General features: G+C 37.3%; 48 protein-coding genes and 1 tRNA gene (1 of these 49 running past the window's edge). 21 read left to right on the top strand and 28 right to left on the bottom strand.

Features of this window, described 5'->3' with window-relative positions:
- The 4 genes from A8M50_RS08565 to A8M50_RS08550 all read left to right on the top strand — a co-directional run.
- Positions 1-1,209 carry the 3' end of a YadA-like family protein gene (locus A8M50_RS08565; protein ID WP_005644193.1) on the top strand. It extends 3,693 nt beyond the left edge of the window, so 1,209 of the gene's 4,902 nt are visible here — the last part of the coding sequence; the start codon falls outside the window, past its left edge; it ends in the stop codon at positions 1,207-1,209.
- Between the two features lie 230 nt (positions 1,210-1,439).
- Positions 1,440-1,748: a helix-turn-helix domain-containing protein gene (locus A8M50_RS08560; RefSeq protein WP_005644148.1), complete on the top strand. Its 309-nt coding sequence runs from the start codon at positions 1,440-1,442 to the stop codon at positions 1,746-1,748.
- The gene (locus tag A8M50_RS08555; RefSeq protein WP_005635266.1) at positions 1,736-2,056 is read left to right on the top strand and encodes a HipA N-terminal domain-containing protein; all 321 of its coding nucleotides are present in this window, start codon (positions 1,736-1,738) and stop codon (positions 2,054-2,056) included. Before A8M50_RS08560 ends, A8M50_RS08555 begins: the two co-directional genes overlap by 13 nt.
- A complete protein-coding gene (locus tag A8M50_RS08550) occupies positions 2,053-3,084 on the top strand; it encodes a type II toxin-antitoxin system HipA family toxin (protein ID WP_005644132.1) in 1,032 nt (343 codons plus the stop codon). The genes A8M50_RS08555 and A8M50_RS08550 overlap by 4 nt, the downstream gene beginning before the upstream one ends.
- An 83-nt stretch (positions 3,085-3,167) precedes the next feature.
- Here A8M50_RS08550 and A8M50_RS08545 read toward each other — a convergent pair whose 3' ends face one another.
- Both A8M50_RS08545 and A8M50_RS08540 read right to left on the bottom strand, forming a co-directional pair.
- Complete coding sequence (locus tag A8M50_RS08545; RefSeq protein WP_005644177.1) at positions 3,168-4,826, bottom strand: ABC transporter ATP-binding protein; 1,659 nt, start codon at positions 4,824-4,826, stop codon at positions 3,168-3,170.
- Positions 4,819-6,564 (bottom strand): ABC transporter ATP-binding protein/permease, encoded by a 1,746-nt coding sequence (locus A8M50_RS08540; RefSeq protein WP_005644221.1) that lies wholly within the window; start codon positions 6,562-6,564, stop codon positions 4,819-4,821. The genes A8M50_RS08545 and A8M50_RS08540 overlap by 8 nt, the downstream gene beginning before the upstream one ends.
- 264 nt (positions 6,565-6,828) lie before the next feature.
- On the opposite strand from A8M50_RS08540, the gene A8M50_RS08535 reads away from it, so the two are divergent.
- Both A8M50_RS08535 and A8M50_RS08530 read left to right on the top strand, forming a co-directional pair.
- The gene (locus A8M50_RS08535; RefSeq protein ID WP_005644087.1) at positions 6,829-9,903 is read left to right on the top strand and encodes a TonB-dependent hemoglobin/transferrin/lactoferrin family receptor; all 3,075 of its coding nucleotides are present in this window, start codon (positions 6,829-6,831) and stop codon (positions 9,901-9,903) included.
- Between the two features lie 103 nt (positions 9,904-10,006).
- On the top strand, positions 10,007-13,093 hold the full coding sequence (locus A8M50_RS08530; RefSeq protein WP_005644093.1) for a TonB-dependent hemoglobin/transferrin/lactoferrin family receptor: 3,087 nt from the start codon (positions 10,007-10,009) through the stop codon (positions 13,091-13,093).
- Positions 13,094-13,189: 96 nt separating this feature from the next.
- On the opposite strand, the gene glpC is transcribed toward A8M50_RS08530, so the two are convergent.
- The 3 genes from glpC to glpA are packed head-to-tail and all read right to left on the bottom strand — an operon-like array spanning position 13,190 to position 17,461.
- On the bottom strand, positions 13,190-14,470 hold the full coding sequence (gene glpC, locus A8M50_RS08525; protein WP_005644198.1) for an anaerobic glycerol-3-phosphate dehydrogenase subunit GlpC: 1,281 nt from the start codon (positions 14,468-14,470) through the stop codon (positions 13,190-13,192).
- An 11-nt stretch (positions 14,471-14,481) separates the two neighbouring features.
- Positions 14,482-15,780 (bottom strand): glycerol-3-phosphate dehydrogenase subunit GlpB, encoded by a 1,299-nt coding sequence (glpB, locus tag A8M50_RS08520; protein WP_005644048.1) that lies wholly within the window; start codon positions 15,778-15,780, stop codon positions 14,482-14,484.
- On the bottom strand, positions 15,770-17,461 hold the full coding sequence (glpA, locus tag A8M50_RS08515) for an anaerobic glycerol-3-phosphate dehydrogenase subunit A (RefSeq protein WP_005629395.1): 1,692 nt from the start codon (positions 17,459-17,461) through the stop codon (positions 15,770-15,772). Before glpA ends, glpB begins: the two co-directional genes overlap by 11 nt.
- 293 nt (positions 17,462-17,754) lie before the next feature.
- Between glpA and glpT the strand changes: the two genes are divergently transcribed.
- The 4 genes from glpT (at position 17,755) to glpK (ending at position 22,950) form a co-directional block, all read left to right on the top strand.
- Entirely contained in the window at positions 17,755-19,197 is a 1,443-nt protein-coding gene (gene glpT / locus A8M50_RS08510; protein ID WP_005644150.1) for a glycerol-3-phosphate transporter, read from the top strand.
- Between the two features lie 103 nt (positions 19,198-19,300).
- Positions 19,301-20,395 carry a glycerophosphodiester phosphodiesterase gene (gene glpQ / locus A8M50_RS08505; protein WP_005626929.1) on the top strand — a complete coding sequence of 365 codons (1,095 nt, stop codon included), beginning with the start codon at positions 19,301-19,303 and terminating at the stop codon, positions 20,393-20,395.
- A gap of 228 nt (positions 20,396-20,623) precedes the next feature.
- Positions 20,624-21,418 (top strand): MIP/aquaporin family protein, encoded by a 795-nt coding sequence (locus tag A8M50_RS08500; protein WP_005644040.1) that lies wholly within the window; start codon positions 20,624-20,626, stop codon positions 21,416-21,418.
- A 20-nt stretch (positions 21,419-21,438) separates the two neighbouring features.
- On the top strand, positions 21,439-22,950 hold the full coding sequence (gene glpK / locus A8M50_RS08495) for a glycerol kinase GlpK (protein WP_005644218.1): 1,512 nt from the start codon (positions 21,439-21,441) through the stop codon (positions 22,948-22,950).
- A gap of 83 nt (positions 22,951-23,033) precedes the next feature.
- Here the strand turns inward: glpK and gpt are convergent, their stop codons facing one another.
- The gene (gene gpt / locus A8M50_RS08490; RefSeq protein WP_005632242.1) at positions 23,034-23,501 is read right to left on the bottom strand and encodes a xanthine phosphoribosyltransferase; all 468 of its coding nucleotides are present in this window, start codon (positions 23,499-23,501) and stop codon (positions 23,034-23,036) included.
- Between the two features lie 106 nt (positions 23,502-23,607).
- Here gpt and A8M50_RS08485 point away from each other — a divergent pair, with 106 nt between their 5' ends.
- Positions 23,608-25,062: an aminoacyl-histidine dipeptidase gene (locus A8M50_RS08485; protein ID WP_005644232.1), complete on the top strand. Its 1,455-nt coding sequence runs from the start codon at positions 23,608-23,610 to the stop codon at positions 25,060-25,062.
- Between the two features lie 98 nt (positions 25,063-25,160).
- Here the strand turns inward: A8M50_RS08485 and A8M50_RS08480 are convergent.
- Positions 25,161-25,255 (bottom strand) — tRNA-Sec (locus A8M50_RS08480).
- Between the two features lie 70 nt (positions 25,256-25,325).
- Between A8M50_RS08480 and selA the strand changes: the two genes are divergently transcribed.
- From selA to A8M50_RS08465, 3 genes are read left to right on the top strand one after another with little or no spacing between them, the layout of a single operon-like run.
- Complete coding sequence (gene selA, locus A8M50_RS08475) at positions 25,326-26,711, top strand: L-seryl-tRNA(Sec) selenium transferase (protein WP_005644050.1); 1,386 nt, start codon at positions 25,326-25,328, stop codon at positions 26,709-26,711.
- On the top strand, positions 26,708-28,567 hold the full coding sequence (gene selB / locus A8M50_RS08470; protein ID WP_005644095.1) for a selenocysteine-specific translation elongation factor: 1,860 nt from the start codon (positions 26,708-26,710) through the stop codon (positions 28,565-28,567). The genes selA and selB overlap by 4 nt, the downstream gene beginning before the upstream one ends.
- 18 nt (positions 28,568-28,585) lie before the next feature.
- A complete protein-coding gene (locus A8M50_RS08465) occupies positions 28,586-29,449 on the top strand; it encodes a DUF3298 domain-containing protein (RefSeq protein WP_005644229.1) in 864 nt (287 codons plus the stop codon).
- 44 nt (positions 29,450-29,493) lie between these two features.
- Here A8M50_RS08465 and A8M50_RS08460 read toward each other — a convergent pair whose 3' ends face one another.
- The 11 genes from A8M50_RS08460 to mnmG all read right to left on the bottom strand — a co-directional run bounded on the left by A8M50_RS08460 (position 29,494) and on the right by mnmG (position 39,156).
- Positions 29,494-29,922, bottom strand: a complete 429-nt coding sequence (locus A8M50_RS08460) for a F0F1 ATP synthase subunit epsilon (RefSeq protein ID WP_005629232.1) — start codon at positions 29,920-29,922, stop codon at positions 29,494-29,496.
- A 30-nt stretch (positions 29,923-29,952) separates the two neighbouring features.
- The gene (atpD, locus tag A8M50_RS08455) at positions 29,953-31,326 is read right to left on the bottom strand and encodes a F0F1 ATP synthase subunit beta (protein WP_005629235.1); all 1,374 of its coding nucleotides are present in this window, start codon (positions 31,324-31,326) and stop codon (positions 29,953-29,955) included.
- 16 nt (positions 31,327-31,342) lie between these two features.
- A complete protein-coding gene (gene atpG, locus A8M50_RS08450; RefSeq protein WP_005635308.1) occupies positions 31,343-32,212 on the bottom strand; it encodes a F0F1 ATP synthase subunit gamma in 870 nt (289 codons plus the stop codon).
- A gap of 15 nt (positions 32,213-32,227) precedes the next feature.
- On the bottom strand, positions 32,228-33,769 hold the full coding sequence (gene atpA, locus A8M50_RS08445; RefSeq protein ID WP_005629241.1) for a F0F1 ATP synthase subunit alpha: 1,542 nt from the start codon (positions 33,767-33,769) through the stop codon (positions 32,228-32,230).
- Between the two features lie 12 nt (positions 33,770-33,781).
- Entirely contained in the window at positions 33,782-34,315 is a 534-nt protein-coding gene (atpH, locus tag A8M50_RS08440; protein ID WP_005644147.1) for a F0F1 ATP synthase subunit delta, read from the bottom strand.
- A 12-nt stretch (positions 34,316-34,327) separates the two neighbouring features.
- Positions 34,328-34,798, bottom strand: coding sequence for a F0F1 ATP synthase subunit B (gene atpF, locus A8M50_RS08435; RefSeq protein WP_005638363.1), 471 nt, complete (start codon positions 34,796-34,798; stop codon positions 34,328-34,330).
- 38 nt (positions 34,799-34,836) lie between these two features.
- On the bottom strand, positions 34,837-35,091 hold the full coding sequence (atpE, locus tag A8M50_RS08430; protein WP_005632219.1) for a F0F1 ATP synthase subunit C: 255 nt from the start codon (positions 35,089-35,091) through the stop codon (positions 34,837-34,839).
- Between the two features lie 48 nt (positions 35,092-35,139).
- A complete protein-coding gene (gene atpB, locus A8M50_RS08425; RefSeq protein WP_005635314.1) occupies positions 35,140-35,937 on the bottom strand; it encodes a F0F1 ATP synthase subunit A in 798 nt (265 codons plus the stop codon).
- Between the two features lie 36 nt (positions 35,938-35,973).
- Positions 35,974-36,348: an ATP synthase subunit I gene (locus tag A8M50_RS08420; RefSeq protein WP_005638359.1), complete on the bottom strand. Its 375-nt coding sequence runs from the start codon at positions 36,346-36,348 to the stop codon at positions 35,974-35,976.
- Between the two features lie 125 nt (positions 36,349-36,473).
- Positions 36,474-37,085: a 16S rRNA (guanine(527)-N(7))-methyltransferase RsmG gene (gene rsmG, locus A8M50_RS08415; protein ID WP_005644237.1), complete on the bottom strand. Its 612-nt coding sequence runs from the start codon at positions 37,083-37,085 to the stop codon at positions 36,474-36,476.
- Positions 37,086-37,266: 181 nt separating this feature from the next.
- Positions 37,267-39,156, bottom strand: coding sequence for a tRNA uridine-5-carboxymethylaminomethyl(34) synthesis enzyme MnmG (gene mnmG, locus A8M50_RS08410; RefSeq protein WP_005644038.1), 1,890 nt, complete (start codon positions 39,154-39,156; stop codon positions 37,267-37,269).
- A gap of 516 nt (positions 39,157-39,672) precedes the next feature.
- Here mnmG and A8M50_RS08405 point away from each other — a divergent pair.
- A complete protein-coding gene (locus tag A8M50_RS08405) occupies positions 39,673-40,350 on the top strand; it encodes a cation diffusion facilitator family transporter (RefSeq protein WP_005644065.1) in 678 nt (225 codons plus the stop codon).
- A gap of 24 nt (positions 40,351-40,374) precedes the next feature.
- On the top strand, positions 40,375-40,767 hold the full coding sequence (locus A8M50_RS08400) for a MerR family transcriptional regulator (RefSeq protein WP_005644187.1): 393 nt from the start codon (positions 40,375-40,377) through the stop codon (positions 40,765-40,767).
- Between the two features lie 108 nt (positions 40,768-40,875).
- On the opposite strand, the gene cpdB is transcribed toward A8M50_RS08400, so the two are convergent.
- The 8 genes from cpdB to A8M50_RS08360 form a co-directional block, all read right to left on the bottom strand.
- On the bottom strand, positions 40,876-42,849 hold the full coding sequence (cpdB, locus tag A8M50_RS08395) for a 2',3'-cyclic-nucleotide 2'-phosphodiesterase (protein ID WP_005644164.1): 1,974 nt from the start codon (positions 42,847-42,849) through the stop codon (positions 40,876-40,878).
- 92 nt (positions 42,850-42,941) lie between these two features.
- On the bottom strand, positions 42,942-44,213 hold the full coding sequence (locus A8M50_RS08390) for a M20 family metallo-hydrolase (RefSeq protein WP_032826462.1): 1,272 nt from the start codon (positions 44,211-44,213) through the stop codon (positions 42,942-42,944).
- Between the two features lie 70 nt (positions 44,214-44,283).
- Positions 44,284-45,579 carry a C4-dicarboxylate transporter DcuC gene (dcuC, locus tag A8M50_RS08385; protein WP_005644209.1) on the bottom strand — a complete coding sequence of 432 codons (1,296 nt, stop codon included), beginning with the start codon at positions 45,577-45,579 and terminating at the stop codon, positions 44,284-44,286.
- A 17-nt stretch (positions 45,580-45,596) separates the two neighbouring features.
- A complete protein-coding gene (gene pepE / locus A8M50_RS08380; protein WP_005644234.1) occupies positions 45,597-46,301 on the bottom strand; it encodes a dipeptidase PepE in 705 nt (234 codons plus the stop codon).
- Between the two features lie 81 nt (positions 46,302-46,382).
- The gene (locus A8M50_RS08375; RefSeq protein WP_005644158.1) at positions 46,383-46,850 is read right to left on the bottom strand and encodes an Lrp/AsnC family transcriptional regulator; all 468 of its coding nucleotides are present in this window, start codon (positions 46,848-46,850) and stop codon (positions 46,383-46,385) included.
- Between the two features lie 93 nt (positions 46,851-46,943).
- Complete coding sequence (locus A8M50_RS08370; protein WP_005644136.1) at positions 46,944-48,473, bottom strand: YfcC family protein; 1,530 nt, start codon at positions 48,471-48,473, stop codon at positions 46,944-46,946.
- A 105-nt stretch (positions 48,474-48,578) separates the two neighbouring features.
- Positions 48,579-49,511 (bottom strand): carbamate kinase, encoded by a 933-nt coding sequence (gene arcC, locus A8M50_RS08365; RefSeq protein ID WP_005627271.1) that lies wholly within the window; start codon positions 49,509-49,511, stop codon positions 48,579-48,581.
- Between the two features lie 9 nt (positions 49,512-49,520).
- On the bottom strand, positions 49,521-50,525 hold the full coding sequence (locus A8M50_RS08360) for an ornithine carbamoyltransferase (protein WP_005644072.1): 1,005 nt from the start codon (positions 50,523-50,525) through the stop codon (positions 49,521-49,523).
- A gap of 366 nt (positions 50,526-50,891) precedes the next feature.
- Between A8M50_RS08360 and hcp the strand changes: the two genes are divergently transcribed.
- The 4 genes from hcp to crcB all read left to right on the top strand — a co-directional run bounded on the left by hcp (position 50,892) and on the right by crcB (position 54,987).
- Positions 50,892-52,544: a hydroxylamine reductase gene (gene hcp / locus A8M50_RS08355; RefSeq protein ID WP_005644113.1), complete on the top strand. Its 1,653-nt coding sequence runs from the start codon at positions 50,892-50,894 to the stop codon at positions 52,542-52,544.
- Positions 52,545-52,647: 103 nt separating this feature from the next.
- Positions 52,648-53,670 (top strand): NADH oxidoreductase, encoded by a 1,023-nt coding sequence (gene hcr / locus A8M50_RS08350; protein WP_005644052.1) that lies wholly within the window; start codon positions 52,648-52,650, stop codon positions 53,668-53,670.
- A gap of 111 nt (positions 53,671-53,781) precedes the next feature.
- Positions 53,782-54,597, top strand: coding sequence for a Cof-type HAD-IIB family hydrolase (locus tag A8M50_RS08345; RefSeq protein WP_005644045.1), 816 nt, complete (start codon positions 53,782-53,784; stop codon positions 54,595-54,597).
- A gap of 3 nt (positions 54,598-54,600) precedes the next feature.
- Positions 54,601-54,987, top strand: a complete 387-nt coding sequence (crcB, locus tag A8M50_RS08340; protein WP_005644204.1) for a fluoride efflux transporter CrcB — start codon at positions 54,601-54,603, stop codon at positions 54,985-54,987.
- Here the strand turns inward: crcB and recX are convergent.
- Together recX and recA are read right to left on the bottom strand one after the other, a co-directional pair.
- The gene (gene recX, locus A8M50_RS08335; RefSeq protein WP_005644042.1) at positions 54,984-55,442 is read right to left on the bottom strand and encodes a recombination regulator RecX; all 459 of its coding nucleotides are present in this window, start codon (positions 55,440-55,442) and stop codon (positions 54,984-54,986) included. The genes crcB and recX overlap by 4 nt on opposite strands.
- Positions 55,443-55,521: 79 nt before the next feature.
- On the bottom strand, positions 55,522-56,586 hold the full coding sequence (gene recA / locus A8M50_RS08330) for a recombinase RecA (RefSeq protein WP_005636084.1): 1,065 nt from the start codon (positions 56,584-56,586) through the stop codon (positions 55,522-55,524).
- 385 nt (positions 56,587-56,971) lie between these two features.
- Here recA and tfoX point away from each other — a divergent pair, with 385 nt between their 5' ends.
- Entirely contained in the window at positions 56,972-57,625 is a 654-nt protein-coding gene (tfoX, locus tag A8M50_RS08325) for a DNA transformation protein TfoX (protein WP_075564439.1), read from the top strand.
- Positions 57,626-57,671: the final 46 nt, after the last annotated feature.

Genomic DNA, 57,671 nt, shown 5'->3' with positions numbered 1-57,671 from the left:
CCTAAAGCTGAAACACCTGTAAAAACTGGTGCAACTTTAGCTGATGGCAAGTCAGACGCTACTACCCCATACAAAAATGAGGATGTTTATACTTACACAACAGATCCTGTGACAGGTGAAGTAAAAGCTACACCAAAAGATTATGATGCAGCAAAACCTGAGAATAAAGATTCGATTGTGAAGGGTAAAGACGGCGTTCAATTAAACAATGTAGGCTGGGCTGAAAAACCTGATCAAGCTGTAAATAAAGATCAGTTAGATCAAACAGTGAATAAATCTGGTTTCTTCGTTAAAAATGAAGGTAATGATGTTGCAACGAAAGACTCTACTGGAAAAGTGGTTTCTCCTAAAGATAAAGTGACACCAAATGATGTTGTTAACTTTAAAGGGGATGGCATTGCGAAAGTAAATGTTGAAACCGTACGTGACGATAAAGGTATTGATACTACAACGATCACTGTTGGCGTAGATACAAGCAAATTAGATTTATCTAATGCTGCAGAGTATAAAGCAGAAGAAAATACAGGTATCACTGTTAATACAATAGCTCCTCAAAATGGCGGTAAAACGACTATTACTGTAGGGAATAAGTACTTCAAAACAAACGCTGATGGAGAAGAAGCGAAAGTTGAGGCTGATGCCCCTAAAGGCTCTGTTGCAATTGGATCTGGCGCAAAAGCGGGTAAAGCACATACTGGTAATTATAGTGTTGAGCCTTCAGTAAATGTTGCGGGTGCACCAACAGCAGCGACTCGAGTGGTATCTTTAGGTAGCAAAGGCAACGAAGCTCAAATTCAAAACGTTGCAGCGGGTGTTGTGTCTGAAACTTCAACGGATGCAGTAAATGGTAGTCAATTACATGCAACCAATACTCAGGTGAATAAAAATACCCAAGCAATTAATGCGATTAATAATGCTATTAATCATCAAGCGGGTGCTTTCAATCGTTTAGAGAGAAAAATCAATAAACAAGGTAAAGAAGCTCGTGCTGGTATCGCAGGTGCAAATGCAGCGGCAGCATTACCACAGGTTTACACACCGGGTAAATCAATGGTTGCCGCAGCAGCAGGTACCTTCAAAGGTCAAAATGCTTTAGCTGTAGGCTATTCTCGTGCAAGCGACAATGGCAAGGTGATCTTAAAACTTCAAGGTAACGCAAACACCAGTGGTGATGTGGGTGCCGGAGTTGGCGTAGGTTACCAATGGTAATAGCGTAATCGTCCATGATGGGATTTTCTCCCATCATGAATAAATCCCAAAAGTGCGGTGAAAATTCACCGCACTTTTTTTGTCTTCAACGCCAATTTACGAAAAATAAAAATATCATTTTTAAACAAAAAATTAAATTTTTTACAAAAAAAAATCAAAAAAGATATTCTAAAAACAAAAACATTTATATATGATATAAAAAAATTTCCTTAACAAGAAAAATATCAAATATGAACAACATTAGTGCACAATTAGAAAATCAAATTGATGAATTAAAAAAGCTTCAGCAAGCTGTCATTGCCTATGAGCAGGCGCAAAGACAACAGCTTTACACAGGGAAAATTACCGATCTCAAAGCATTTGGAAAAATGCTCAATGACAAGCGTAAATCACTTGGTATTGAGCTTAGTATGTTGGAACTGCAAACTGGCGTGTCTATTTCTACATTGAATCGCTTATTTCAAGATCCAAGCCAAGTTCGATTTACAACCGTGTTTCTTGTTGCTCAAACGTTAGGGGTTTCACTATGCGCGATTTAGTCCGCTCGGGAAAAGTATTTCTCTACGGTGAATTTATTGGCTTACTTAGAGAAGATCATCGTGGTTTTCATTTTGCTTACAATCCCGATTATCAAGGAATACCGCTCTCTCTCAGCTTTCCTATTGAGCAAAGCCCTTTTCATTCTGACACCTTATTCCCTTATTTTGCATCGCTCGTCCCAGAAGGCTGGCTAAAACACAAATACGCATTTCATCAACGAATTGATGAAGGTGATATGTTTCGCTTTTTACTTAATAATGGTGAAAATATGTTAGGCGCAGTGCAAATTCAGGAGGAAAAACAATGAATTTTTGTCGTATTTTATTAAAGCCATTGAAGAAAAATGAAGCACTTTCAGGTTACAGAACTGAAGGTTTGCATTACCTTACGGGCAATAAAAATTTTAATCCCGAATTACCCTTTTCTCGCCAAGAATTTATTACAGTAAAACCCCAAAAACAGCAAGGAATGAGCATTTCAGGTTTTCAACCAAAATTACAGCTTATTATCAAAGATGAACACTTTGACAGCGTAAATCAACAAGGAAATTATATTTTAAAGCCCTCTCCAGAAGAGTATCCTTTTTTAGCTGAAAATGAACATGCCACCATGCGCATTATGAAAGAATTAGGGTTTGATGTGCCAGAAAATGGTTTAGTTTCTTTTGCTAGTGAAGAAAATCAGAAAGAATTTGCTTTTGTTATAAAGCGTTTTGATCGTGATGAACAGCAAAAACCAATGCACCAAGAACAACTTGATGGTGCAATGAATATTCGAGACAAGTATGGAAAAATAGGTGCTGATAATGAGCAATATGTGAGTTATGAACAAATTGCTAAGTTTATTTTGCAGCACACTGAAAATCATTTAGCTCAGCAACGAGAAATTTTTCGTCGAATTATTTACGCTTATTTATTAGGAAATAATGATCTTCACTTACGTAATTTTTCATTTATTTATCCCAAAAACAGTCATCCAAAACTTGCTCCAATTTATGATTTTGTGTCGGTGTCGCCCTATCCTGAAATATTTAATTCAACACTACTTGCCTTGCCATTGTTAGCGCGAGAAGAGGGTAATGCCACACTCGCCAAAGGATTTAATACTCAATACGGTGAATATATCGGCGATGATTTTGTCGAGTTTGGGGAAAATATTGGATTAAATAAAAATGTGATTATTCAAAAATTAATTCCTGAAATTACACAAGAAAAGGAAAAGGTGGAGCAGATTTATTCACAATCGTTTATGCCGCAACCACATATTGATTGCGTACTGAAAAATTATCGCAAGCGTTTAGCTTTGCTTAACGTATTAAATGAACCTGAACTATAAAATCTAAAGGGAATTTTCACCGCACTTTTTCTCTCTAACAAAAAAATCGCACCTTTAACAGTGCGATTTTTTGTTGTCTTAGTTTAGGACATTCTGCCGTTTTCTATGCCAATCACCTGATCACAAATTGCCATCGTGGATTGGCGGTGGCTGACGAGAATAATCAATTTTTCAGCTTTCACATCGAGTAATGATTTCAAAATCATTGCTTCGTTTAAGCTATCCAAATTACTGGTTGGCTCATCAAGCAAGATAATCGGTGCATTATGCAAGAATGCTCGTGCAATACCGATACGTTGTTTTTCACCGTCAGAGAGATTGCCACCCAATTCGGTCATTTTTGTTTGATAACCTTGTGGCAAGCTTAAAATGAAATCATGAATTGAGGCTTTCTTCGCCGCTTCCATAATTTCTTCTAACGTTGCATCACGGCGAGCAAGGCGAATATTTTCCTCAATGGTTTCGTTGAAAATATAGGTTTGCTGGGTAATGTACGCCATATTGTCACGCAAACTACGGGTGTTGATGTTCGGTAAGGTTTCGCCGTTAATTTTAATGCTACCTGATTTTGGATCGTAAAAACGCATAAGCAGTTTTAACAAGGTACTTTTACCGCTTCCGCTTCTGCCGTGAATCCCTAAGATTTCACCTTTTTTCACAGATAAGCTGACATCCGATAAAATCTGTTCTTCGCCGTAAGCGAAGTTTACATTCTCAACATCAATGCGAGAAACATCTTTTAAATCGACCGCACTTTCTACGTCTTTTAACTCGGGCTCTTCCGCTAACAAGCTCAATACTCGCTCACCTGAAGCCAAAGTTTGTAATAAGTTGCTTGAAAGGTTACTTAACGCAATAACTGGACCGTAGCTCGACATCAATAAAATCACACCAACTAAAAAGGCTGAGAAATCAATTTTATCTAAGCTAAATAAAATTAAGCCAGTAAACAGCATAATGATGTTGAAAACGGATACTGCCACTTCAGTATAAACACGGACTTTTGCTTCTTGGTCTTTAATGCGCTCAAAAGCCGTATCGATTTTTTGGCTGCGTTGTTGGATTTCTTCTAAACGTTGTTGTGCATAGCCAAAAAGCTGAATTTCTTTCATACCACGCACACTGTCGAGGAAGAAGTCGTTCATTTCGCCCACTAATTCACGATAGCGTCTGCCATCTTCACGCGCCAATTTTGTGGTGATAATTGGTAGAATCACGCCCACTGTTAAATAAGCGGCTAATGCAACAACTACAAACCAACCTGAAAGATGCGCAAAGACCAACAATAAAATCGCAGAGGTAAAGAAAGCGATCATAATTGGTGCAATGGTGTGCGCATAAAACACCTCGAGCAATTCGATATCGTTAGTCACCAAAGACACTAATTGCCCTGCTTGTTTATCTTGCAACTTCACAAAAGCCAAGCGACGTAAAGAAGAAAACACTTTATCACGCAATAATGCCAATAATTTAAAAGCAATATAGTGCCCGGACATTTGCTCTAAATAACGCAATGCGCCACGAGCCACCGCCAATACGATAAGTGCGGTCAAAATTCCGGAGAAACTTAAATGGGTATCAAAGTTTAAAAGATTCACTAACCCCATCGCCCCCAGCACCATAATAAAGATGGCAACAAGGAAACCGAGCGTTCCCATAGTAATGGTAAACGCCATAATATGTGCGAGTGGAGTCACTAATTTCAACAAATGCCCCATTACAACAAAACCATTTTTACGCATTTGCCACCTCTCTAATTTGTTCTAAATCTTTTTGTTGTTGGAACATTTCAGCATACGCACCTTGTTTTTCCATTAGCTCTTTATGTGTGCCTTGCTCAATTAATTTGCCTTGGTCAAGTACGTTAATACAGTCCGCATTTACCGCATTTGCTAAGCGGTGAGAAATCATCACAATGGTTTTTTGTTGTTTAAATTGTTGAATGAACTGCAAAATAATTTCTTCGCTTTCCACATCAATGTTACTGGTCGCTTCATCAAAAATATAAAGCTCGGCATTGTGTAATAAAGCACGCGCTAAAGCTAAACGTTGAATCTGACCACCTGATAAATTTGCGCCACGGCTTAATAGCTGCATATCTAATCCGCCATTTTCACGTACAAAGTGGGCAAGATTCACTTGTTCTAAACACGCATAAATTTGCTCGTCTGTGGCATCAATTTTCGCCATCGTCATATTTTCACGCAGCGAGCCTTTAAACACGTAGCTACTATGGCTCACCAACGATACTTTTTGATAGAAAGAAGTGCGGTCTATTTCTGAGGCGTTTTGTCCATTAAACAAAATCTCACCTTGTTGCGCTTTATTAAAACCCATCAACAACGAAACCAAGGTTGATTTACCGCAACCACTTTTACCCACAAACACTGAAAGTTGATTTGGTTGAATCGTTAAAGTTAAACCCTGAATTGCCGGTTTTTCTGCAGAATACGCAAAATGTAAATCTTTAATTTCCACTTGAACGTTATTTTTGGCTTCAAAATCCACCGCACTTTGTTGGGTTTCCACTAGTGTATCAAGTAATGTGAAGATCTTATCTGAAGCCGCTTTACCATTCATCGCCACATGGAAGAATGAACCAAGCAAACGAAGCGGAATAAAGAACTCGGAGGAAAGTAGAATAAATAAAATCACGCCTAAGACGCTGAGTTGCGCATCTTGGAATTGCAATAGTGCGGTTAAAATCCCGATTGCCGCGCCACCATAAGCGAGTAAATCCATAAGAGAAACAGAGTTAAGCTGCATGGTAAGCACTTTCATGGTAATTTTGCGGAAATGCTCAGCCTCTTTATCCATCTCTTTCGCTTTATAAGCATCATCTTGATAGATTTTTAACGTAATTAAACCCTGTAGATTATCTAAAAAGCTACTACCTAATCCCACATAAATCGACCAATATTTTGCCAAAAGTTTTTTCGCAATTTTATTCACCGCAATGATCGACATAGGGATAAGTGGCACGCAAATTAATAAAATAATGGCTGTTTTAAAGCTGAAAAAGATCAGGAAAACAAAGAGGGTAAGCGGTGCAAGCAAGCTATAAAAAAGCTGAGGCAAATAACGCCCAAAGTAGATTTCAAGCTGTTCCACACCTTCTGATGCCACTTGGATAATGCTTGAAGTGGATTGTTGGTTCACTTGGTTAAGCGGCATAGAAGCCAATTTACGATAGATAAGGCTACGCAATTCATGCTTCACTTTTGTGCTGGCAAAATAAGACGCCTGCACTGATTTTTTACCCGCAAAAGCACGCAGTGCCAATGCCGCAATTAAAATCACACCTAACCCCACCGCACTTGACATCGTCAACTCTTTAAAATAAGCGGCCTGTAAAATATAAGAAAACACGACGGCACTAATAATCCCGCCAACTAACGCCACCCAATTCCACAACACCGTGACGCCAATCCATTTTTTACTATCGGCCACCGTGTTAATTAGGCGTTTATCTATCATCATAATGATTGCTCCTAAAAAAGAAGTACGCAATCAATGCGCACGTTTCATTTAATGGTGTAAATTAAAACGATTGCGCATACTTTCTAACATGAACAATCGATGGCTTGTATTATAGAGAACAAGCGCATTTAAATATAGGGCATAATGAGAATAATTTTTATTGTTTGATTTTAATCAAAAACAAGATTTTCTGATTGTGAGAGAATACTTTTCCTTGTAACATGTTTGAGAATTATTATTATTTATTTTCCCATGGAGTTAAATATGACCAATTTTAGATTAAATCTGCTTGCGTATTCCGTTATGCTTGGGCTGACAACAGGAGCAGTTTACGCCAACGAACTTGAACAACTGCAGGAAATTAATGTTTCAGGTAATACAGAAACAGTAAATGTGAAAGAAAAAAAAGTTGGTGAAACCCAAATCACGGCTAAAAAATTATCTAAACAACAGGCTTCAGATTCTCGAGATTTGGTACGTTATGAAACTGGTATTACCGTTGTTGAAACAGGAAGAACAGGATCAAGCGGTTATGCTGTTCGAGGAGTTGATGAAAACCGTGTAGGTATTATGGTTGATGGACTTCGTCAAGCTGAAACTTTAAGTTCACAAGCATTTAAAGAGCTATTTGAAGGCTATGGAAATTTTAATAATACTCGTAATGATGTAGAAATAGAGAATGTTAAAACAGCGACCATTACCAAAGGTGCTGACTCTTTAAAATCAGGTAGTGGGGCATTGGGTGGTTCGGTTATCTTTGATACAAAAGATGCTAGAGATTATCTAATAGGAAAAGATCATTACTTTAGTATTAAACGTGCTACTCAAAGTATGAATAGTCAAGATACGGTGTCTCTTACTGCTGCTGGCCGATATAAAGGGTTTGATGCGTTAATTGTTCATACTGAGCGTAATAGCAATGAAATGAAGAATTATGGTTATGAAAGTTATGACGATAAGGTTGTCGGAATTAAAAGAGAAAAAACAGATCCTTATTCCATTTCCCGTAATAGTACGTTGGTGAAATTAGGGTTTGAACCAACAGAAAACCATCGATTTAGTGTAGCTGTTGATAAATCAACATTAAAAACTGATGGACAAGATTTATCTTATTCATTACGTCCTAGTTCTTATGTCAATACTGAAACCAGTCAAGGAGAACGTTTTATTCACGATAAATCTAAACGGGAAAATATCCAATTTTCTTATGAAAACTTCACACAAACTCCATTTTGGGATCACTTTAAACTAACTTATTCCTCTCAAAAAATTAAAAATAAAGCTCGTAGTGATGAATATTGCGCATCAGCTAATTGTACTGGAGTGCTAAATCCGCAAGGATTACATTTAGATGATTCAAATGGTGTATATAAGATTTTAGATAAAGATAACAAAGAACTCACTGGTGAATCCGATCGGGGGTATAGAACATATAAAAATTCTCAAGGTGAAAATGTCAGTATTAGTGACCGCTCTTTAGACTCTTTATCAATAGATTGTGATAAGTTAGATTGTAATAAGAAATTTAGAGTGTTCTCTGCAACTAAATTAGATGGTCCATATGGCTATACCGATAATTATACATTTGAAGATAGAAAAATTAATATTAAAACTCTACCTAACGGTAAAAAATATGGTCAAATTGAATTAGCTTCAAGACCTCACCCTTTTATCTCAGGCATGACAGAAAATGAAGAAGCCTTTTATTTGCTTCCTAAATCTGAAGGATATAGTAGAAATGACTACAATGATCGTGATTTAAATACAAATACAAAACAATTTAACTTTGATTTTGATAAATCTTTTTCTGTAATAAAAACGGATCATGCTTTACGATATGGTGGATTATACTCAGAAACAGAAAAAAGCATGGTTAATGCTCAGGGCTATAAAGGTGGGAATGTTCAATGGTGGGCTGATGACTTTATTTGTAATAAATTAGAGAATGGAATAAGAACACCCTCTCCTCAATATTATCCTACCAGTGATTGTACGGGAAAATTAAAGGAAAGTAATTTAGGTAAAACGAGTTACCTAATCCCTGTTAAAACTAAAAACCATGCATTTTATTTAGGTGATAATTTTACAGTAACAAATTGGCTTGGTTTTGATTTAAATTATAGATATGACAATGTCAGACATTTACCGCATTATCGCTTAGGACAAGATCCTGAAATCCCACGTGGATTATTAGCTGGTACAATGATCCCTATTCCAGATAGTGCATTAACTGGAGGCAATGGCTGGTATAATTATAATCATGCCGATTATATAAAAAATGTAGAAGACAATTTAAATGCAATTCAAAAATCAACAGCATTTAAGCACCATTCCTATAATTTAGGATTAAACTTGGATCCAACAGATTGGTTAAGAATACAGTTTAAATATTCTAATGGTTTTAGAGCGCCAACGCCTGATGAAATGTATATAACATTTAAACATCCTCAATTTTCACTTTTACCAAATACTAATTTAAAAGAAGAAAAAGCTAAAACAAAAGAAATCGCCTTTACTTTTTATAGAGAACGTAGTTATTTCACTACTAATTTATTCCAAACCAATTATAAGAATTTTATTGATTTGGCATATTTAGGTGAACGTCCAATTGATCAAAGTAAATCGTCTTATTATCCATTCTATCAAAGTTTGAATCGTGATAAGGCAAAAGTAAACGGAATCGAAATTTCTACTCACCTAGAAATAGGAGACCTTATTGAAAAATTAGAAGGATTCCATTTGGGTTATAAATTGACTTATCAAAAAGGTCGAATAAAAGATGGTAAACCATTAGAGGGATATAAAAATTTATTAGAACATAACCCTAAATATATGAATATGGCCTTGCAAGACCAGCCAATGAACGCTTTGCAACCAACCACATCTGTATATAATTTAGGTTATGATTCACCTAATAAAATATGGGGATTAGATTTTTATATTACCGACGTCTCAGCCAAAAAGGCAAAAGACAGCTTTAACCCTCAATGGCATAGCATGATTGAACGTCAAGCAGAAAATATTAATACTGGTGCAATTGAAACAGTGCCAGCAAAAACAGTAAATGGTAACGAAAAAGTTATTGATAGAAGAGCATTATGGCGCAATAAGCATTACACTGTGATAGATGCCATTGCTTACTGGAAACCAATTAAAAACCTTACATTTACAGCTGGTGTTTATAATTTAACAAATCAAAAATATCTTACTTGGGAATCTGCCCGATCCATTAGAACTATCGGTACAATCAACCGAATAGATACTGAAACAGGTATAGGCTTAAATCGTTTTTACGCACCAGGTAGAAATTATAGAGCATCTATTCAATTAGAATTTTAGATGTACTCTTATCTAAACCGCACATAATAATAGTAGTGATAGTAAATGTGCGGTTAATTTAAATACATAATTTAATTTACATATTATCTTTAACGAGGAAAAAATGACCAATTTTAGATTAAATCTGCTTGCGTATTCCGTTATGTTTGGGCTAACGGCAAGTGTTGCTTATGCTGATGAACCAACTCAACAGCAACTTGAAGAAATTAATGTATCTGGTTCTACCGAACATAACGATCCAAAGACACCTCCAAAAATTGCCGAAACTGTAAAAACATCAAAAAAATTAGAAAAAGAACAAGCGCAAGATGTTAAAGATCTCGTGCGTTATGAAACAGGAATTACTGTCGTAGAAGCAGGACGCTTTGGAAATAGTGGCTTTGCAGTTCGAGGAGTGGAAGAAAACCGTGTAGCAGTTCAAATAGATGGACTGCATCAAGCAGAAACCATCTCTTCACAAGGGTTTAAAGAATTATTTGAAGGATATGGAAATTTTAATAATACGCGTAATAGCGCAGAAATAGAAACACTAAAACAAGTTACAGTTCGAAAAGGAGCTGATTCTTTAAAATCAGGTAGTGGCGCATTAGGTGGTTCTGTTAGTTTTGATACAAAAGATGCAAGAGATTATTTACTTAACAAAAATTACTACGCTTCCTATAAAAGAGGCTATAACACAGCAGATAACCAAAATCTTCAAACGCTCACTCTTGCTGGGCGTTATAAGTATTTTGATGCAATTGCTGTAATTACATCACGTAAAGGCCATGAATTAGAAAACTATGGTTATAAAAATTATAACGATAAAATTCAAGGAAAAACTAGAGAAAAAGCAGATCCTTATAGAAGAACCCAAGATAGTGCACTTTTAAAAATTGGTTTCCAACCAACAGAAAATCACCGTTTCTCAGTTGTTGCAGATTTATATAAACAAACTTCTAAAGGTCATGATTTTTCTTATACTCTAAAACCAAATACACAGTACATGACATATGATGAAGAAGAATTACGTCATACTAACGATAAAGTAGAACGTAAAAATATCGCTTTTGTTTATGAGAATTTTACTGAAACACCATTTTGGGATACGTTAAAAATCACCTATTCCCACCAAAAAATTACTACAAGCGCAAGAACAGACGATTATTGCGATGGGAATGATAAATGTGCATTATCGAGTAATTTGCTTGGAATGAAATACAATCAGGATAATCAACTTGTTGGGAAGGATGGTAATTCTGTAAAATATAAAGATATTGATAAAGAGATAAAAGAGACAGGAGTGGCAGGATCAGCAGAACTAACTAAACCAGGAAAATGGGCATGGCAAAAAGTAGATTGGGATGCTGTTCGAGCAAAACATCCAGGTAAGACAGTCTATGGATATTGTATTGATGATGAAATGGATAAGTGTACTTACGAGGTAAAAACTCTTCAAAAAGAAAATACTTTTGAAATCAATGGTAAAAAATACGATCTTTTATCTGAAGCAGATAAAAACGTTATCTCTGATGAACAAAGATTGCCGACTAACATCAGCTATCTTTTTAGCTGTGATGGATTAAATTGCGATAAAAAAACAATTCAAGGATTTAACAAAAATGGAACTACTGTAGATATTCCTTTTGAGGTGATTGAAAAAAATGGCAAAAAATATGCCAAAACAGAAGTTACAGCTAATAATCAGCTATCTGGTCCATACCTATTTATGCCAAATCGAAAGGGTTATCAGGCGAATCTTTGGTCGCAACGTGACTTAACAAGTGAAACCAAACAAATTAACCTTGACTTAACAAAACATCTAGAATTAGGTAAAACACAGCACGATTTGTCTTATGGTGGTCTGTGGTCTGAAATGAAAAAATCAATGACCAATCTAGCTGGAGATGCTCCTCTAAATGTAAAATGGTGGGCTCAATATCCACATAATTGTGATATCTTTTTAGCTCCTTCTACAACAGGTGCTAAACCAACGTTAAATCAAGAACGGACGAGTACATTATGTAATAATGTCAATGTGTTCTCTTTCCTAATTCCAGTGAAAACGAAAACAGGCGCGTTATATTTTATTAATGATTTCCGTGTGAATAACTATGTAGCTTTTAATTTAGGTTATCGTTATGATCGAGTGAAATATGAACCAGAATATATTCCTGGAAAAACACCAAAAATCCCTGATGATATGGTGACAAATCTTTATATCACCACACCAGAATTTAATGCAAGTCAAGCAGATTCAGATCCTGATGAATTATTAAAAAAAGAAGCCAATGCAGCAGCAAATATTAAAGAAATTGCACAACCGAAAAAATTTTCTGCAAGTTCCTACTCTTTTGGTACAACGCTTGATCCGTTAAATTGGTTACGTTTACAGGCAAAATATAGTAAGGGATTCAGAGCACCAACAAGTGATGAAATCTACTTTACATTTAAACATCCTGATTTTTCTATTCGACCAAATAGAGATCTTCAACCGGAAACAGCTAAAACCAAAGAACTATCTTTAACTATGCATAATGATATGGGATATATTACGACTTCTGTTTTTGATACTCGATATCAAAACTTTATCGATTTATCCTATCAAGGGCGTCATGATGTTCATGGACACTCAAAACTAATACCATTTTATTTTTATCAAAATGTAAATAGACCAAATGCTAAAGTAACTGGTTTTGAAATTGCTTCACAAATATCCTTAGGTAATATTAGTAAATTATTCAATGGTTTCAGTTTAAGCTATAAATACACCTATCAAAAAGGCAGAATAAATGGCAATATACCAATGAATGCAATTCAGCCTAGAACAGCTGTTTATGGAGTAAGTTATGTTCATCCTGATGATAAATATGGTCTAGATCTTTATATCTCTCATGCATCAGCTAAAAATGCAGAAGATACTTATAATATGTTCTATAAAGAAGAAGGTAAAAAAGAAACTACAATCAAATGGAGAAGTGAATCTTATACAACCATTGATTTGTTAGGATATATCAAACCAATTAAAAATCTTACTTTAAGAGCTGGTGTGTATAACTTAACTAATAGAAAATACATTACTTGGGATTCAGCCAGATCAATTAGACCATTTGGTACAAGTAATATGATTAATCAAGATACTGGCTTAGGTATCAACCGCTTCTATGCACCTGGACGAAACTATAGAATGTCAGTTCAGTTTGAATTCTAATCATATCTAAAACCAAAAGTGCGGTAAAAAAATTTACCGCACTTTTTTCTATTTATAAAAAATGCACTTTAATTACAAAGTGCATTTTTCTTATTATTAAGCATCCATCGACATACAGAGTAAGGTTAATGGATGAATACAGGTCACATTGGATGACATATCAATTTGCCATTTACAGGTTTGACATTCCGATATGACGTAATCAAACCCACCTTTGTTAATATTATCGAATAGGTTTTTACCAATAGATTGTGAAACCTCATAGTTTTCTGATTTAAAACCGTAAGTCCCTGCAATACCACAGCATTGGCTAGGTAACATGATGATTTCTAAACCAGGAATTTTTTTCAACACTTCCAAAGTATAAGGTGCCCAACCTGCTTTATCTACGTGACAAGCGGTGTGATAAGCCACTCGAAGTTTAAGTGGTTTCAACGGTAATGTTTTACCTTCTTTAAAAAGCTGGTATAAGAATGGCGTCACCATATGAATATGCGGACGGACTTTAGCATTGTCGATACCTAAAATATGATGGTATTCATCACGCAGATTAAGTGAACAGCTTGATGCTTCACTGATCACGTCTAGTCCATTTTCATCTACCATTTTTCCAATGTAATCGGTATTGAACTGTGCGATATTACGTGCACGTTCTGGGAAACCGTTCACCATTAATGGTAAACCACAGCATTTTTCTTTTTCTAGTAACATCACCCCAATGTTCATCGCATTGAACACTTTAAGGAATTCTTTACCAAGCTGCGGATTATTATAGTTCACATAACACCCATGATAATACGCGACTTTACGCTCAAATTTTTGTTGGTCTTGTAACGCATTTTTCATATACCAGCTACGGAACGTACCAAACGCATATTTAGGTAAAGTACGTTCTTTACTAATTTTAAGCGTTTTTTCCAACATAAATTTGGTCGCTTTTAGGCTTGTGATGGTGTTTACAATCGGCGCTAATGGCGTATTGATTTTCCCCATTACATCGGTGTTACTTAAAATCGCATCACGCAATTTATTCATTAACGGTTTTTTAGACTGCGCTAAGTGGTTATTACGCGCACGCACAATTAAATCACCGATTTTCACATCTGACGGACAAGCTACTTCACAACGTTTACAGTTGGTACAATATTTAAGTGCTTCATCGTAAAGTTCTGCCGATTTCAAGCGTAAACGCTCACCATCTGGACCAGATTGTTTTGGGCCAGGATAAAGCGGATTATTGCGTGAAACTGGACAAACAGCGGTACAAGCCGTACATTTAATACAGCTTTCAAAACTTTCGTCGATATATTTATGGCTTTCAGGTGAATTAAGGGATTGTTTTGCACTATCAATGAGTCGTTGAATATTATTATCCATCTTATTCCCCCTTATTTCGCCAAGATTTCATCAGCAACCGCCAAGGCAGTTACAACTGCGACACCCGAACCACAACCAAGCTCAAGCGCATTAAACCCACCAATTACATTACCGACGGCATATAAATTCGTTAAATATTGACCGCCCTTTTGCACTTGGCATTGAGCATTAATTGCCACACCAGCAGATTGATAAGGTTGTGGATGAGCAAAACGATGAGCAGTCCAAGTGAAACGATCTTTATCGTTAAACCCTTCAACACCGATAATATCGGATTCAAAAACTGGCTCATAAATTTTATCGAATTCAGAAATGAGTCCTTTACTGAAGAAGCTTCCTGAAGCCAGTACGAAATTATCTGCGGTAATTTCTTCATCTTCGAGCAAGCGAGTGTTGATACAACGTACTTGATTTCCTTCAAATGTTGCACTCAATGCACTATCACCGTTAATCATTAAACCACCAATGGATTCAAATTTACGGCGTAATTGAATACGCTGGCGCATACCGAGTAATGATGGTGGCAACGTTGGCAATTCAAATAATGCGAGCTTAGTTGCATCACGAAGTGCGGTCATAAATTCTTGGTTTTCTAAACCAAAACAAGCCGGTAAAAATACTGCTTCTGCACCTTGCGCTGATTCAATAATTTCTTTAACAAGATCATTGAACGAAAGTTTGTGCTCTAGAAGTTGAGAGATATTTACACTACGGAACTCACGAGCATTTTTGCGAAGTTCGTCTAATTGTGGAATATTTAAGAAACCACTGGTGACCTCACAATGTTCAAATTGTGGGTTTAACACCAAGTTAGCAGCTAAAAGTTGCGGTTGAAAATCGTGATAACCTTCGATACCAAGCACCGCAATACGTTTATGCGGAAAACATTCATTGCCTTGTACAGTTGGCACGCTATTTGGAGAAAGCCATGCACCACGCAAACTGCCTAAACCTGTTACACGCCAGTGATTTTTTTCCGTAGAACCAATTAAATCAAGATTTAATTCATTGGCTAAACGTTCAAAATCTTGTGCTTTAGCAAGCACTTTCTCTACGCCCAATAAACTATAAGGATGGGCTGGTAATTCATTACGAAGTGCGGTGATATTTTCTTTTAAATTTTCTACCGCGCGACCTTCTCCATTTTGAGTCGATGGCATACGGCTTAATAAATCTAAAGAGCCGGATGCAAAATCAATGGCTGCTTGACCGTTGTTGATAATCACGCAACGTTTGCCGCGTTGTTGAAGGGCGATGCCACAGGTTAAACCCGCCAAACCACCGCCAATAATGGCTACATCAAAATTCATTGCTATCCGTCCCTTGTTGTGCTTGTTCATCAAGCGGTTTCACATCATTCAAACCTAATACGCTGCCATACATCCAAGATGTAAATTCAGCTTCGCGAATAGCTTCACCCCAAGCAATCGGCTCAATACCGCGCCAGCGTTCTTCCATAAAGGCAGAAAGTTGAGTGGTTGATTGAGTTGGTGTTGCCACTTCAAAACGGTTCATTAAGCCTGCAGCACGACATGCACACAGTTCAGCTTGGCAAGTCCCCATACCAACACGTGTACGGCGACGTAAATCTACAATGTTATTTACACCGAGTTCATCAATCGCGTAGCGAACTTCGCCTGCAGTCACAGCTTCACATTCACAAACCATTGAACGATCTAAACGTTCTTTTTCAAGCAAACGAGTCGCGCGTGAACCGTGACGATACACAGCAGAATAACGAATGGTACTTGGTAATGAAATAACTTTTTGATTGGTTTCTTGACGGCTTTCAGTAGAGCCCGGCAACGGTTGCTCCGCAGTGACACAACGAGCCGTTTTATTGAGTTTTTTACAAACAAGGTCGGTCGCCCATTCAGCCATTAAACGATAAGTCATTAACTTACCGCCAGTGATAGTAATAAAGCCATCTAAGCCATCACGTTCTGCGTGGTCAAGTAGCACAATACCACGGCTCACATTACGACCTGATGGATCATCATCACTCGCAACTAATGGACGCACCCCAGCATAAGCACGTAATACGCGAGTATGACGCAAGCTCGGTGCAAGTTTTTCACCTTCACGGAAAAGAATATCCACTTCCTCTGGCGTCACTTGCATGTTATCGATTTGATCATAAGGCACACGACTTGACGTTGTACCAATAACACAAATTGTGTCGCCTGGAACAAGAATATCCGCATCAGCTGGTTTACGGCAGCGGTTAATGACAAGTTTATTAATACGATGGCCCATTACGAGCAATGCACCTTTCGCAGGGAACATTTTGATTTTGAGATCGGCATATTCCGCAATCCCTTGTCCCCAAATACCACCAGCATTCACAACCAACGGTGCAAAAAATTGGCGTTCTCTACGATTTTTATGATCGTACACATTCACACCAATCACTTTTCCACCTTCACGAATCAAATTTTTTACTTCGCAATAAGTGAACATTTTTGCGCCGTTTTCTGTCGCATCCATCATATTAGAGGCAGTTAAACGGAATGGGTCAATAGAACCATCTGGCACAACAACAGCGCCCACTAAATCTGGATTTACAGAAGGCTCCATAATTTTAGCTAAGTCAGGATCAATGGCTTGCGCATCAATTCCAGATTTTGCACAACTCTCAAGGAAGGTTTTTTGATAGTCGAGAGAATCTTCAGGCAAAGTGATAAATAAGCCTTCCGTTTCATCTACGCAATGACGCGCAATTTTGCGCAAAATACGGTTTTCTTTAATACATTCTTCAGCAGATTCTTGGTCGTTCACGGCATAACGTGCGCCACTGTGTAATAATCCGTGGTTACGTCCAGTCGCCCCCGTTGCGATGTCTCTACGTTCCAATAAAATACAATCAATGCCACGAAGTGCACAGTCACGCGCAATACCAGCACCCGTTGCACCACCACCGATAATAATAACATCAGTACTGAGTGGCGAAAAATCTCCAACATCTTTGTACATGCTAGGCGATAATCCCATGTTTACCCCCAATTCCCAAAATTTAACAAAAAAGTAATATAAAAATCACAGGCATTGTAGAGAAGTGCGGCCAAATTAACAACATTTTGAGCGCAAAAGAAAACAATTTTGTGATACCGATCACAATAATTTTCGCATTCGCTCAAATGGTGTAAAAATTTTGTGAAACACTTCACATTTTTTACTTTTTTTACTTCCTTATTTTTTATTTTCTTTTATCATGCGCCCATCCCTTACTGTCTAATAAAGGGTGAATAAAACTTACACATAATTAAAAGTTGGAGAAAAAAATTATGTTTGGACCATTCAAACCCGCTCCGCATATTGCGGAACTTCCGGCGGAAAAAATTGATTCCACGTATAGACGCTTACGTTGGCAAGTATTCGCAGGGATCTTCTTTGGTTATGCCGCATACTATTTTGTGCGTGCAAACTTTGACTTAGCACAACCAGGTTTAATTCAAGCAGGTCTTTATACAAAAGCTGAGCTTGGTGTAATCGGTTCTGCAGCTGGTCTTGCTTACGGTTTATCAAAATTCGTAATGGCTGGTATGTCTGACCGTTCTAACCCTCGTGTGTTCCTACCATTTGGTTTATTACTATCTGGTTTATGTATGACCTTAATGGGTCTATTCCCATGGGCAACCTCTGGCATCGCTATCATGTGGGCGATGATCTTCTTAAATGGTTGGTTCCAAGGTATGGGATGGCCTCCATGTGGTCGTACTATGGTGCACTGGTGGTCTAAATCTGAACGCGGTACAATCGTGTCAATTTGGAATACTGCGCACAATATTGGTGGTATGATGCCTGGTGCAATGGTGTTATTAGCAAGTGCCGTATTCTTCAGCACTCACGGCATTGAAGCACAAGCAAAAGACATTTGGCAACAATCCCTCTACTATCCGGGTATTGCAGCAATGATCTGTGCAATTCCAGTTTACTTCGTGATGCGTGATACCCCACAATCTTGTGGTTTACCATCTATCGAAAAATGGCGTAATGACTACCCTGATGACTATAACGAAAAAACTTACGAAAACGATTTAAGCACAAAAGAAATCTTCGTTACTTATGTATTGAAAAACAAATTGTTATGGTACATTGCACTTGCTAACGTGTTCGTATATTTAATCCGCTACGGCGTATTAAAATGGTCTCCGGTTTACTTAAGTGAAGTAAAACACTTCAACATCAAAGGTACCGCATGGGCGTATACAATCTATGAATTAGCAGCGGTTCCAGGTACATTATTATGTGGTTGGGTATCAGATAAAGTATTCAAAGGTAAACGTGGTTTAACTGGTTTCATCTTCATGATCTTAACCACTGCAGCGGTTGTTGCGTACTGGATGAACCCAGCTACACCAGAAGCTGAATTAGCAAACTACAGCGCATGGTATCAAAACCCATACCAATTAACTGACTTCATTTTAATGACTTTAATCGGTTTCTTAATCTATGGTCCTGTAATGTTAATCGGTTTACATGCTCTTGAGTTAGCACCGAAAAAAGCAGCAGGTACTGCAGCAGGTTTCACCGGTTTATTCGGTTACTTAGGTGGTACAGTTTCTGCATCTGCAGTTATCGGTTGGGCAGCTCAACATTACGGATGGGACGGTGGTTTCTACGTAATGATCGGCGGTGGCGTATTAGCGGTGTTATTACTCTTAATCGTAATGGTTGAAGAAGGAAAACACAAAGCGAAATTAGGCGATACTTACGGTACTAAATAATTAGCTTAAAAAAGGCGGCGGGCAAATTGCTTAGTCGCCTTTTTTGTAACTAAAATCTAAAAAACCCATAAAAATTTACCGCACTCTTAAGGAGAAAATGCTTATGAAACTTAAAACTTTAGCGCTTTCTTTATTAGCAGCTGGCGTACTAGCAGGTTGCAGCAGCCATTCATCAAGCATGGCAAACACCCAAATGAAATCAGACAAAATTATTATTGCTCACCGTGGTGCTAGCGGTTATTTACCAGAGCATACTTTAGAATCTAAAGCTCTTGCGTTTGCACAACACGCAGATTATTTAGAGCAAGATTTAGCAATGACTAAAGATGGTCGTTTAGTGGTTATTCACGATCACTTTTTAGATGGCTTGACTGATGTAGCGAAAAAATTCCCACATCGTCACCGTAAAGATGGTCGTTACTATGTCATCGACTTTACCTTAAAAGAAATTCAAAGTTTAGAAATGACAGAAAACTTTGAAACCAAAGATGGCAAACAAGCACAAGTTTATCCTGGTCGTTTCCCACTTTGGAAATCACACTTCAGAATTCACACCTTTGAAGATGAAATTGAATTTATCCAAGGCTTAGAAAAATCTACTGGCAAAAAAGTAGGGATTTATCCAGAAATCAAAGCACCTTGGTTCCACCATCAAAATGGCAAAGATATTGCTGCTGAAACGCTCAAAGTGTTGAAAAAATATGGCTATGATAAGAAAACTGATATGGTTTACTTACAAACTTTCGACTTTAATGAGTTAAAACGTATCAAAACAGAATTACTTCCAAAAATGGGCATGGATTTGAAATTAGTTCAATTAGTGGCTTATACGGATTGGAAAGAAACGCAAGAAAAAGATGCGAAAGGTAAATGGGTAAACTACGATTACGATTGGATGTTTAAACCAGGTGCAATGGCAGAAGTGGTGAAATATGCTGATGGTGTTGGTCCAGGTTGGTATATGTTAGTAGATAAAGAACAATCTAAACCAGGCAACATTGTATACACACCATTAGTAAAAGAGCTTGCTCAATACAAAGTTGAACTTCATCCATACACAGTGCGTAAAGACGCATTACCAGAATTCTTCACAGATGTAAATCAAATGTACGATGCATTATTGAATAAATCAGGTGCAACAGGAGTATTTACTGACTTCCCAGATACTGGCGTGGAATTCTTAAAAGGGAAAAAATAATATCCCTCACAACCGTGGGTAAACATACCCACGGTTAACTAGGTTTCTATATTGTAGAAACTAAAAATCTACTCTAACAGAGTAACATCATAATCAATCTAGGTGTTCTAACCTAGAATTCAAATAAGGAGGCTATTTCAAAACACTCCGTATTCTTTTTTAATAAATTCTTTCCCTTTATTTAGGGAGAACACTCTTCATTTCAACCGCACTTCTAAGGAGTGATCTATGGATAAATCATTAAAAGCTAACTGTATTGGCGAGTTTTTAGGTACAGCCTTATTGATTTTCTTTGGTGTGGGCTGCGTTGCAGCACTAAAAGTAGCAGGCGCTAGTTTTAGCTTGTGGGAAATCAGCATTATGTGGGGGATGGGCGTTGCACTTGCAGTATATGCAACAGCTGGTTTATCTGGTGCACATTTAAACCCAGCAGTAACCATTGCCCTTTGGAAATTTGCTTGCTTTGATGGCAAAAAAGTAATTCCTTACATCATTTCACAAATGCTCGGCGCATTCTTTGCTGCAGCATTAGTTTATGCCTTATACCGCAATGTTTTTATCGATTATGAAACAGCCCACAACATTGTTCGTGGTACACAAGAAAGTTTAAGCCTTGCGGGTACATTCTCCACTTATCCTCATCCAAGTTTAAGCATTGGGGGAGCCTTTGCTGTGGAATTTGTGATTACTGCAATTCTTATGGCATTAATTATGGCATTAACTGACGATGGAAACGGTGTACCTCGTGGTCCACTTGCCCCATTATTAATTGGTGTATTAATCGCAGTTCTTGGTGGTGCTATGGGCCCTTTAACAGGTTTTGCCATGAATCCAGCACGTGACTTCGGACCAAAATTCTTTGCTTATCTCGCTGGCTGGGGCGAACTCGCTCTAACTGGCGGACGAGAAATTCCTTATTTTATCGTTCCAATGGTTGCACCTGTTTTAGGCGCATTAGCTGGTGCATGGTTATACAAAAAAGCAATTGGCGGCAATTTACCTTGTAATTGCGGCTGCGAATAATTATTTGAAGGAGTAATACTATGACAGACAAAAAATATATCATTGCATTAGACCAAGGCACAACAAGCTCTCGCGCAGTATTATTAGATCATAATGCGAATGTGGTTGAAATTGCACAACGTGAATTTACCCAAATCTACCCTCGTGCAGGCTGGGTAGAACATAATCCAATGGAAATTTGGGCAACTCAAAGTTCAACCTTAAACGAAGTCGTTGCAAAAGCAGGCATTACATCTGATGAAATTGCCGCTATCGGTATCACCAACCAACGTGAAACCACCATTGTATGGGAAAAAGCAACAGGTACGCCTGTTTACAACGCTATCGTATGGCAATGCCGCCGTACAGCAGACATTACTGATAAATTAAAAGCCGATGGTCATGAAGAATACATTCGTAATACCACAGGCTTGGTGGTTGACCCTTACTTCTCTGGAACAAAAGTAAAATGGATTTTGGATAACGTTGAAGGTGCTAGAGAAAAAGCAGAACGAGGCGAATTATTATTTGGTACCGTTGATACTTGGCTTGTATGGAAACTGACTCAAGGCCGAGTGCATGTAACAGATTATACCAATGCATCTCGTACCATGTTATTCAACATTCACACTAAACAATGGGACGACAAGATGCTTGAAATCTTGAATATTCCTCGTTCAATGTTACCTGAAGTGCGTAATTCTTCTGAAATTTACGGTCAAACCAATATTGGTGGTAAAGGCGGCGTTCGTATTCCTGTTGCAGGGATTGCTGGTGACCAACAAGCAGCTCTTTACGGACATCTTTGCGTACATGCAGGACAAGCTAAAAACACTTATGGCACAGGCTGCTTTATGTTACTCCACACAGGTAACAAAGCCATTACATCAAAAAATGGACTACTCACAACCATAGCTTGTAATGCAAAAGGCGAACCAGAATATGCCTTAGAAGGCTCTGTATTTATCGCGGGTGCATCAATCCAATGGCTCCGTGATGAACTCAAAATTGTTCACGATAGCTTTGACTCTGAATACTTCGCACAAAAAGTGACTGATAGTAATGGCGTATATGTTGTTCCAGCTTTCACTGGTTTAGGTGCACCATATTGGGATCCATATGCGCGCGGTGCGATTTTTGGTCTTTCTCGCGGCGCAAACCGTAATCATATTGTTCGAGCCACCTTAGAATCTATTGCTTACCAAACCCGTGATGTCTTAGAGGCTATGCAATCAGATTCTGGTGAACGCTTACAATATCTCCGTGTAGATGGTGGCGCGACAAACAATAACTTCTTAATGCAATTCCAAGCTGATATTTTAGATGTAAATGTTGAGCGCCCTGTTGTGAAAGAAGTGACCGCTCTAGGTGCCGCTTATCTTGCTGGTTTAGCAACAGGCTTCTGGAAAGATTTAGACGAGCTTCGCGATAAAGCCCGTGTAGAACGCACATTCAGTCCAGACAGTGACAATGACAAACGCGAACGTCGCTACAAAGGTTGGAAAAAAGCAGTTAAACGCTCATTAGAATGGGCAAAAGAAGATGAAGAATAATTTATAAATTAATTCTCATACAAAAAGAGCGGTCAAAACTTCTTTTATTTTGACCGCTCTTTTATTCTGTATCTGTATAAAAATTATTTTCTAGAGAGAGGTGGAACAAAGGTTAAACCTAAATCCCAAGGTTGCTCAATCCAAGTATTTTGTGGAATATCAATCACGTAATCATCCACTAATTCCGCACCTGCAGGTTTTGCAAATACAGTCACAAATTTTGCATTAGGGTACATTTGACGAATCGCACGCGCTGTATTACCCGTATCAACTAAATCATCTACCACGATAAATCCTTCACCACCATTTGGCACTTGAGCAGCATGAAGAACTTGTAATTCACCTTGATTGTTATGATCGTGATAACTTGCGATACAAACAGTCTCAATATGGCGAAGGCCCAACTCGCGAGCCAAAACGGCTGCTGGAAATAAACCACCACGGCTCACCGCAATAATACCTTTCCATTGAGAAGCCGGAAGTAAACGTTCAGATAATTTGCGGGCATGCATTTGGAACATATCCCAAGTCACCACATATTTTTCGCTCATAATTGCACCTTAGAAATTTATCGATAAATAAAAATTGCGTAAGGATAACCCGAAATGGCGTTTTATGCTATTATTTCATGAAATTTTTCAGTAAAAAGGAGTGACTATGTCTGAAATTACAACACTTAAACCAGCATTACTGTGGAAATGGTTCGATCAAATCTGTGCAATCCCTCACCCTTCTCATCATGAAGATGCGTTAGCTAACTTTATTGTAAATTGGGCGAAAGAAAAGCATTTTTTTGTTGAACGCGATGAAGTGGGAAATGTCCTCATTCGTAAACCCGCAACAAAAGGAATGGAAAATCACACGCCTGTTGTTCTACAAGCGCACTTAGATATGGTGCCACAAGCTAATGAAGGCAATCCACATGATTTTACCAAAGATCCTATTCAACCTTATATTGACGGGGAATGGGTGAAAGCACGAGGCACAACGCTAGGATCTGACAATGGTATCGGTTTGGCCTCTACTTTAGCGGTGTTAGAAAGCAATGATTTAGCTCATCCACCTCTTGAAGTGCTTTTAACAATGACGGAAGAAACTGGTATGGATGGCGCAAAAGGCTTACGTCATAACTGGTTACAATCGGAGATTTTAATCAATACAGATACCGAAGAAATTGGCGAGATTTACATTGGTTGTGCGGGCGGGATTAACGCAAACTTTGAAATTCCAGTTAAATATGAAACCAATACATTTGAGCACAGCGCACAAATCACCCTTAAAGGTTTACGTGGCGGCCACTCTGGCGGCGATATCCATACAGGACGTGCAAATGCAATCAAAGTGTTAGCACGAGTATTAGCAAAACTCTCTCAAAATGAACCGCACTTTGCTCTCTCTGAAATTCGTGGTGGCTCAATTCGTAATGCAATACCTCGAGAAGCTGTAGCCGTATTAGCCTTTAATGGTGATGTAAAAGCCATAGAAAGTGCGGTAGAAAATCTAGCGGTTGTTCTTAAAGAAGAATTAGCAATTGCAGAACCTAATTTCACACTTTTTGTAGAATCAGCAGAAAAAGCCCCTGCCGTATTCACCGCACAAAGTACTCAAACGGTAATTAACGCACTCAACGTATTGCCAAACGGTGTAATCCGCAATAGTGATGTAGTTAAAAATGTTGTAGAAAGCTCATTAAGCGTTGGCGTATTGAAAACAGAAGGAGATGTTGTAAAAAACACCATTTTAGTTCGTTCATTAATTGAAAGCGGTAAATATTACGTAACTGAAATGCTTAGCTCACTTGCAATCTTAGCAAATGCAAAAGTTGAGTTTTCTGCGCCTTATCCGGGCTGGCAACCTGTAAATGATTCAACTATCTTAGACGTTACTCGCAAACATTATGCTGAAGTGCTAGGCGAGCAACCTGTAGTGAAGGTCATTCACGCAGGATTAGAATGTGGTCTTTTAAAGGAACATTATCCACACATAGAAATGATTTCTATCGGGCCAACAATTCGAAATGCTCACTCACCAGATGAGAAAGTGGAAATTGCAACGGTACAAACCTATTGGGATTTATTGACAAGAGTATTAGCGGACATTCCGGCAAAGTAATCGAGTATTAATCGAAAAGAGCGGTCAAAATTAAAAACGGTTTTGACCGCTTTTATTTTTATAAAAAATAGAAATGATAAAAATGAAATATATAGAATTGGCGGAGGGGAATGGGAGTCGAACCCACCCAAGAACGCTGGCGTCCTCAACAGGATTTGAAATCCTGCCACCTCACCGGAGATGACGCCCCTCCGTGGTTGAAATTGCAGTTACTTTAGCGTAAATTAATCAGTAATTCAACGTTATTTTAAACGGATTCAAAAATGACCGCACTTTTTCAACAACTTCCTTCCGTTGACAAAATTCTCAAAACTCCTCAAGGCCTACAACTCATTACCGAATTTGGTCACACTGCTGTCGTGGCAACGTGTCGAGAATTATTAACGCAAGCTCGTCAATTTATTCAAAAAAATAATCAACTTCCTGAATATTTTTCTAATTTTGACCGCTCTTTTATAGAAATTCATTCTCGCCTACAAAAACAAAACCAAGTACAAATCAAAGCGGTGCATAATCTAACTGGTACAGTTTTACACACAAATCTTGGGCGGGCACTTTGGTCTGAAGCAGCACAACAGGCTGCGCTTTCTGCGATGCAAAAAAATGTTTCGCTTGAATATGATTTAGATGAAGGTAAGCGTAGTCATCGCGACAATTACATCAGTGAATTATTATGCAAACTCACAGGTGCTGAAGCAGCCTGTATAGTGAATAACAACGCCGCTGCGGTGTTGTTAATGCTGGCAACCTTTGCTCAAGGTAAAGAAGTTATTATTTCTCGTGGCGAATTAATTGAAATCGGCGGTGCGTTTCGTATTCCAGATATAATGGAACAAGCTGGATGCCATTTAGTGGAAGTGGGTACCACTAATCGTACTCACCTGAAAGATTATCGTAATGCTATCACTGAAAATACGGCTTTTTTAATGAAAGTGCATAGCAGCAATTATCAAATTTGTGGTTTTACCTCTTCAGTTTCAGAAGAAGAGCTTGCGGAACTAGGCCGAGAAATGAATGTGCCTGTTGTAACTGATTTAGGCAGCGGTGCATTAGTTGATTTAAGCCAATATGGCTTACCAAAAGAACCAACTGTGCAAGAAAAAGTCGCACAAGGTGTGGATTTGGTCTCTTTCTCTGGCGATAAATTGCTTGGTGGTGTGCAAGCTGGCATTATTGTGGGTAAAAAAGAATGGATCGAACAATTACAAGCCCATCCTATCAAGCGTGCATTACGTTGCGATAAAGTCATTTTAGCAGGCTTAGAAGCTACATTACGTTTATATTTAAATCCTGAAAAATTAACTGAAAAGCTACCAACTCTGCGATTACTCACGCAGCCATTAGAACAACTCAAAATAAATGCTACGCGTCTCAAAGAACGGTTAGAATCTCGCTTAAATTCACAATTTGAGATTCGAATTGAAGATAGCCAAGCACAAATCGGTAGTGGCTCACAACCGATGGAAAGAATCCCTTCTGTGGCTGTCACTATTGCAGAAAAAACAAACGCAAAACTTTCCGCACTTTCAGCTCGTTTTAAACAACTTTCTCAACCTATTATTGGGCGAATGGAAAACGGAAAAATTTGGCTAGATTTACGTAGCCTCGCGGATATTGAAACATTATTAAATACATTGGATGAACTATGATTATTGTTACTTCAGGTCACGTTGATCACGGCAAAACAGCATTATTAAAAGCATTAACTGGCACAAGTACCGCGCATTTACCAGAAGAAAAAAAACGCGGAATGACCATTGATTTGGGGTATGCCTATCTGCCGTTAGAAAACAAAGTGCTTGGCTTTATTGATGTACCGGGGCACGAAAAATTCTTGTCAAATATGCTGGCTGGTTTAGGTGGTGTGCATTATGCAATGTTAATTGTCGCTGCAGATGAAGGTGTTGCAGCGCAAACAAAAGAACATTTAGCGATATTACGCCAACTTCAATTCCACGAAATTATTGTTGTCATCACAAAAGCAGATCGTACAAATTCAGAGCAAATTGAATCGTTAATCCAAACAATTAAACAAGATTATAGTTTTTTACGCGATGCTAACTACTTCGCTACCTCTGCAGAAACGGGACAAGGCATCAGTGAATTACGTCATTACTTAGCTAATTTGGCAGAATTAGCTGATACTCAAAAACCTTTCCGCTACGCAATAGACCGAGTATTCAGCGTAAAAGGGGCGGGTACCGTTGTGACAGGCACAGCCTTTTCAGGAACAGTGAAAGTCAACGATGAAATTTACCTTTCCACAGGACAGAAAGTTCGTATAAAAGCGATTCACGCACAAAATACATCAAGCGAACAAGGTATTGCTGGACAACGTTTAGCGTTAAATTTAAATGCTGATTTAGACCGCACGCCAATGAAACGAGGCGATTGGTTATTGCAGGATGAACCTCTCCCACCAACAGATCGCATCAGTGTACAAATTTTGGCTGAAGTACCATTAAATGAAAGCCAACCTGTGCATATTTATCACGGCGCGAGTCGCACTACGGGTAAGCTCACCTTATTACAAGGAAAAAATGCCGCTAAAAATGACCGCACTTTGGCTGAAATCATATTAGATTCACCTTTATTCTTGGCTTTCGGAGACAAACTTATTTTACGCAGTGGTGATGCTAAATCGTTAATTGCAGGTGCGCGCGTATTAGAAATTGATTCACCCAAACGCCATAAACGAACAGAGGGGCGATTAAGCTTCTTGGCAAATTTAGCGCTTGCTGAAAATGCAGCCCAACGAATTGCATTCATCCTTCAACATAATGCAATATCAGCTCATAAACTGATGTGGATAGAACAACTCACAAACAAACAACTAGATGATGCACTTACCGAACGTAGCGCTGTTCGCTATCAAGATTGGTGCTTTAATACTAATTACGTACAAGAAAAAACGCAGCAAATTTTAACCGCACTTAATACCTATCACGAGCAACATAATGATCAACTTGGTGTAAGCAAAGCCAGATTATATCGAATGGCGACATTGAATCAGCCAGAAAATCTAATTCATCATTTTATCGATGAAATACTTGATGATGGACGATTACAACAAACGCGAGGCTGGATTCATCTACCAGAGCATAAAATTCAGTTTAATACTGAAGAAAAATCACGTTGGACAGATGTATTAAACGAGTTTGAAAAAGCAAACGGTCAAGCAATTTGGGTGCGAGATATGGCAAATGCGCTCGCTATTGATGAATCAATTATGCGTAATTTTATGTATAAAGCGGGGAAACTTGGTTACCTCACGCCAATCGTAAAAGATAGATTTTTCTTAACTGAAACCATCTATGCTTATGCAAGACTCATCAAACAAATCGCAGAAGAAAAGGGTAAAGTATCCGTAAATGAAGTACGTGATAAATTGAATTTCGGGCGCAAACTTACCGTTCAACTGATGGAATATTTCGACCGAATGGGATTTTTACGTCGCAAAGGCAATGACCATATTCTACGCGATAAGAATGTTTTTGATTTATGATTTAAAAAGGAAAAGAGTATGAAAAAAACGCTCGTTGCTGCATTAATTAGTTCTGTCATATTACTCACAGGCTGCCAAGATAAAGATACTGAAGCAAAAATAAAACAACTAAATCAAACTGTAGAACAACTCAGTGCTGAAAATACCAAATTAAAACAGCAAATAGAAAAAACAGTCCCAGCAATTTTTGTGGAAAATGATGAAATATTTAATCAATCTGAAATTATTAAACATCCTAAATCGAAAGAAGATTACCAGCCTGAAGAAACCAAAATTGAGTATTCAATTTCAACAATAAAAACTAATATTGATTGGCTTAATGATCTATTGTGGAAAAAATTGACTGAAAACGAAGAAATGAAAAATATTTCTCGCGAACAATTTGTAGCACGTTATCAAACAGCTTTTGAGGAAGACAAAAAAGAAGTAAAAGAAACACCATCTTTTGGTATTTCTCATTCCATGTGGACAGATTTTATTGCACAAAAAGAAAAACTTGCAACCTTTGCGATTAGTTTTTATGACTATGAAGGTGGTGCTCATGGGATAGAAGGTAATCGCTATTTCACGATTGATCTAACTACACGCCATATTTTGACATTAAATGATTTATTTAATGAAAAAGATTTACCGAAAGTAAAAACGCTTTTATGGGAGCAATATAATAATAGCAATAAGGAATATGAACCTGTTATTGGAGCCGATAGTTTTAATTTATCGAAAAATATTTACTTAGATTCAAGAGGTGTACATTTTATTTATGATGTTTATGAAATAGCCCCTTACGCAGCAGGAGAGCAGGATTTGTTGCTCTATTTTGGGCAACTAGAAGAATTATTTAAACCAGAATTTAAGCGAAGTAACTATGTAAAATTTCTTTAAGGAAACAAACAAAAAGTGCGGTGAAAATTCACCGCACTTTTTTATTACCGTCTTGTTTTCAAGAGTTTTTCAGTCAATTCATAAGCTCGAAGTTTTGCTAACTCTTTAGAAAGTTTCGCAACCAGTAAATCATGATCTACATCTGATGCATGAGATACGATGTTTTCTTCAGCTTTACGTTTTGCTTCGCGAATACGATCAGCATCTAATTCACTACCACGGATAGCAACATCTGCTAGTACCGTAACAATATTTGGTTGAACCTCTAAAAAACCACCGGAAACATAGATAACTTCTTCATTTCCATCTTGAAGGGTAAATTTAACAATCCCTGGCTTAATTGCCGTTAGCAATGGAGTGTGTCCAGGGAGAATGCCTAATTCCCCCTCAACACCTGTTGCTTGGATTTGTTTTACTTCACCTTCAAAGATTTTTCGCTCTGCGCTTACTATTGTTAAATTAAATGTCGCCATTTTTGTTCTCCTTCAAATGACTTGAAGTGATTACATATTTTTGGCTTTTTCTAGCGCTTCGTCGATTGAACCTACCATATAGAACGCTTGTTCTGGGATATGGTCGTAATCACCGCTTAAAATACCTTTAAAGCCGCGAATAGTTTCTTTTAATGGAACATATTTACCTGGAGTACCATTAAATACTTCAGCAACGAAGAACGGTTGTGATAAGAAACGTTCAATTTTACGTGCACGTGCTACCACTAATTTATCTTCTTCAGATAATTCATCCATACCAAGAATTGCGATAATATCTTTCAATTCTTTATAACGTTGTAAAATACCTTGTACACCACGAGCAATATCATAATGTTCTTGGCCAACAACAAGTGGGTCTAACTGACGTGAAGTTGAATCTAATGGATCAACCGCTGGGTAGATACCTAAAGATGCAATTTGACGACTTAATACAACTGTTGAGTCTAAGTGTGCGAAAGTTGTTGCTGGAGATGGGTCAGTTAAGTCATCCGCAGGTACATATACCGCTTGTACAGATGTAATAGAACCTGTTTTGGTTGAAGTGATACGTTCTTGTAACACACCCATTTCTTCAGCAAGAGTTGGTTGGTAACCTACCGCAGATGGCATACGACCTAATAACGCAGATACTTCCGTACCAGCAAGGGTATAACGATAGATATTATCCACGAAGAATAATACATCACGACCTTCATCGCGGAATTTTTCTGCCATGGTTAAACCAGTTAACGCAACACGTAAACGGTTACCTGGTGGCTCATTCATCTGACCATAAACCAAAGATACTTTATCTAATACGTTAGAATCTTTCATTTCATGATAGAAGTCGTTACCTTCACGAGTACGTTCACCTACACCCGCAAATACGGAGTAACCTGAGTGCTCGATCGCGATGTTACGGATTAATTCCATCATGTTAACGGTTTTACCTACACCCGCACCACCGAATAGACCAACTTTACCACCTTTTGCGAATGGACAAATTAAGTCGATAACTTTGATACCAGTCTCTAATAATTCCGTACTGTTTGATTGTTCTTCATAGCTTGGTGCAGAACGATGGATAGCCCAACGCTCTTCTTCACCGATTGGACCTTGTTCGTCAATTGGTTCACCCAATACATTCATGATACGACCAAGGGTTTTTGTGCCTACCGGTACTTGAATCGGATCATTCGTGTTTTCTACTTTTAAACCACGTTTTAAACCGTCAGAAGCACCTAATGCGATACAACGTACCACACCGCCACCTAATTGTTGTTGCACCTCAAGTGTTAAACCTGATTCAACTTTTAATGCATCGTAAACTTTTGGCACTGCATCTTGTGGAAATTCAACGTCAATCACCGCACCGATGATTTGTACAATTTTTCCTGCTGACATTACCGTTCCTCTTTTCTTAAATCGCTGCCGCACCGGCTACGATTTCATTCAATTCATTTGTGATACTTGCTTGACGAGCTTTGTTATACACCAACCGCAGATCATTAATTAAATTACCTGCATTATCAGTTGCTGCTTTCATTGCTACCATTCGAGCCGCTTGTTCTGAAGCTAAATTATCTACAACCGCTTGATAAATTTGGGATTCTAAATAACGAACTAAAAGACTATCTAATAGTACTTTTGGTTCTGGCTCATAAAGATAATCCCAAGTCTGTTGTCTTTCATTTAAATGATCGTCTTTAGATTCTGGTAAAGGAACTAATTGTTGTACAACAGGTTTTTGCGACATCGTATTAACAAATTTATTATATGCAATATAAACTGCATCAATTTCACCATTACGATAAGCATCAAACATTGTATTTGCGACACCAATTAATTCTTCTAGAGCAGGTGTATCACCTAAACCAGAAAGTTGACCTTTGATATTAAATCCAAAGGAACGGAAAAAACTAATCCCTTTTGAACCTATTAAGCCCAAATCTGTAGAGATATTTTGTTCTTTCCAATTTTTGATTTGGTTAAGTGTGGTTTTGAATAAATTAACATTTAAACCACCACACATACCACGATCTGTTGAAATAACCAAGATACCGATTTTCTTCACTTCACGCTCAACTAAGAACGGATGTTTATAACCGACACTTGCTTTAGACACATGACTAATAACGTTACGGATAGTTTCAGAATACGGACGAGATGCAGCCATACGATCCTGCGCTTTACGCATTTTCGAGGTCGCCACCATTTCCATTGCCTTAGTAATTTTTTGTGTACTTTGTACACTGGCAATTTTGGTTTTTATCTCTTTTGCACCTGCCATCTTATCTCTCCGTTACTACCAAGCACTATTCGCTTTAAAACTATCTAAAATACCTTTTAATGTATCTTTGATTTCGTCATTATAGTTACCGGTTTTAGTAAGCTCTTGCATAAACTCAGCGTGATTACGGTTAGAATAATCTAAAAGTGCGGTCTCAAAACTTGCAATTTTTGATAATTCCACGTCATCCAAATAACCAAATTCAACAGCAAACAATACAACTGCTTGTTCTGCAACAGATAATGGAGCAAATTGTTTTTGTTTTAATAATTCAGTTACTTTTTCACCGTGAGAAAGTTGCTTACGAGTCGCATCATCAAGATCTGATGCAAACTGTGCAAATGCTGCTAATTCACGATATTGAGCTAGCGCGGTACGAATACCACCCGCTAATTTCTTGATAACTTTAGTTTGCGCTGAGCCACCAACACGAGATACCGAAATACCTGGGTTTACCGCAGGACGAATACCTGAGTTAAACAAGTTAGATTCTAAGAAGATCTGACCATCGGTAATAGAAATTACGTTGGTTGGAACAAACGCAGATACGTCACCAGCTTGGGTTTCAATAATCGGAAGTGCGGTTAAAGAACCAGTTTTTCCTTTCACTTCACCTTTAGTGAATTTTTCTACATAATCTTCGTTTACACGAGAAGCACGTTCTAGTAAACGAGAATGTAAATAGAACACATCACCTGGATAGGCTTCACGACCTGGTGGACGACGTAATAATAATGAAATTTGACGATAAGCTACAGCTTGTTTTGATAAATCATCATAAACAATTAACGCATCTTCACCACGATCACGGAAATATTCACCCATCGCACAACCAGCATAAGGTGCTAAATATTGTAACGCTGCTGATTCAGATGCAGATGCGGCTACCACGATAGTATTTGCAAGCGCACCATGTTCTTCTAATTTACGCACGACGTTTGCGATAGTAGAGGCTTTTTGACCAATCGCAACATAGATACATTTAATACCAGAATTACGTTGGTTAATAATAGCGTCAATTGCTAACGCAGTTTTACCCGTTTGGCGGTCACCGATGATTAATTCACGTTGACCACGGCCGATTGGCACCATTGAGTCAACGGCTTTATAACCGGTTTGAACAGGTTGATCAACAGAACGACGATCGATAACACCTGGCGCAATCACTTCTACTGGTGAGAAACCATCATTTTCAATTTCGCCTTTACCATCGATTGGTTGACCAAGCGTATTAACTACACGACCTAATAAACCGCGACCAACTGGTACTTCAAGAATACGACCTGTACATTGAACTTCCATACCTTCCGCTAAATCTGCGTAAGGTCCCATAACTACAGCACCAACAGAATCGCGTTCAAGGTTAAGTGCCATCGCATAACGATTACCTGGTAAGGCGATCATTTCACCTTGCATCACATCGCTTAAACCGTGGATGCGAATAATACCATCGCTTACAGAAACAATTGTCCCTGTATTACGCGCTTCACTGACCACGTCGAATTGAGCGATGCGTTTTTTAATCAATTCACTAATTTCAGTTGAATTTAGTTGCATCTTGTATTCCTCTTATAATTGCAACTCGTTTGCGAGACGAGTAAGTTGCCCACGGCTACTTCCGTCAATCACAAAGTCTTCAGTACGAACAATCACACCAGCAATAAGTGCGTTATCCACGTTGCAATTTAATTTCACTTTGCGAGCTAATCTTTTTTCCATTGCAGCTGCAATTTTTTCGATTTGTGTTGCATTCAATGGTTGCGCAGACGTTACTTCAACTTCTGCAATAGCTTGGTGCTCCTCTACGTGATGTTTAAATTCTTCAAACACCGCAGGAATAGCACTCAAACGCTTATTTTCAGCCATTAACCGAATAAGATTTTGCCCATATTGATCCAATTGTTCGCCACAAATAGAAATTACTATATCAGCTAATTTCTGTGCAGAAAGAGAACTACTTAAGTAAGCTTTTACCGTTTCATCTTCAGCTACGGCTGCAGCAAAACCTAACATTTCAGTCCATTTTTCGACCGCACTTTGTTCAATGGCAAAGTCGAATGCAGCTTTTGCATAAGGGCGAGCTATTGTAGTTAATTCTGACATAAGCTAAGCCTCTTATAACTCTGCAACTAATTTATCAATAATGTCATTGTTTGCCGCTTCATCAATAGAACGACCCACAATTTTCTCAGCACCAGCCACTGCCAATGAAGCCACTTTAAGACGTAATTCTTCTTGAACACGTTTACGTTCAGCTTCTACTTCTGCATAACCTTGAGCAATAATTTTTGCTTTTAGTTCTTCGGCCTCTGCCTTCACTTCGTCTAATACTTCATTGCGACGTTTATTCGCTGCATCTAAAATGTCTTGAGCTTGTACTTTTGCAGCTGAAAGTTCTTGTTCAACAAGATTTTTCGTATCTGCTTGCTCTTTTTTAGCTGCTTCAGCTGACGCTAAAGCATTCGCAATTTGGCTTTGACGTGTTTCAATCGCATTAATAATTGGTGGCCAAACAAACTTCACACAGAACCATACAAAAATAATAAAGGCGATGGTTTGACCAATTAATGTTGCATTAATATTCACAACATACCTCCTTCGTTAATTAGGAAATTTGTTGTTTATTAACCTAATAATGCAGCAAATGGATTTGCGAATGCGAAGTATAAACCGATACCTACCGCGATCATTGCAATCGCATCAAGAAGACCTGCAACAATAAACATCTTGGTAAGTAGTGAATTAGCTAATTCAGGCTGACGAGCGGCAGATTCAAGGTATTTACCGCCAAGAAGACCGAAGCCAATCGCAGTACCTAACGCAGCAAAAGCAAGCATAATCGCAGAGGCAATGATTGTTGCACTAATTACAGTTTCCATAAATTTTCTCCGTTGTTGAGAGTTGAGTTGTTAAATAAAAAATAAAAATTAATGTTCCGCTTTATTATATGCAATACTCAGATAAACCACAGTAAGCATCATAAAGACGAAGGCTTGTAATGCGATGACCAAAATATGGAAAATAGCCCATACCAACTGCAATGGCACACCCAGTGCAGCCACAAACGCATTGGCTGAATACATCACGGCAATCAAAATAAAGATCAGCTCACCAGCATACATATTTCCGAATAAACGAAGTGCTAATGAAACGGGCTTTGAGATCAACGTCACGGATTCAAGAAGAAGATTAACAGGGATAAACGCCCAATGATTGAAAGGGTGTAGAGTGTATTCTTTGGCGAGACCTTTAACACCCTTAGATTTAATCGTATAAAAAAGGATCAGCACAAATACTGAAATCGACATTGCAAATGTCATATTCATATCCGTAGTGGGCACAGCTCGTACAGGAATATGATGATCACCTGTAATAATAGCAAACAACTGAGGAATATAATCCACAGGTACCAAATCAATAGTATTCATAATCATCACCCATACGAAAATAGTTAAAGCCAACGGCGCTACCACATCTCGTTTACCGTGATAATTTTCTTTTACCACACCATCAATCCATTCTACAGCCATTTCAACAGCACATTGTAGTTTACCTGGTACGCCTATTGTTGCTTTTTTAGCCACTTTACGAAAAATAGCTAAGAAAAGGAGACCGCATAATACAGAGAAGAAAAACGTATCAAGATTAAACGTCCAAAAACCTTCGCCCGTTGTAAGATAAGTTAAATGGTGTTGGATATATTCAATTGAAGTTTGTCCAGACATAATCGATCCTTTGTTCTGAAGAAGAATAACCCAAAGTTAAATTTTATTGAGAATAAGTGGAATAATATTATTCAGCACTAATGCCAATAAAAAACCAACAAAAAACGCAATAAAATTGACAACGAATAACCATTTAATGGCAATAATGATAAAAACCATCGTTAAAACAAACTTTATTGCTTCAGCACGATAAAGTGCTGTCAGTTTTGTTGAAAAATTTTGTTTTCTGTAAAAAATGATAAATATGAATGTACAAAAAGGTAAAAAGGCACTTAAAAAACCGTAGCCAAAATCTACCGCACTTTGGCGTTGCCATCCATAAATAAGCAAATAAAAAACTACAAGCAAAAGACTCTCAATAACAATAGCTTTTCTGTAGTTTTTTTTAGCGTGAGATAAAATGTACGACATCACTTTTACAAAATAATTTTAGCCCGCCGATTATACCTTTGCTGGCTTTAGATTCAACTTAAAAACACATAAAAAGTGTTATATAAATCACACTTTTAGAAAATTTTTTACAAATTTGTAACTATTTAACGCAAAATGATTAAATGTCGCTCACCTATAAGTTCAGGAACATGTAATTCAATCACTTCTTGAATAGTATATTTTTCATTCAATTCATTAATTTCATCTTCCTGATAAATACCTTTTAATGCATAAAAATATCCATTTTCTTTTGGTAAATGATGACACCAATCTGTCATATCTTTTAATGAAGCAAAAGCACGACTTAATACACCGTCGAATTTTTGTTCAGGTTGGTATTCTTCTACTCGACTTAAAACAGGGGTTACATTAGTTAGTCCAAGCTCACGTATAGCATTTCGAATGAAGCTAATACGTTTACCTAAACTATCAAGGAGGACAAATTGTTTGGAAGGATTAATAATTGCCAAAGGTAAACCGGGCAAGCCAGGGCCTGTACCAACATCGATGAAACGATCGCCTTGTAAATAAGGGCTTACAACAAGACTATCTAAAATATGTTTGACTAACATTTCTTGTGGATCACGTACAGAGGTTAAGTTATAAGCTTTATTCCACTTATGAAGTAATTGCACCAACTGAATTAGTTGATTTTTTTGTAGATCTGTTAATTGAATTTCTGCTTGAGCGAGTAAATTTTCGAGTTTTGCTTTCATTTTTCTATCTATCTTGTCTGTTTGTCGTCATTCTACTTGAAAGTGCGGTTAAAATCCTTAGTGTTTTTATTTCAGCAAAAATTTAGCCTACTAATTACATTTTTTTTATTTGTAATATAAAAAAATGCGGTGAAAATTCACCGCACTTTTACTTTCAAATTACTTTCAAACACAGAAAATCTTATTCCCCACGCTTTAACATCCCTTGTTTTTTCAAATTCACCAGAATAATTGAAATTGCTGCAGGGGTGATGCCTGAAATTCGGCTTGCTTGACCAATGGAAACAGGACGATGCTGTTCCAACTTCGCACGTACTTCATTAGATAAACCGGAAACTTTACTATAATCAAAGTTAGGCGGAATTGCCGTATTTTCGTGGCGTTTTTGTTTTTCAATTTCTTCTTGTTGATGCTCAATATAGCCTTGATATTTAATCGCTATTTCCACTTGTTCTACGGCTTCTCTGTCTTCCATTGCTGGTTTGTATGGCGTTAAAGAAGTTAAAATATCGTAGGTTATTTCTGGACGGCGTAATAAATCTTCACCGCTAGCTTCACGCACAAGTGGGCTACCAAGCACTTTATTCGCTTCTTCTAAATATTCAGAGCGCGGATGTAACCAAATGCTGCGTAAGCGCTGGCGTTCTTGCTCAATATTTTCCATTTTTTGATTAAAGCGCGCCCAACGAGCCTCATCGATTAGACCTAATTCATGGGCAATTGGCGTTAAACGAATATCGGCATTATCTTCACGTAATAACAAACGGTATTCTGCACGAGAAGTAAATACGCGATATGGTTCTTTGGTACCAAGTGTGCAAAGGTCATCCACCAATACGCCAGTATAAGATTGATCACGACGTGGATACCATGCATCTTTCTCTTGTACGTAAAGGCCAGCATTAATCCCCGCCAATAAGCCTTGTGCTGCCGCTTCTTCATAACCAGTAGTACCGTTAATTTGACCCGCAAAGAATAAACCTGAAATAGCTTTTGTTTCTAATGTTGGTTTTAAATCACGTGGATCAAAATAATCGTATTCAATGGCATAGCCTGGTTTAACAATACGTGCATTTTCTAAACCTTTCATGGAATTAACAATACCCATTTGCACGTCAAACGGCAAACTGGTAGAAATCCCGTTTGGATACACTTCGTTACTGGTTAAGCCTTCTGGTTCCAAATAGATTTGATGTGAATTACGATCCGCAAAACGCATCACTTTATCTTCAATGGATGGACAATAACGTGGACCGATTCCTTCAATCACACCGGTATACATTGGACTGCGATCCAAATTATTACGGATCACTTCATGAGTTTGTTCATTAGTGTGGGTGATATAACAAGGAATTTGTTGAGGGTGATCAGAAATAGATCCCATAAAAGAAAACACAGGTAAAACTGCATCACCATGTTGTTTAGCTAAAATATCAAAATTGATCGTACGCGCATCAATACGTGGTGGTGTACCTGTTTTAAGGCGATCTACACGTAATCCGAGATCTCTTAATCGATGTGAAAGATTTACAGAAGCAGGATCTCCAGCACGACCACCTTCATAATTTTCCAAACCAATATGAATTTTACCAGCTAAGAAAGTGCCCGCAGTTAATACCACTGATTTAGCACGAAAAATTAATCCCATTTTTGTGCTAACGCCTGTAACTTGATCTTGCTCAATTAGAATATCGGTGGCTTCTTGTTGGAAAATATCTAAATTGGGTTGATTTTCTAATGCTGTACGAACAGCTTGACGATATAGAACTCTGTCAGATTGAGCTCGAGTAGCACGCACTGCTGGGCCTTTACTGCTATTTAAAGTACGAAATTGAATCCCTGCTTTATCTGCAGCATGAGCCATTAAACCGCCCATTGCATCTACTTCTTTTACTAAATGACCTTTACCGATCCCACCAATTGCAGGGTTACAAGACATTTGTCCTAAAGTATCTACATTATGCGTTAATAAAAGGGTTTTTAACCCCATTCGAGCTGGTGCAAGCGCGGCTTCTGTACCCGCATGACCACCACCGATCACAATCACATCATAAGTTTCAGTGTAAAACATATCTATCTCTATATTATTCGGATCAAAAAATTGGTGTTATTTTACAGAAATTTAAAACACCTGACAAAAAAAGAATGGATCTATTGATCCTTTGAAAGATCACGTTTGTATTAGTAAATAAGATCTCTTTTTATATATAAAGATCTTATTATTGTTACTATTAAGATCCTTTGCGGTTGTGAGTAACCTTATTCGATCCTTACGGAAGCTGGTGTTATAGGATCTAAAGATCTTGTGAAAATGCGATCATTTTCTTTAAAAATCTTGTGTGTAAAATGGAAAGTTATTAACAACTTTATTTTTTCTCAAAGTTACCAAGTGAGTAAAAACAGTTTTATGACAGATTATTTATGAGTTATCCACAGATAAAAATGAATTTTTATTAAAATCTCTATAATTTAGCTTTTTTTAAATAATTAATTTTATTAAATGTAAGTTTTATGATTTGACTTTGTAGTTACTACAGGTTTTATGCTTCTTTCAAATCAAATCAAATCAAATAGTTAAGGAAATAAAATGAAAGAAGTTTCTCTAGTAAAAAATTATACTCCTAAAGAATATCAGCAGCATGCATCTTGCCCTCATAGTCAAATTTCTAAAAATAAAATGGTATTAGGCATCAGTTTTGCAATTATTACCTTTTATATGGTTGTTGAATTTCTAGGGGGATATTGGTTTAACAGCCTTACTTTGATGGCTGATGCTGGGCATATGGCAAATGATAGTTTATCTATTTTTTTAGCATGGATTGGGTTATTTTTAAGTCTAAAATGGCAAAAATGGTTAGCTTTAATCAATGGAATTTCATTAGTTTGGGTCGCTATTTGGATTTTTATTGAGGCTGTAACACGTTGGCAGGCTCCGATAGAAATAGCCGCTTTGCCAATGTTAGGTGTAGCTTTACTAGGGTTTGGGATTAATTTGTTGGTAGCTTTTATAATGCTAAAAAGTAATAGCCATAATTTGAATATTCGTGCAGCATATTTGCATGTTTTAGTAGATTTATTTGGTTCGGTTGTTGCTATTATTGCAGGAATAAGTGCTTGGTGGTTAAATTGGCAGTGGGTTGATGTAGTTGCTAGTGGTATCTTAAGTATTTTTGTATTACACAGCGGTATTTCTACAGTTTTTCAAGCTATTAAATCCTTATATAGCAGCGATGACAATTCATTGCCGAATGATCATTCTTATTAAAGTAAAAAATTGCTTGAGGAAATAATGAAAATTAATGAATTAAGTAAATCTACACATACTAATATTGAAACTATTCGCTACTATGAGAAACAAGGAGTATTACCTCCACCTAAGCGATTGGCTAATGGTTATCGATTTTATGATGAAGAGAGTATAGAGCAATTAAACTTTATTAAAAAATGTCGAATGTTGGGCTTCTCTTTAGAGAATATTCGGGAACTCAATCGTATTAGATTTAGTACGAAAGATCATTATCAAGCAGATCAATTAGTACTTAATCAGCTTATTCAAGTAGAAAATAAAATATCTCAATTATTAGAAATTAAAGCTTTTTTGCAGTCTATTGTTACCGAAAATGAACATAATGAAGAAGAATGTAAAGCAATAGAAGGGTTGAAAAGCGAATGCAATTTGTAAAAGAAAGAAGATAGATTCATGAAAATACTTAAAAATTTGACCGCACTTTAGAAGAAAAAATGCCATCTAAATTTTAGATATTTAGGCGGCATTTTATTTTTCTAATTATTATTTAGATAAATCAATTTGATATACAGCAAATCCAACTTCATCTGTACCCACTTGTTTCATTGAATACTGTGCTTTTTCTTTGATGAATTGAGCTGCTTGTTCGCTTGGTGAGGTTTCAAAACGAACATCTAATTTATCGTTACCTGTGATAGGCACAAAACGCCAGTTTTTATCCGCGCTAGGGTTTACAGAACCTTCTTTTTCACTGGTTACTTTAATGTAATCAGCTAAAATTTGACGGTTTTCATCTGGCGATGCGTAAACAATATGTTGATCGCCAGTGCCTGGGAATTTATTACCGTAAGCACGATAGTTATTCGTTGCAATCAAAAATTCTGCTTTTGGATCAACTGGTTTGCCTTGATAAGTAAGGTTCACTACACGATGCGATTCTGGGTTAATTAATTTACATTCGCCATCGTAACGAGCAGGTTTGGTTAGATCGTATTCATAATTAACACCATCAATCACATCAAAGTTATAAGTGCGGAAACCTTCCCAGTCGATTAATGATTGTGGTTTATCACTTGTAGGGTCAATTTGTTTAAACATACCAGCACTACATTCTAACCATTCTTTTAATTGTTCGCCCGTGGCTTTTACAACCACTAATGTATTTGGATAGAGATATAAGTCCGCAGCGTTACGGAAAGTTAATTCACCTTTATTTACTTCGGTATAACCTGTTGGGTCATTTTTACGACCACCCGCTTTAAATGGTGCGCCTGCACTTAAAATAGGTAAGCCAGCCATTGCTGCAACACTTGGTGCAACTTTTTCTACATAGGCTTTTTGTGCTTGGTTCACAATTTGAATGGTTGGATCATCTTGCACTAATGCAAGATAGCTGTACATATTATCTGTTGCTTTACCAATAGGTTGAGAAACAAATTTACGTGTCGCTTCGTGAACTGGTTTTAAAAGTGCGGTAATTTCTGGGTCATTTTCTGCAAGCGCTTTTTTATTTTCTGCATCATAGATTGGACGAAGAACTGCTTTTCCAGAGGTAACAATCCATTTACCTTTGTGTTCTGTTAATCCTAAATCTACCACGCTGATATTATTTGCCCAGTAACCAGCCATACTTTCTGGTACGCCTTTTACTGTACCATTTACGATGTCTGCATTTGGTGATTTCGAAAATTCTTTATTTGGGAATAAACGGTGTGAGTGACCAAAAATGACGGCATCAATATGTGGAACATCAGCTAGATAGAATGCTGAGTTTTCGGCACCTTCTTGATAAGGTTCATCTGATGGGCCTGTGTGAGCTAATGCAACGACAATATATGCCCCTTTTTTCTTCATTTCAGGTACATATTTTTGTGCTGTTTTTACAATATCACGGGTTTCAACTTTGCCTTGAAGGTTCGCTTTATCCCAAACCATAATTTGCGGTGGCACAAAACCGATGTAACCAATTTTTAATTTATGTGTTTTACCTTGATTATCAATAACTGATTTTTCTTGAATGACATAAGGTGTGAAATAAGGTTCTTCAGTTCCGACTTTTACTACGTTGGCATTTACAATTGGGAATTTAGCTTGTTTGATACAGTCAGCTAAATAATCTAAGCCATAGTTAAACTCATGGTTACCTAATGTTCCTACTTCATAATGCATTGCATTTAAGCAATCCACCGCAGGGTTAGATTTGCCTTCTTTATAGCCTTGTGCAGCTTGATAATCAGCAATAGGGTTACCTTGAATTAAATCCCCGTTATCAACCAATACGCTATTTTTTACTTCGGCACGTGCTTGACGAATAAGGCTGGCTGCACGAGTAAAACCGAATTTTTCGGTTGGTGCGTCTTTGTAATAATCAAAGTCTGTTAAAAAGCTGTGAACGTCAGTAGTAGCAACAATACGTAAATCTACATCATGTTTACCTTTTGCTGTTGCAAAACGGCTTGCACTTAATGCAAGAATACTGCTTGCACCGATTTGAATAAAATGACGTCTGTTAATCATTGAGTTTTCCTTATAAGGTGGGTAGAGATTGCCTTTATTCTAAGAAAAATAGAGGATTCTTAAAAGAAAGGAGTAAAAATATTTTTATTTAATTAAGCTAATAATCTTTGTACTAAAGAAGTATAAATATTAACCCCAGTAAGTAATTGATTTTCATCAAAATCGAATTCAGCTTCATGATGACCTGCTGTGCGATCTGCACCAAGAATGAAGTAAATAGCTTTGCCCCCATGTTCTTGTACACGTCTACCTAAAATAGTCGCATCTTCACTTGCATTGAAAGCATAATCTGAATTTACGTTATTTATTTGTGGTTGTTCAAGGGATATTTCTTCGATGAGTTTTATAAGTTCAACATCATTATTCATATCCACGGCTTCACCTACAATTTCAGTTTCATATGCGACATCAAAACTTATGGAGATACCTTTGGCTATTTGCATGACTTGTTCAGTCATGTATTCATTAATTGCTTTATTTTCTCCCCGCACTTCTAATTGTAATTCAGCAGAGGATGGAATGACATTTCGTCCTTCACCCGCTTTTAGCACCCCAACATTAATTCTTGTCATGCCTTCACCATGGCGTGCAATACCATGAAGTTGAGTGACTGTATGTGCTGCAGCTAATAAAGCATTACGACCTAAATGGGGCGCAGCACCTGCATGTGCAGGTTTACCTTTATAGCGAATATCAATTTTTGTAGTGGAAAGAAAATTTCTTGGATTAGCAATAACTGTGCCTGTATTCGCGCAAAAACTAATGTGTGAAGAAGCAAAATAATCTGCATCATCAATTATGCCACTTTGTGCAATGGCTGCTGCACCCCGAACACCTTCTTCTGCTGGTTGGAATACAATTTTTACTTTTCCAGTGAGTTTATCTTTGTTCTGAGCGATCCATAATGCAACGCCTAAACCTATTGTAATATGTGAATCATGTCCACAAGCATGCATAAATCCATCGTTAATTGAGGCAAAACCTTCTTTATTTGGAATATGCTCTGGTGAGCGAGTTTCCGTTACATTCACACAGTCTATGTCAAAACGTAATGCAATAGTTTTTCCTGGTTTGCCTGAATCAAATAATGCCACACAACCAGTGTACCCTTCCATTTTTTTGAGCCATTTTTCATTCGCTCCATAGGCTTTTGCATTAGCTAAACCTTTATCTACTACAGCTTGTTTTCGTCCACGAACAAAGTCTGGATTTATAATTTGTTTGCCAAGAAAAATTTCAAAACAACCTAAGTCTTCCAAGTAATCCGCAATGCGAGAAGTTGTCCAAAATTCACTCCAACCAATTTCTGGAAAACGATGAAATTCACGACGCCATTTAACAAGTTTATTTAAATCTAAGTTCATTTTTTTTTCCTCTAAAAGTCTATAAAAACAGACCGCACTTAAATAAAGTGCGGTCAATTTTTTACTATTTTTACAACATAAATAATGCTAAGAATAAAACAGCAAGTATCATGCCTGGTGCGGTACGTTTTACCATTTCTACTGGGCTTACCATCGCAAGTCCTGCACAAACAATAGTTACACCTGCAATTGGTGAAGCTGTGCGACCGATTGCACCGGCAATCGCTGCTGCCATACCAAGATTTACGTGAGTGTAGCCGAGTTCTACAGCATGTGGTGTGACAGCACTGTTAAAGGCAATGGCTGCTGCATCGCCAGAGCCTGTAATTAAGCCCATTAAGAATGGTCCAATTGTTGCACCCCAACGTACAAATTCGTTGGATTCTTTTAAGAAAGAAATTGCAGCATCCACTGCGCCCGTAGATTTTAATCCTGCCACAAATACACTGGCTGCAATGATGATACCAAGTACGTTTGCATAAGAATTTCCCATACCATTGAAAAATTCTTCAGTGATTTTTACTGGGGAAATACGAGTGACGATAATGCCGTAAATTGCACCAATCAGCATCGCTTGAGGCACACCCATTTTAGTCCATTCAAGACCCGGTACTTGTTGTAATGATGTTCCACCAATCACTAAAATAACTAATGGTATTAATGGTGCAAGGGCATAAAGTACATTGACGCCTTCAACAACTTTTATTTCACTTTCTTTTTGTTCTGCAAGATAAGCTTGGCGATGTTGTTCACCATAATCTTTAAAAACAAGCGCAAGAATTGTTAAAACAACAGCACCTATTGCTCCCGCAATCATATTATATGGCGCATGAGAAAGGTTTACTTGAGCGATAGTTAAGCCTGACATTTCACTAATCATTGCAGAATGAGAAGAACCTGGGCTCATCATTGATCCAAAAGTCCCTGCTAAAATAGCGGCGCCAGCAGTAGCTGGTCGAACACCCGCACTTTTTAATACAGGAATTAATGTTGCGCCAACTGCAGCTGCACAACCAGCAGCAGAAGGAATAGCAATATTGATGAAAAAGGTGATGACTGTTGCAATCGGAATTAAGAAGAATTTTAATCCGCTTAATGGTTTGGTAAGTAAATGCACTAGATGAGTATCACATTGAGTGTATTTCATTACATAAGCAAAACCCATACTAGAACAGATGGCCATAATTAATCCGCCAGATGTCATGCTTTTGGCAAAATCATCTAATGCGCCCATTGGATTAAGCGTCAGAATGGACATAATTAAGCCGACACCAATCAAAACGGTTCGGGTTTCGGCTTTTTTTATCAGAAAATAAATTGTGGCAATAATGCCAACCACAGCAACGATGGATTTAAATAATTCCATTATATGTTCCTTTTAAGTTAATAAGAAAAAGTTGTATTGATGTCAAATGTGCCACATTCCATATTTTCACTGAAGCACAAAATAGGATTTTCACCCAACACAGTTGCCATTTCATTTTGTATATGAAGCGCAGAACCTTCAGGTAATGCATATACAAATGCAGTTGGATTAACGAGTAAAAATTCTGCCAAACGTTCTTCTCGGCTTTCACCATTATGACCTTGCATTTTACCTGAAATAAAGTGCGGATTAATTTGATGAGGAAAAAGTTGTAATGCTTGAAATGAAGGAGGATAAGTAATCGGCATATCATTAGTTGTCATAATAGATGCGCCAGCTACATTGGCCCCAGCACTCCAACCAAAATAAGGCGTACCGTTATTTACTTTTTCACGAATGATATCAATCAAATTGTGTTCATAAAGCTGTTTTAACAAACAAAATGTATTCCCGCCGCCAATAGCGATGACATCTGCTTGTTCAATGATATCTCGATGCTGTTTACCATGATGAACGGAAACAATATTCATCCCTAAATCAGAAAGTGCATTTTGCACAGTTTTTTCATATTCATCAAAAGTGCGGCGTACCCCAGCATAAGGCACAAAAGCAATTGTTTTACCATGATAATCAGCCAAGAAATTTTGTAACCAATGTACAGTGTGTTCAAGATAACCTGTGTTCTTGTATTTTGAGCTACTGAGCAGTAGCATGTTTTTCATATTTATAATCCTTTTTAGGGATGAAAAGTTATTTCTATTATGCCGAAGCTAAAAACAAAATCCAGCATAAAAGCTGGATTTTTATAAAGGCAACTCAGTTGTTGATTTAACTGTTTTTAGTGTAACTTCAGATTTTAAGGTTTTAATGCCAAGCCTGGAATTAAGATAGGTGTTTTTGATGTAATTAAATTGATCAAGATCGGATACATTGAGTTTCAATAAGAAATCAAAGCTACCAGCCATAAAATGGCATTCGGTAATTTGAGGGATTAATTTCACTTCAAAAATAAACCGCTCTTTTAATTCAGGGTCTTCTTCAAAGAAAGAGCCTAATGCATAAACGATGAGATTACAGTTTACTTTTTTAGGATTTAATAAGGCTACATAGTTATCAATTACGCCACTTTCTTCCAAGTGATTCACTCGACGTAAACAAGCTGAATTGGAGAGACCAATTTCGTTGGCCAGTTCATTATTTTGTAATCGACCATTTCGTTGTAATGCTTTAAGAATTCGAGTATCGATATTATCGAAACATTTTTTAAGCATAGTAAATCCTTTTTATACTAACAAAAAAGATAACTTATTATAAAAGAAACCGCCTAGAAAAACTGTGATCTAGGCGGCAATTTGACTAATTAGTTAAACACTATATAAAGATACTTGTACTACTAATAAAATGGAACCAATTAGCAATAAGCATCCAATCATTGGCATGACGAATTTAACCCATCTATCAAATGGAATATGCAACATTTGGAGTGTCACTAATACTAATCCTGTCGGTGCTAAGAATAGCATTGCATATTGTCCCCAGTTGTAAGCGGAAACCACGATATCGCGTGGAATGCCTACTGAATCAGCAAGTGGTGCCATAATTGGCATTGAAAGTACAGCTAAACCAGAAGAAGACGGTACGATTAAACCTAGGAAAATAAATACGACTAATTGACCTAAGATGAATACGCTACCTGGCATACCACTAACTACATTAGACATATAATCAAGGATAGTGTCAGAAATCATACCTTGTTCGAGCACTAAGTTTACGCCACGAGCAAGACCGATGATTAACGATACGCCTACTAATTCTGATGCACCTTCTGTGAAGGATTCCACAATATCTTTTTCAGACAAGCCACTGATAAACATAATAATGATAGTAATGGCAAGGAAAGATGCAGCCATTTGAGGGAACCACCATCCGCCAACCATTACACCCCAAATCATAATAGGGAATGCAATACAGAAAAGCGTTAAGATTAATTTGCGACGAGCTGAGAATTCGATAGTTGTGTTCGGATCAAAGTTTTTCATATAACGTTGACGGAATTCTTCGCGATCGTCGTAAGTATAAGAAAAACTTGGGTCAGCTTTGATTTTTTTACAGTACCAATAAAGATATGCGATTACGCAAGTTGCCCCTAAAACTAAACCTAGAGCACGGAAACCAATACCTTCAGTAAATTGAATACCAGCCGCATTTGATGCAATAACAACGGAGAATGGGTTAATTGTAGAGAATGCAGTTCCCATAGATGAAGCAAGGAATATAGCCCCTACGCAGACTATCGCATCGTATCCCAGAGCCAAGAATACTGGCACCAGAATCGGATAGAATGCTACCGCTTCCTCTTCAATACCGCATGTTGTGCCGCCTAACACCATTAAGACGGATACGCTGAATACAATAAAAAACTCATTACCTTTGGTTTTTTTCGCGAGAGCCATCAACCCAGCATTAAAAGAACCAGTACGGTTAATGACACCAATCATCCCTCCCAATACGAAGATAAAGACCATGACATCAACAGCTTCAATGGTGCCTTCTACCATACTTTTTGTGATGTCTTCAATGCCTTTGTGGTGTTGTTCTACACGTTGATAGGTACCAGGAATAGCGATTGGTTTTTTGATCACGCCTTCGGTGAAGTTGGAGAGTTTAATTTTGATATTGAGATTATCAAGAGTGTCTGTTGTGGCGGGATAAGTTTTATCATCAACGCCGTAAGCTTTGACTACAAAAACATTATCAGTGGAGTTATATGTTAATTTTGAATATGAACCGGATGGAATAACCCAGGTTAATCCAACAGCGAGAATTAATATTGCAAATAAAATGGTAAACGCTGATGGGAAATTAAACGTTTTCTTCTTTTTGGACGCATCCATAGCGAGCTCCTTATATTTAACGTTTAAAGTGCGGTTGGTAAAAACATCGGTTAAACCGACCGCACTTTTTACTTTGAGAATGATTTCTCAAAGTTCTTTTATTATTTAAGCATAATAGGATATGCCTTCAGCTTTTTTCGTAATACGAGTACCAGCTTTTCCTTTCACAATGTCCACAATATCAGATAAAGAGCCTATTACGGCATCTTTTCCAGTTTGTTTCGCAAAGTTAATTGCTGCTTGTACTTTCGGCCCCATGGAACCTGCAGCAAAACCAAGTTCTGAAATGGCTTCAGGTGATGCGACAGAAATTGCTTTTTGAGTTGGTTTACCCCAATCTACGAAAGTTGCAGAAACGTCAGTTGCGATGATAAATAAATCAGCGTCAAGATTTTCTGCAAGTAAAGCTGAACATAAATCTTTGTCGATAACAGCTTCAACACCTTGTAAATTATGATGTTCATCATAATAGGTCGGAATGCCACCGCCACCTGCACAAATTACGATACTGCCTTTTTCAAGCAACCATTTGACTGGACGAATTTCAAAAATACGTTTTGGTAATGGGCTTGGCACAACGCGACGATATTTATCACCATCTTGTGCGATAGACCAATTTTTTTCTTTTGCCAAACGTTCAGCTTCTTCTTTCGTATAAACAGGGCCAATTGGTTTAGTTGGATTTTTAAAAGCTGGGTCGTTGATATCAACTTCTACTTGAGATAATAAAGTTGCAAATGGCACTTCAAATGGAACTAAATTACCGAGTTCTTGTTGAATCATATAACCAATCATTCCTACTGACTCTGCACCTAATACATCTAAAGGATAGGTTGGCACATCAGTATAGGCAGCGCCTTGTAAGGCGAGCAAACCCACTTGTGGGCCATTACCATGTGCTATCACTAATTCATTATTTGGCCAAATTTTAGCAATTTGCTCACAAGCAATGCGAACATTTTGTCGTTGATTTTCGGCTGTTAGCGGCTCTCCGCGTCGTAATAACGCATTACCGCCTAATGCAATCACTATTCTCATACGTTCTCCTTATGCCAAACTTGCTACCATTACCGCTTTAATTGTGTGCATACGGTTTTCTGCTTGTTCAAATGCAATGTTCATTGGAGATTCAAATACGTCTTCAGTTACTTCAATACCATTCGCTAATTCAGGATATTTTTCAGCAATTTGACGACCAACTTTGGTTTCACTGTTATGGAAGGCAGGTAAGCAGTGCATAAATTTCACTTTTGGATTACCAGTGCGTTTCATTAATTCAGGTGTGACTTGATAAGGAAGTAATAATTTAATGCGTTCGCCCCAAGTTTCTAATGGTTCACCCATTGAAACCCACACATCAGTATGGACAAAATCTACACCTTTCACCGCTTTGTCGATATCTTCAGTTACGGTAATACGAGCACCACTTTCTTTAGCAAATTTTTCGCACATTTCAACAAGGCCTGCTTCTGGTAATAAAGCTTTAGGTCCACAAATACGAACATCCATACCTAATTTTGCACCAATTAATAAAAGTGAATTACCCATGTTATTGCGTGCATCTCCAATATATACATAGCTAATTTCGCTTAATGGTTTGTCGCAATGTTCAATCATGGTAAGTACGTCGGCAAGCATTTGTGTTGGGTGGAATTCATCGGTTAAACCATTGAATACTGGCACACCAGCATAATCAGCAAGTTCTTGAACGATACTTTGTTTAAAGCCACGATATTCAATACCATCATACATTCTGCCTAATACGCGGGCGGTATCTTTCATACTTTCTTTGTGGCCAATTTGGGAGGAGTTAGGGTCGATGTAGGTGACTTGTGCGCCTTGGTCATAAGCGGCGACTTCAAATGCACAGCGTGTGCGGGTGGAGGTTTTTTCAAAGATGAGCGCGATATTTTTGCCTTTTAATTTTTGTTGTTCTGTGCCTGCATATTTGGCTCGTTTCAAATCTCGGGAGAGATCTAAGAGATATTTAATTTCACGTTCTGTGTGATGAACAAGACTAAGTAAATGTCTGTTTTTCATATTGAAAGCCATAATAATCTCCTTGTGTTTTGACTATCCATTGGGGAATAAACATACATCATTCGAGATACTGCTTGTTGTTCGAACAGTTGCATTATAAGAGAAATAAAATGAAATTTGTTATCGTTTTTCAACTGGTAATGCCAATATATGAAATTTTATTGCGTAGTTTTTAGTATTGTTAGAATTTGTGTTCTTTCAAATAAAAATAGATTAATTCGTTATTGGTATTAACTTAATCTAGATCAAACAAATTCTAATTAATCAAAATTTCCTTTTGTATCTGCTAGAAAAAAGGTTTTATCATTCTTTTATAAATCTGAGTGATTTTATCGGGTTTATAACGAAACTTTCTATTCTAATCAAAAGGACTTAATTATGTACTGCGTACAATGCGAACAAACAATGCGCACACCCGTGGGTAACGGTTGTAGTTACTCTCAAGGAATGTGTGGTAAAACTGCGGAAACTTCTGATTTACAAGACCTTCTTGTTGCAACTCTGCAAAGCTTATCTGCTTGGGCTATTCAAGCGAGAGATTTAGCTATTATCGATAATGAAATTGATGCTTTTACGGCACAAGCATTTTTCTCTACCTTGACTAATGTAAACTTTGATTCTCAACGTATAGTTGAATATGCGCAACAAGCCATCACTTATCGTGATAATTTAATAAAACGTTGCCGCGCACTAAATCCAAGTATTGATATAAACCATCCATTAGCTCATTTACAGCTTGAAGGTGCAACGATTTCTGATTTAACAAAACAAGCTGCGAATTTTGCCCTAAATTCTGACCGCACTTTAATTGGGGAAGAAGTACATGGCGTGCGTATGCTTTGTTTATACGGTTTAAAAGGTGCGGCTGCTTATATGGAACATGCCCATGTTTTAGGTAAATTTGATAATGAGGTATATCGTCAATTCCATGAGTTTATGGCGTGGTTAGGAACAAATCCAAGCGATCTAAATGAATTGTTAGAAAAGGCGCTTGGCATCGGTAATATGAATTTTCAAGTAATGAGTTTATTAGATGCGGGTGAAACAGAAGCATTTGGTCATCCTGTTCCCGCAACGGTAAATGTGAAGCCTGTAGCAGGAAAATGTATTTTAATTTCTGGTCATGATTTAAAAGATTTAAAAGCACTTTTAGAACAAACGGAAGGTACAGGGATAAATATTTACACTCATGGTGAAATGTTACCTGCGCATGGTTACCCAGAATTGAAAAAATATAACCATTTAGTTGGTAACTATGGAAGTGGCTGGCAAAATCAGCAGAAAGAATTTGCTAAATTCCCAGGTCCTGTAATCATGACCTCTAACTGTATTATTGATCCTAATGTTGGTAATTACGCAGATCGTATTTATACCCGTAGTATTGTGGGCTGGCCTGGTGTAACGCACATTGAAGATCGTGATTTCAGTCAAGTTATCGCGAAAGCACAAGAAATGGCAGGATTCCCTTATGATGAATTAGAACACAAAATTACCGTTGGGTTTGGTCGTCAAACTTTATTAGATGCTTCAGATGCAGTGATTAATCTTGTTGCAGGTGGAAAATTACGCCATGTTTTCTTAGTGGGCGGTTGTGATGGTAGCAAAGGTGAACGTAGCTATTACACTGATTTCGCTCGTCAAGTACCAGAAGATTGTGCGATTTTAACTTTAGGTTGTGGTAAATATCGTTTTAATAAATTGGATTTTGGCGCTATTGATGGGTTACCTCGCTTGTTAGATGTTGGGCAATGTAATGATGCGTATTCTGCGATAATGCTTGCTGTAAATCTTTCACAAAAACTGGGTATTGGCGTTAACGAATTGCCATTAACACTTGTGCTTTCTTGGTTTGAGCAAAAAGCTATTGTTATTTTGCTTACCTTATTGGCGTTAGGTGTTAAAAATATCTATACAGGGCCGACAGCTCCCGCATTTTTAAATGATAATGTGATGGCATTATTAAATGAAAAATTTGGTTTGCGCGGTTTGACTACGCCTGAACAAGATATGGCAGAAGCTTTAGCTAAATAACATTTCATAGAAAAGTGCGGTCGATTTTTTAATTTGTAGTATTAGTTTTATAAACATTTTAAAAATTCACCGCACTTTTTTCTATCTTCAAAGAGAAAATTCTATGTCAAATAATCAGAATCCGTTGTGTTATAACGAAATGCAGGTGCATTCTATTCATCAGGAAACTGATGATGTCTATACAATTGAATTAATAGCACAAGATTTTTACCCTTATGAGCCTGGCCAGTATGCTTTAGTCAGTATTCGTAATACACCAAATATTGTACGAGCTTATACGCTATCGTCTACGCCAGGAATGAGCCGTTTTGTTACTTTAACCGTTCGTCGTATTAAAAATGGAGTTGGTTCTAATTGGATTACATCCGAAATTAAAGAAGGTGATCAAATTTGGCTATCTGATCCAATGGGTAAATTTACCTGTACCCGCATCGTAAGTGATCGATATTTGCTTGTGGCTGGTGGATGTGGCGTTACGCCAATCATGTCTATGACTCGCTGGTTATTAAAAAATAAACCTGGTGTAGATGTGGTTGTATTCTATAGTGTCCATTCGCCTAAAGATGTTATTTTTAAACGAGAATGGGCATTACTAAAAGAACAATTTCCACAGTTAAAACTATTTATTAATGCTTCTGTTGATGCGAATGATGGCTTTATAGCTGGACGTTTAAATAGTCAAATGTTATCTGACTTTGTACCCAATATAGCTGATTATACGGTGTTGACTTGTGGCCCTGAAAGTTATATGAGTGATTTACGTGCGATGACAGAATCCCTTGGTATCCCATCTGAGCGTTTCTTTTTGGAGCAATTTCATTCTTCAGCAGAAAATTGTATGTTAGATAATAGTAAACAAGTGACGCTTTCTATTACTAATCCTGTACCTCAAACTTTTTCTGTACCTGTTGGAAAAACCTTGTTAGCTGCTTTGGAAGAACATAAAGCACCGATTATTGCCGCCTGTAGAGAAGGTATTTGTGGTTCTTGTAAAACTTTAGTGGTGAGTGGTGATTATGAAGTGAGCTCAAACGGACCGCTGACAGAAGATGAAATTAAACAAGGTTATGTTTTAGCGTGCTGCTGTCAAATGAAAGGAAATATGTCAGTTGATTTAATGCCTTAATCCTTAATAAAGTGCGGTTATTTTTATTACGGTTTTTATACATTGATCTTAGACAAGGGCTATTTGTATATTTAGTGATATGATAACCGCAAATTATTTTTAGAGGTTTTTATGAATTTACCTTTTCGAGCAATGGTGTCTGATTTAGATGGCACCCTTTTAACTCCTGAACATTTAGTCGGTGATCTTACCATTGATACGCTGACAGCATTAGAGCAAAACGGTGTGGATATAATTTTAGCAACGGGGCGTAACCATACCGATGTGTCATCCATTCTTGGAAAAATTGGTGCGGAACGTGCGGTTATGATTACATCAAATGGTGCTCGTGTACGGGATTTACAGGGTAATTTGCTTTATAGCAATAGCTTGCCTGAAGAATTAGTTCTCGAGCTTTACAAAACGCCATTTGATACTTCTAAAGTATGCATGAATAGCTATCAAGATGAAGGTTGGTTTACTAATAAAGATATCCCTGCAATGCGTCAGTTCCACAAAGAATCTGGATTCGATTATAACGTAGTTGATTTTTCCAAACATCATGGGCGTGGAACAGAAAAAGTCTTTTTTATTGGTAAAACTCCTGAGGATTTAGTTGAAGTAGAAACTTATTTACGAGATAAGTTTGGTGACGTAACGACAATTGTTTATTCAGCATTAGCTTGTTTGGAAGTAATGAATAAGAATGTTTCAAAAGGGGATGCATTAAAACATTTACTCGAATCACGCGAGTATGAGTTAAAAGACTGTATTGCTTTTGGTGATGGAATGAATGATGTAGAAATGCTTTCTTGGTCTGGTAAAGGCTGCATCATGCAAGATGCAGATGCTCGTTTAAAAAAAGCTTGTCCAGAGTTAGAGGTTATTGGCTCAAATAAAGAAGAATCAGTCGCTCGTTATTTGCGAACCCAATTTGGATTAGATTAATTAATGCAGGCATTATTATTCATAAGTTGTGGTGCAATATTAGGTGCGTCATTGCGTTGGGCTATAGGATTGCTATTTAATCCTTTATTTTCTTCGTTTGCTTTTGGGACTTTAATCGCTAATTTGCTTGGTTGTTTAATTATTGGCGTATTACTTGGGCTTTTTTGGCAATTCCCACAAATTAGTACTGAATGGCGGTTATTTTTAATTACCGGTTTTTTAGGATCGCTAACCACATTTTCTTCTTTTTCTTCCGAAGTTGTGGAATTATTTTTTAATGACAAGTGGTTAAATGGATTTTGTGTATTGATGATGCATTTATTCGGATGTTTAGCTATGACTGTGTTGGGCATTTGGATATATAAAATTTGTTCTCAACTTTTACATTAATCCCATTCACTTTGGTTTTTCCCAATTAAATCAGCAAATTCATCGCTACGAAATCCATGTGATAGCATGTATTGCCAAATTTTTTGTTTCATTTTAGGCGTTTGCTGCTCGTTGTAATTTGGGAATTTTTTACGTAACAAGTTCTCAGCCATTTCATACCAATCAATTTCTGATTCCATTAAAACTTCATCAATAATATCAGAAGACACACCTTTTAATTGGAGTAATTCTTTTCGAATTCTTCCCACACCATAACCTTTTTGTGCGCGTGAATTTATATAATTTTCTGAAAAACGACGATCACTTTGCCAATTTTTTGCCTGGCATAAAGATAATGCATCATCAATTTCTTCTTCCGAAAAGTTCTTTTCCTGCATTTTATTGCGGAGCTCGAATTCACTATATTCTCTGCGAGAAAGAAGATTAACTATGTAATTAAAAGCAAGGGATGACAAGGAATGATTCCTTTATTTTTATTGAGTTGATATAAAGTGCGGTTAAAAATGACCGCACTTTTGGCGTTGATGATTTGATTTATTCAAAATCACTTTCTGATTCTGAACTATTTTCAGATTGTTCAATGTCAGCCATTAAAGCTTGTTCTGGATTAGCCACTAATTCTGCGCGTAAACGAGCTTCTAATTCATCTGCTTTTTCTGGATTTTCATTGAGCCATTTCATTGAGTTAGTTTTACCTTGGCCAATTTTTTCTCCATTATAGGCATACCATGCACCTGATTTCTCTACAAGCTTGTGTTTTACACCAAGTTCTAATAACTCACCCGCTTTTGAAATACCTTCACCATAAAGAATTTGGAAATCTACTTGACGGAATGGTGCCGCTAATTTGTTTTTCACTACTTTTACGCGGGTTTCATTCCCAATGATATTTTCACCATCTTTTACAGAACCTGTGCGACGAATATCTAAGCGAACAGAAGAATAGAATTTTAATGCATTACCGCCAGTGGTGGTTTCAGGGTTACCAAACATCACACCTATTTTCATTCGGATTTGGTTAATAAATACAACTAAACAGTTTGCATTTTTAATTTGGCCAGTAAGTTTACGCAAAGCTTGAGACATTAAACGAGCTTGTAGTCCCATATGGGAATCACCCATATCCCCTTCAATTTCAGCTTTTGGTGTCAGTGCGGCAACGGAGTCCACAATGATTACATCAATTGCGCCAGAGCGAACTAATGCATCGCAGATTTCAAGTGCTTGTTCACCATTATCTGGTTGAGAAACAAAAAGTTCTTTTACATCTACCCCAAGTTTTGCTGCATAAATAGGATCAAGGGCGTGTTCTGCATCAATAAATGCACAGGTTTTTCCCGCTTTTTGCGCTTGAGCAATGACGGAAAGAGTTAATGTGGTTTTGCCAGATGATTCAGGCCCGAAAATTTCTACAATTCGTCCCATAGGTAAACCACCAATTCCTAGTGCAACATCTAAGCCAAGTGATCCGGTAGAAATAGATTCTACATCTAACGTTTTAGTATCACCTAACTTCATAATTGAGCCTTTACCAAATTGTTTTTCGATTTGTCCCAATGCTGCAGCTAGTGCTTTTTGTTTTTCTTCTTTAGTCGCCATAAGTGAATTCCTGTTTGAATGTTCAAGTTTTTTGTGATTATATCTGTATTGATGTACAGGTCAAGAAAAATATTCATATTTGGAAAAATATGGGATCTGTATTCCAAAAAAAGCAGATCTAAACCTTAAAATGAGGGGGTTATGATAAAAGCTTGTTAATTGAATTTTTAGGTTAATTTATATACAAAATATAATGGTAAGAAAATTTTTAAATATAGTATATTTATATATAAACCAATTGTTTACATAAAAATAAATTTCAAATTTACGATCAACTTCACAAATCTGAAATTTATCCTTAGTCAGATGAAAAACTTCATGATATAAATCAAATCAGAAGTACTTCTACTAATTCCTTTAAACTACTTATCCATATGAGGTTAATATGAACATAAAAGACGAGCATATAAATAATGTTTGCCTTCTATTAAATCAGTTGGTAGGAAATGTTACCTTTAAAAATCTTTTTACAGGTTACGGTTTGTTTCACAAGGAAGAGACAATGTTTGCCATTTGGCAGAATAAAAAACTTTATCTACGTGGTGAGGATGAACTTGCAATTCAATTAAGTAAATTAGGCTGTGAACCGTTTACAACAAATGAGTTGAATAAGAGATTTGTACTTTCTCAATATTATGCACTTTCAGATCAGGTGATGCGTAATAATATGTTGTGTAGAAAGTTGATTATTCTTTCTATTCAGCAAATTCGCAATCAGAAGTTAGATCGTACTTTAAGAAAGCTAAATAGATTAAAGGATTTACCCAATTTAACTATCAAGCACGAAAGAGCGCTAATAAAAGTTGGCATTACTGATGTTGCTATGCTAAGAGAAATTGGTGCAGAAAATGCATTGGTAGAATTAAAGAAAAGCGGTAGCGGAGCAACTTTAGATTTTTATTGGAAGTTAGTATGTGCTTTGCAAAATAAAAATAGTCAATTTTTAAGTCAATCGGAAAAAGAGCGTTTATTAAAGAAATTAAACGAAATTTTGAGAAAGAATGGTTTGAAAGGCTATAGAAAATTAGATGACGAATAAAATTTGTTCATTCAAATAATTTTTTGCAAAAAGTACTTGCAAGGGT

Origin of the sequence: Haemophilus haemolyticus (assembly GCF_001679045.1) — a bacterium.
Classification (GTDB): Bacteria; Pseudomonadota; Gammaproteobacteria; order Enterobacterales; family Pasteurellaceae; genus Haemophilus; species Haemophilus haemolyticus.
Note: the sequence above shows the minus strand (reverse complement) of the source record. Positions and strands in the feature narration are given on the sequence as shown.

What these genes read in the sequence shown, in the direction of transcription:
- A8M50_RS08560 (WP_005644148.1), top strand. Translation starts at nt 1,440, where the DNA reads ATGAACAACATTAGTGCACAATTAGAAAATCAAATTGATGAATTAAAA.
- A8M50_RS08555 (WP_005635266.1), top strand. Translation starts at nt 1,736, where the DNA reads ATGCGCGATTTAGTCCGCTCGGGAAAAGTATTTCTCTACGGTGAATTT.
- A8M50_RS08550 (WP_005644132.1), top strand. Translation starts at nt 2,053, where the DNA reads ATGAATTTTTGTCGTATTTTATTAAAGCCATTGAAGAAAAATGAAGCA.
- A8M50_RS08545 (WP_005644177.1), bottom strand. Translation starts at nt 4,826, where the DNA reads ATGCGTAAAAATGGTTTTGTTGTAATGGGGCATTTGTTGAAATTAGTG.
- A8M50_RS08540 (WP_005644221.1), bottom strand. Translation starts at nt 6,564, where the DNA reads ATGATGATAGATAAACGCCTAATTAACACGGTGGCCGATAGTAAAAAA.
- A8M50_RS08535 (WP_005644087.1), top strand. Translation starts at nt 6,829, where the DNA reads ATGACCAATTTTAGATTAAATCTGCTTGCGTATTCCGTTATGCTTGGG.
- A8M50_RS08530 (WP_005644093.1), top strand. Translation starts at nt 10,007, where the DNA reads ATGACCAATTTTAGATTAAATCTGCTTGCGTATTCCGTTATGTTTGGG.
- glpC (WP_005644198.1), bottom strand. Translation starts at nt 14,470, where the DNA reads ATGGATAATAATATTCAACGACTCATTGATAGTGCAAAACAATCCCTT.
- glpB (WP_005644048.1), bottom strand. Translation starts at nt 15,780, where the DNA reads ATGAATTTTGATGTAGCCATTATTGGCGGTGGTTTGGCGGGTTTAACC.
- glpA (WP_005629395.1), bottom strand. Translation starts at nt 17,461, where the DNA reads ATGGGATTATCGCCTAGCATGTACAAAGATGTTGGAGATTTTTCGCCA.
- glpT (WP_005644150.1), top strand. Translation starts at nt 17,755, where the DNA reads ATGTTTGGACCATTCAAACCCGCTCCGCATATTGCGGAACTTCCGGCG.
- glpQ (WP_005626929.1), top strand. Translation starts at nt 19,301, where the DNA reads ATGAAACTTAAAACTTTAGCGCTTTCTTTATTAGCAGCTGGCGTACTA.
- A8M50_RS08500 (WP_005644040.1), top strand. Translation starts at nt 20,624, where the DNA reads ATGGATAAATCATTAAAAGCTAACTGTATTGGCGAGTTTTTAGGTACA.
- glpK (WP_005644218.1), top strand. Translation starts at nt 21,439, where the DNA reads ATGACAGACAAAAAATATATCATTGCATTAGACCAAGGCACAACAAGC.
- gpt (WP_005632242.1), bottom strand. Translation starts at nt 23,501, where the DNA reads ATGAGCGAAAAATATGTGGTGACTTGGGATATGTTCCAAATGCATGCC.
- A8M50_RS08485 (WP_005644232.1), top strand. Translation starts at nt 23,608, where the DNA reads ATGTCTGAAATTACAACACTTAAACCAGCATTACTGTGGAAATGGTTC.
- selA (WP_005644050.1), top strand. Translation starts at nt 25,326, where the DNA reads ATGACCGCACTTTTTCAACAACTTCCTTCCGTTGACAAAATTCTCAAA.
- selB (WP_005644095.1), top strand. Translation starts at nt 26,708, where the DNA reads ATGATTATTGTTACTTCAGGTCACGTTGATCACGGCAAAACAGCATTA.
- A8M50_RS08465 (WP_005644229.1), top strand. Translation starts at nt 28,586, where the DNA reads ATGAAAAAAACGCTCGTTGCTGCATTAATTAGTTCTGTCATATTACTC.
- A8M50_RS08460 (WP_005629232.1), bottom strand. Translation starts at nt 29,922, where the DNA reads ATGGCGACATTTAATTTAACAATAGTAAGCGCAGAGCGAAAAATCTTT.
- atpD (WP_005629235.1), bottom strand. Translation starts at nt 31,326, where the DNA reads ATGTCAGCAGGAAAAATTGTACAAATCATCGGTGCGGTGATTGACGTT.
- atpG (WP_005635308.1), bottom strand. Translation starts at nt 32,212, where the DNA reads ATGGCAGGTGCAAAAGAGATAAAAACCAAAATTGCCAGTGTACAAAGT.
- atpA (WP_005629241.1), bottom strand. Translation starts at nt 33,769, where the DNA reads ATGCAACTAAATTCAACTGAAATTAGTGAATTGATTAAAAAACGCATC.
- atpH (WP_005644147.1), bottom strand. Translation starts at nt 34,315, where the DNA reads ATGTCAGAATTAACTACAATAGCTCGCCCTTATGCAAAAGCTGCATTC.
- atpE (WP_005632219.1), bottom strand. Translation starts at nt 35,091, where the DNA reads ATGGAAACTGTAATTAGTGCAACAATCATTGCCTCTGCGATTATGCTT.
- atpB (WP_005635314.1), bottom strand. Translation starts at nt 35,937, where the DNA reads ATGTCTGGACAAACTTCAATTGAATATATCCAACACCATTTAACTTAT.
- A8M50_RS08420 (WP_005638359.1), bottom strand. Translation starts at nt 36,348, where the DNA reads ATGTCGTACATTTTATCTCACGCTAAAAAAAACTACAGAAAAGCTATT.
- rsmG (WP_005644237.1), bottom strand. Translation starts at nt 37,085, where the DNA reads ATGAAAGCAAAACTCGAAAATTTACTCGCTCAAGCAGAAATTCAATTA.
- mnmG (WP_005644038.1), bottom strand. Translation starts at nt 39,156, where the DNA reads ATGTTTTACACTGAAACTTATGATGTGATTGTGATCGGTGGTGGTCAT.
- A8M50_RS08405 (WP_005644065.1), top strand. Translation starts at nt 39,673, where the DNA reads ATGAAAGAAGTTTCTCTAGTAAAAAATTATACTCCTAAAGAATATCAG.
- A8M50_RS08400 (WP_005644187.1), top strand. Translation starts at nt 40,375, where the DNA reads ATGAAAATTAATGAATTAAGTAAATCTACACATACTAATATTGAAACT.
- cpdB (WP_005644164.1), bottom strand. Translation starts at nt 42,849, where the DNA reads ATGATTAACAGACGTCATTTTATTCAAATCGGTGCAAGCAGTATTCTT.
- A8M50_RS08390 (WP_032826462.1), bottom strand. Translation starts at nt 44,213, where the DNA reads ATGAACTTAGATTTAAATAAACTTGTTAAATGGCGTCGTGAATTTCAT.
- dcuC (WP_005644209.1), bottom strand. Translation starts at nt 45,579, where the DNA reads ATGGAATTATTTAAATCCATCGTTGCTGTGGTTGGCATTATTGCCACA.
- pepE (WP_005644234.1), bottom strand. Translation starts at nt 46,301, where the DNA reads ATGAAAAACATGCTACTGCTCAGTAGCTCAAAATACAAGAACACAGGT.
- A8M50_RS08375 (WP_005644158.1), bottom strand. Translation starts at nt 46,850, where the DNA reads ATGCTTAAAAAATGTTTCGATAATATCGATACTCGAATTCTTAAAGCA.
- A8M50_RS08370 (WP_005644136.1), bottom strand. Translation starts at nt 48,473, where the DNA reads ATGGATGCGTCCAAAAAGAAGAAAACGTTTAATTTCCCATCAGCGTTT.
- arcC (WP_005627271.1), bottom strand. Translation starts at nt 49,511, where the DNA reads ATGAGAATAGTGATTGCATTAGGCGGTAATGCGTTATTACGACGCGGA.
- A8M50_RS08360 (WP_005644072.1), bottom strand. Translation starts at nt 50,525, where the DNA reads ATGGCTTTCAATATGAAAAACAGACATTTACTTAGTCTTGTTCATCAC.
- hcp (WP_005644113.1), top strand. Translation starts at nt 50,892, where the DNA reads ATGTACTGCGTACAATGCGAACAAACAATGCGCACACCCGTGGGTAAC.
- hcr (WP_005644052.1), top strand. Translation starts at nt 52,648, where the DNA reads ATGTCAAATAATCAGAATCCGTTGTGTTATAACGAAATGCAGGTGCAT.
- A8M50_RS08345 (WP_005644045.1), top strand. Translation starts at nt 53,782, where the DNA reads ATGAATTTACCTTTTCGAGCAATGGTGTCTGATTTAGATGGCACCCTT.
- crcB (WP_005644204.1), top strand. Translation starts at nt 54,601, where the DNA reads ATGCAGGCATTATTATTCATAAGTTGTGGTGCAATATTAGGTGCGTCA.
- recA (WP_005636084.1), bottom strand. Translation starts at nt 56,586, where the DNA reads ATGGCGACTAAAGAAGAAAAACAAAAAGCACTAGCTGCAGCATTGGGA.
- tfoX (WP_075564439.1), top strand. Translation starts at nt 56,972, where the DNA reads ATGAACATAAAAGACGAGCATATAAATAATGTTTGCCTTCTATTAAAT.